The 57,671-nt window shown below is 45.2% G+C and carries 56 protein-coding genes (1 of these 56 running past the window's edge); 49 read left to right on the top strand and 7 right to left on the bottom strand.

What is annotated here, in order from left to right; translation table 11 throughout:
- Nucleotides 1-527 carry the 5' portion of a DsbA family protein gene (locus BMZ71_RS03130; protein ID WP_177187471.1) on the bottom strand. 172 nt of this gene lie to the left of the window's left edge, so 527 of the gene's 699 nt are visible here — the first part of the coding sequence; its start codon is at nt 525-527; its stop codon lies off the left edge, out of view.
- Nucleotides 528-893: 366 nt separating this feature from the next.
- The gene (locus BMZ71_RS03125; protein WP_177187470.1) at nt 894-1,487 is read right to left on the bottom strand and encodes a CYTH domain-containing protein; all 594 of its coding nucleotides are present in this window, start codon (nt 1,485-1,487) and stop codon (nt 894-896) included.
- Between the two features lie 292 nt (nt 1,488-1,779).
- Here BMZ71_RS03125 and yjbM point away from each other — a divergent pair, with 292 nt between their 5' ends.
- From yjbM to mgtE, 5 genes are all read left to right on the top strand, one after another.
- A complete protein-coding gene (gene yjbM, locus BMZ71_RS03120) occupies nt 1,780-2,421 on the top strand; it encodes a GTP diphosphokinase (protein WP_086988317.1) in 642 nt (213 codons plus the stop codon).
- 23 nt (nt 2,422-2,444) lie between these two features.
- Nucleotides 2,445-3,275, top strand: coding sequence for an NAD kinase (locus BMZ71_RS03115; RefSeq protein ID WP_086988318.1), 831 nt, complete (start codon nt 2,445-2,447; stop codon nt 3,273-3,275).
- A 2-nt stretch (nt 3,276-3,277) separates the two neighbouring features.
- Nucleotides 3,278-4,231, top strand: a complete 954-nt coding sequence (locus BMZ71_RS03110; RefSeq protein WP_086988319.1) for an NAD(P)-dependent oxidoreductase — start codon at nt 3,278-3,280, stop codon at nt 4,229-4,231.
- 298 nt (nt 4,232-4,529) lie between these two features.
- Nucleotides 4,530-5,417, top strand: coding sequence for an RluA family pseudouridine synthase (locus tag BMZ71_RS03100; RefSeq protein ID WP_370684626.1), 888 nt, complete (start codon nt 4,530-4,532; stop codon nt 5,415-5,417).
- Nucleotides 5,392-6,768, top strand: a complete 1,377-nt coding sequence (mgtE, locus tag BMZ71_RS03095; protein WP_086988322.1) for a magnesium transporter — start codon at nt 5,392-5,394, stop codon at nt 6,766-6,768. The genes BMZ71_RS03100 and mgtE overlap by 26 nt, the downstream gene beginning before the upstream one ends.
- Before the next feature lie 426 nt (nt 6,769-7,194).
- On the opposite strand, the gene BMZ71_RS03090 is transcribed toward mgtE, so the two are convergent.
- Complete coding sequence (locus BMZ71_RS03090; RefSeq protein WP_245734371.1) at nt 7,195-7,662, bottom strand: GNAT family N-acetyltransferase; 468 nt, start codon at nt 7,660-7,662, stop codon at nt 7,195-7,197.
- A gap of 153 nt (nt 7,663-7,815) precedes the next feature.
- Between BMZ71_RS03090 and BMZ71_RS03085 the strand changes: the two genes are divergently transcribed.
- The 5 genes from BMZ71_RS03085 to BMZ71_RS03065 all read left to right on the top strand — a co-directional run bounded on the left by BMZ71_RS03085 (nt 7,816) and on the right by BMZ71_RS03065 (nt 15,053).
- A complete protein-coding gene (locus BMZ71_RS03085; protein WP_086988323.1) occupies nt 7,816-8,856 on the top strand; it encodes a M42 family metallopeptidase in 1,041 nt (346 codons plus the stop codon).
- A gap of 22 nt (nt 8,857-8,878) precedes the next feature.
- Nucleotides 8,879-9,982 (top strand): AI-2E family transporter, encoded by a 1,104-nt coding sequence (locus tag BMZ71_RS03080; protein WP_086988324.1) that lies wholly within the window; start codon nt 8,879-8,881, stop codon nt 9,980-9,982.
- 180 nt (nt 9,983-10,162) lie between these two features.
- Complete coding sequence (locus BMZ71_RS03075) at nt 10,163-11,521, top strand: FAD-dependent oxidoreductase (protein ID WP_086988325.1); 1,359 nt, start codon at nt 10,163-10,165, stop codon at nt 11,519-11,521.
- Between the two features lie 175 nt (nt 11,522-11,696).
- Complete coding sequence (locus BMZ71_RS03070; RefSeq protein ID WP_086988326.1) at nt 11,697-13,082, top strand: hemolysin family protein; 1,386 nt, start codon at nt 11,697-11,699, stop codon at nt 13,080-13,082.
- A 393-nt stretch (nt 13,083-13,475) separates the two neighbouring features.
- On the top strand, nt 13,476-15,053 hold the full coding sequence (locus BMZ71_RS03065; protein ID WP_086988327.1) for a peptide chain release factor 3: 1,578 nt from the start codon (nt 13,476-13,478) through the stop codon (nt 15,051-15,053).
- 91 nt (nt 15,054-15,144) lie between these two features.
- On the opposite strand, the gene BMZ71_RS03060 is transcribed toward BMZ71_RS03065, so the two are convergent.
- Complete coding sequence (locus tag BMZ71_RS03060) at nt 15,145-15,420, bottom strand: DUF1827 family protein (protein WP_068623254.1); 276 nt, start codon at nt 15,418-15,420, stop codon at nt 15,145-15,147.
- A gap of 160 nt (nt 15,421-15,580) precedes the next feature.
- Nucleotides 15,581-17,785 carry an ATP-dependent Clp protease ATP-binding subunit gene (locus BMZ71_RS03055; protein ID WP_086988328.1) on the bottom strand — a complete coding sequence of 735 codons (2,205 nt, stop codon included), beginning with the start codon at nt 17,783-17,785 and terminating at the stop codon, nt 15,581-15,583.
- A 398-nt stretch (nt 17,786-18,183) separates the two neighbouring features.
- Here BMZ71_RS03055 and BMZ71_RS03050 point away from each other — a divergent pair, with 398 nt between their 5' ends.
- The 38 genes from BMZ71_RS03050 (at nt 18,184) to BMZ71_RS02860 (ending at nt 54,906) form a co-directional block, all read left to right on the top strand.
- Nucleotides 18,184-18,450 (top strand): phosphocarrier protein HPr, encoded by a 267-nt coding sequence (locus BMZ71_RS03050; protein ID WP_068559983.1) that lies wholly within the window; start codon nt 18,184-18,186, stop codon nt 18,448-18,450.
- A 1-nt stretch (nt 18,451) separates the two neighbouring features.
- A complete protein-coding gene (gene ptsP / locus BMZ71_RS03045) occupies nt 18,452-20,182 on the top strand; it encodes a phosphoenolpyruvate--protein phosphotransferase (RefSeq protein WP_068559985.1) in 1,731 nt (576 codons plus the stop codon).
- 226 nt (nt 20,183-20,408) lie between these two features.
- Complete coding sequence (locus BMZ71_RS03040; protein WP_086988329.1) at nt 20,409-21,614, top strand: glycosyltransferase; 1,206 nt, start codon at nt 20,409-20,411, stop codon at nt 21,612-21,614.
- Between the two features lie 119 nt (nt 21,615-21,733).
- On the top strand, nt 21,734-22,612 hold the full coding sequence (locus BMZ71_RS03035; RefSeq protein ID WP_086988330.1) for an NAD(P)-dependent oxidoreductase: 879 nt from the start codon (nt 21,734-21,736) through the stop codon (nt 22,610-22,612).
- A 183-nt stretch (nt 22,613-22,795) separates the two neighbouring features.
- The gene (locus BMZ71_RS03030; RefSeq protein WP_068559993.1) at nt 22,796-23,026 is read left to right on the top strand and encodes a YkuJ family protein; all 231 of its coding nucleotides are present in this window, start codon (nt 22,796-22,798) and stop codon (nt 23,024-23,026) included.
- A 186-nt stretch (nt 23,027-23,212) separates the two neighbouring features.
- The gene (locus BMZ71_RS03025) at nt 23,213-24,502 is read left to right on the top strand and encodes a homoserine dehydrogenase (RefSeq protein ID WP_086988331.1); all 1,290 of its coding nucleotides are present in this window, start codon (nt 23,213-23,215) and stop codon (nt 24,500-24,502) included.
- Between the two features lie 82 nt (nt 24,503-24,584).
- Nucleotides 24,585-25,454: a homoserine kinase gene (thrB, locus tag BMZ71_RS03020; protein WP_086988332.1), complete on the top strand. Its 870-nt coding sequence runs from the start codon at nt 24,585-24,587 to the stop codon at nt 25,452-25,454.
- An 849-nt stretch (nt 25,455-26,303) separates the two neighbouring features.
- Nucleotides 26,304-26,831, top strand: coding sequence for a YqeG family HAD IIIA-type phosphatase (locus BMZ71_RS03015; RefSeq protein WP_086988333.1), 528 nt, complete (start codon nt 26,304-26,306; stop codon nt 26,829-26,831).
- The gene (yqeH, locus tag BMZ71_RS03010) at nt 26,827-27,951 is read left to right on the top strand and encodes a ribosome biogenesis GTPase YqeH (protein WP_086988371.1); all 1,125 of its coding nucleotides are present in this window, start codon (nt 26,827-26,829) and stop codon (nt 27,949-27,951) included. The genes BMZ71_RS03015 and yqeH overlap by 5 nt, the downstream gene beginning before the upstream one ends.
- A 230-nt stretch (nt 27,952-28,181) precedes the next feature.
- A complete protein-coding gene (gene yhbY / locus BMZ71_RS03005; protein ID WP_068560003.1) occupies nt 28,182-28,493 on the top strand; it encodes a ribosome assembly RNA-binding protein YhbY in 312 nt (103 codons plus the stop codon).
- Between the two features lie 77 nt (nt 28,494-28,570).
- The gene (locus tag BMZ71_RS03000) at nt 28,571-29,197 is read left to right on the top strand and encodes a nicotinate-nucleotide adenylyltransferase (RefSeq protein WP_086988372.1); all 627 of its coding nucleotides are present in this window, start codon (nt 28,571-28,573) and stop codon (nt 29,195-29,197) included.
- Nucleotides 29,181-29,801 carry a bis(5'-nucleosyl)-tetraphosphatase (symmetrical) YqeK gene (gene yqeK / locus BMZ71_RS02995; RefSeq protein WP_177187469.1) on the top strand — a complete coding sequence of 207 codons (621 nt, stop codon included), beginning with the start codon at nt 29,181-29,183 and terminating at the stop codon, nt 29,799-29,801. Before BMZ71_RS03000 ends, yqeK begins: the two co-directional genes overlap by 17 nt.
- On the top strand, nt 29,798-30,163 hold the full coding sequence (gene rsfS, locus BMZ71_RS02990) for a ribosome silencing factor (protein WP_068560007.1): 366 nt from the start codon (nt 29,798-29,800) through the stop codon (nt 30,161-30,163). Before yqeK ends, rsfS begins: the two co-directional genes overlap by 4 nt.
- Nucleotides 30,160-30,903: a class I SAM-dependent DNA methyltransferase gene (locus BMZ71_RS02985; protein WP_086988335.1), complete on the top strand. Its 744-nt coding sequence runs from the start codon at nt 30,160-30,162 to the stop codon at nt 30,901-30,903. Before rsfS ends, BMZ71_RS02985 begins: the two co-directional genes overlap by 4 nt.
- Nucleotides 30,904-30,960: 57 nt before the next feature.
- On the top strand, nt 30,961-32,178 hold the full coding sequence (locus BMZ71_RS02980; protein WP_086988336.1) for a nucleotidyltransferase: 1,218 nt from the start codon (nt 30,961-30,963) through the stop codon (nt 32,176-32,178).
- A 142-nt stretch (nt 32,179-32,320) separates the two neighbouring features.
- The gene (locus BMZ71_RS02975; RefSeq protein ID WP_086988337.1) at nt 32,321-33,538 is read left to right on the top strand and encodes a carboxylate--amine ligase; all 1,218 of its coding nucleotides are present in this window, start codon (nt 32,321-32,323) and stop codon (nt 33,536-33,538) included.
- A 34-nt stretch (nt 33,539-33,572) separates the two neighbouring features.
- A complete protein-coding gene (locus BMZ71_RS02970) occupies nt 33,573-34,277 on the top strand; it encodes an aspartate/glutamate racemase family protein (protein WP_086988338.1) in 705 nt (234 codons plus the stop codon).
- Between the two features lie 94 nt (nt 34,278-34,371).
- Nucleotides 34,372-34,929: a YceD family protein gene (locus BMZ71_RS02965; RefSeq protein WP_177187468.1), complete on the top strand. Its 558-nt coding sequence runs from the start codon at nt 34,372-34,374 to the stop codon at nt 34,927-34,929.
- A 59-nt stretch (nt 34,930-34,988) separates the two neighbouring features.
- A complete protein-coding gene (rpmF, locus tag BMZ71_RS02960) occupies nt 34,989-35,168 on the top strand; it encodes a 50S ribosomal protein L32 (RefSeq protein WP_072763715.1) in 180 nt (59 codons plus the stop codon).
- 150 nt (nt 35,169-35,318) lie between these two features.
- On the top strand, nt 35,319-35,696 hold the full coding sequence (locus BMZ71_RS02955) for a DUF3397 family protein (RefSeq protein WP_086988340.1): 378 nt from the start codon (nt 35,319-35,321) through the stop codon (nt 35,694-35,696).
- Nucleotides 35,697-35,729: 33 nt separating this feature from the next.
- Entirely contained in the window at nt 35,730-36,773 is a 1,044-nt protein-coding gene (locus BMZ71_RS02950) for an LTA glycolipid anchor biosynthesis glycosyltransferase, IagA/BgsA family (RefSeq protein WP_086988341.1), read from the top strand.
- A 142-nt stretch (nt 36,774-36,915) separates the two neighbouring features.
- A complete protein-coding gene (mraZ, locus tag BMZ71_RS02945) occupies nt 36,916-37,347 on the top strand; it encodes a division/cell wall cluster transcriptional repressor MraZ (RefSeq protein ID WP_068560018.1) in 432 nt (143 codons plus the stop codon).
- A gap of 8 nt (nt 37,348-37,355) precedes the next feature.
- A complete protein-coding gene (gene rsmH, locus BMZ71_RS02940) occupies nt 37,356-38,306 on the top strand; it encodes a 16S rRNA (cytosine(1402)-N(4))-methyltransferase RsmH (protein ID WP_086988342.1) in 951 nt (316 codons plus the stop codon).
- A gap of 95 nt (nt 38,307-38,401) precedes the next feature.
- Nucleotides 38,402-38,782 (top strand): septum formation initiator family protein, encoded by a 381-nt coding sequence (locus tag BMZ71_RS02935; RefSeq protein ID WP_086988343.1) that lies wholly within the window; start codon nt 38,402-38,404, stop codon nt 38,780-38,782.
- Entirely contained in the window at nt 38,779-40,938 is a 2,160-nt protein-coding gene (locus tag BMZ71_RS02930; protein WP_086988344.1) for a penicillin-binding protein, read from the top strand. Before BMZ71_RS02935 ends, BMZ71_RS02930 begins: the two co-directional genes overlap by 4 nt.
- A 65-nt stretch (nt 40,939-41,003) precedes the next feature.
- Nucleotides 41,004-41,969 (top strand): phospho-N-acetylmuramoyl-pentapeptide-transferase, encoded by a 966-nt coding sequence (mraY, locus tag BMZ71_RS02925; RefSeq protein WP_086988345.1) that lies wholly within the window; start codon nt 41,004-41,006, stop codon nt 41,967-41,969.
- Nucleotides 41,970-41,987: 18 nt separating this feature from the next.
- Nucleotides 41,988-43,376: a UDP-N-acetylmuramoyl-L-alanine--D-glutamate ligase gene (murD, locus tag BMZ71_RS02920; RefSeq protein ID WP_086988346.1), complete on the top strand. Its 1,389-nt coding sequence runs from the start codon at nt 41,988-41,990 to the stop codon at nt 43,374-43,376.
- A 15-nt stretch (nt 43,377-43,391) separates the two neighbouring features.
- Complete coding sequence (gene murG / locus BMZ71_RS02915) at nt 43,392-44,492, top strand: undecaprenyldiphospho-muramoylpentapeptide beta-N-acetylglucosaminyltransferase (RefSeq protein ID WP_086988347.1); 1,101 nt, start codon at nt 43,392-43,394, stop codon at nt 44,490-44,492.
- Nucleotides 44,493-44,510: 18 nt separating this feature from the next.
- Nucleotides 44,511-45,455, top strand: coding sequence for a cell division protein FtsQ/DivIB (locus BMZ71_RS02910; RefSeq protein ID WP_086988348.1), 945 nt, complete (start codon nt 44,511-44,513; stop codon nt 45,453-45,455).
- Nucleotides 45,456-45,710: 255 nt separating this feature from the next.
- On the top strand, nt 45,711-47,027 hold the full coding sequence (gene ftsA, locus BMZ71_RS02905; protein ID WP_068560031.1) for a cell division protein FtsA: 1,317 nt from the start codon (nt 45,711-45,713) through the stop codon (nt 47,025-47,027).
- A 45-nt stretch (nt 47,028-47,072) separates the two neighbouring features.
- Nucleotides 47,073-48,362, top strand: coding sequence for a cell division protein FtsZ (gene ftsZ / locus BMZ71_RS02900; RefSeq protein WP_068560038.1), 1,290 nt, complete (start codon nt 47,073-47,075; stop codon nt 48,360-48,362).
- A gap of 2 nt (nt 48,363-48,364) precedes the next feature.
- Nucleotides 48,365-49,048, top strand: a complete 684-nt coding sequence (locus BMZ71_RS02895; protein WP_086988349.1) for a YggS family pyridoxal phosphate-dependent enzyme — start codon at nt 48,365-48,367, stop codon at nt 49,046-49,048.
- Nucleotides 49,049-49,071: 23 nt separating this feature from the next.
- Nucleotides 49,072-49,545 (top strand): cell division protein SepF, encoded by a 474-nt coding sequence (locus tag BMZ71_RS02890; protein WP_086988350.1) that lies wholly within the window; start codon nt 49,072-49,074, stop codon nt 49,543-49,545.
- Nucleotides 49,546-49,557: 12 nt separating this feature from the next.
- Nucleotides 49,558-49,845 (top strand): YggT family protein, encoded by a 288-nt coding sequence (locus BMZ71_RS02885; protein WP_068560049.1) that lies wholly within the window; start codon nt 49,558-49,560, stop codon nt 49,843-49,845.
- A 39-nt stretch (nt 49,846-49,884) separates the two neighbouring features.
- Entirely contained in the window at nt 49,885-50,664 is a 780-nt protein-coding gene (locus BMZ71_RS02880; RefSeq protein WP_068560052.1) for a YlmH family RNA-binding protein, read from the top strand.
- A gap of 29 nt (nt 50,665-50,693) precedes the next feature.
- Nucleotides 50,694-51,356, top strand: coding sequence for a DivIVA domain-containing protein (locus BMZ71_RS02875; protein WP_086988351.1), 663 nt, complete (start codon nt 50,694-50,696; stop codon nt 51,354-51,356).
- A 290-nt stretch (nt 51,357-51,646) separates the two neighbouring features.
- Nucleotides 51,647-54,427: an isoleucine--tRNA ligase gene (gene ileS, locus BMZ71_RS02870; RefSeq protein ID WP_086988352.1), complete on the top strand. Its 2,781-nt coding sequence runs from the start codon at nt 51,647-51,649 to the stop codon at nt 54,425-54,427.
- Nucleotides 54,428-54,705: 278 nt separating this feature from the next.
- Nucleotides 54,706-54,906, top strand: coding sequence for a cold-shock protein (locus tag BMZ71_RS02860; RefSeq protein WP_068560061.1), 201 nt, complete (start codon nt 54,706-54,708; stop codon nt 54,904-54,906).
- Between the two features lie 166 nt (nt 54,907-55,072).
- Here BMZ71_RS02860 and BMZ71_RS02855 read toward each other — a convergent pair whose 3' ends face one another.
- Complete coding sequence (locus tag BMZ71_RS02855; RefSeq protein WP_086988353.1) at nt 55,073-55,327, bottom strand: GlsB/YeaQ/YmgE family stress response membrane protein; 255 nt, start codon at nt 55,325-55,327, stop codon at nt 55,073-55,075.
- 175 nt (nt 55,328-55,502) lie between these two features.
- Nucleotides 55,503-55,874: a GlsB/YeaQ/YmgE family stress response membrane protein gene (locus BMZ71_RS02850; RefSeq protein WP_281242308.1), complete on the bottom strand. Its 372-nt coding sequence runs from the start codon at nt 55,872-55,874 to the stop codon at nt 55,503-55,505.
- A 73-nt stretch (nt 55,875-55,947) separates the two neighbouring features.
- On the opposite strand from BMZ71_RS02850, the gene BMZ71_RS02845 reads away from it, so the two are divergent.
- Nucleotides 55,948-57,309, top strand: coding sequence for an IS4 family transposase (locus BMZ71_RS02845; RefSeq protein WP_086988354.1), 1,362 nt, complete (start codon nt 55,948-55,950; stop codon nt 57,307-57,309).
- The last annotated feature ends 362 nt before the right edge of the window (nt 57,310-57,671 follow it).

Below are 57,671 nucleotides of genomic sequence, written 5' to 3'. Positions count from 1 at the left end.
ATGACAAGCGAAGGATTCGTGTTGATGTTCATCTCTTGGGCGATATGCTGATCTGCTTCATAGCTGCTTTTTACGAAAGGCGATTCTTTGTCCTCAAAAAACATGTCGACATCCAGATTAGCTTTGATAGCCACTACCGTTAATAGTTCTTTAGAGTAGGCGGTCTTACCGTCCGCAAGTGATTTCTGCAGGTGAAGCAAAAAGTTGCGGCCGCGTTTTTTGCCTTGCATCAAGGCAGCCTTATATGCCAAAGAGGCATCATAGATGGAACTGTATATTTGATTGCGTAAGGTTAAATCTTTTTCCGGCAAATTTAATCTCTTCATGTACTGCGTCACGGTATTGAAATTATGGAAAGTGATGAAGCGGAAGTGAACTTTCGGGCCTTCCAATGAACTCATGAATTTCAGAACTTCTTGTTCGGTAAGGTAGCACTTGTGGCCTATCGGGTTCACGAATAGATAAAGCTCAAAAATCTGTTGAGGAGAAGAGATAGAATCAGCTGTATTCTGTTTTGACCTATACATTTTAATCATCCCTCTTTCCTGTTTTGCTTACTTTTAGTTTACCAAAAAAAATCCCAAACAAGTAGCAATAAGGCTTCCCGAAGAGTTGCCTGTTGAAGACCGGCAATAGTTCTTCCTTATGACCTTCTTTTTTCTTGTTCAGTATCGGCTGTTTCATTGTCAAGGTGTATTTTACGAGACAATGAACTAATTTGCAACTAAATCGATTGATTTTTTTATCTTGTATAGCTTGAAATTCGATTCAGACAGAAGAATTTTGCGCTTTTGTCTGTTTTACGCGATGAAATAAGCAAAAAGATCCATTCTTCGTTCGATTCTGAGGAGAATGGATCTTTTTATATAGAATGGATCGGCGGAAATTAACTACTAATGATGTGTCGTCGAATTTGGATAGGCCAGCATACGTTCGATTTTTTGTTTCGCTTTTCGGACTTTGATGTCATGGAGCTTCAGAAAATTCTGGAATATGAGGGCTCCTTCGTCCAAAGACTCGGACTCGAATTCTAATTCGTAATCCATCTGATCCTGGTAGAAACTTTTATCCAAGAAGAAGGTACCTTTGTCACCCGGGAAATCATAGCGGATGGTCGAGAGTTGTCCGATTATGACAAGGTCCCCTGGCGCGATACCTAATCCCTTCAATTTGTCGGCTACATTCCCTGTTGCTTTCATCAGATGAGCTTCGACCAATGTTTTTGCTTCATCGAGAGTCAAATCATCATTCGTTTCCAATTTTTCATTTTCTTGGATAGGCGTCTTCAGTGTAATTTCACCTTTATCTTCATACATCCGGATGCGCAGTCCACTGTTCAGACCCTTCAGTTTAAAGTCAGGTGTATCGAAATAGATATTGGTTTGTTTGGTCGGTTCAGTTTCATCAAGGTCGAAGGCAACGATCAACGCTTCGTATTCTTCTTTATTTAATAGGTTTTTGAATTCTTTTTCAACATTTTGGCTCATTGTCGGTACTTCCTTTCTGTTAAGAGGGTCGTTTTGATCGCGGTAGCTGATCAAAATTCGAATGTGCGTCAAATCCATTCATCAGCACATAATCGAGTAGGTGATGCAAAATCTTAATCATATTGTATCATAAGTTTTGCATTGGTTATCATTTAGCGATACTGCTGTAAAGTGCGTATTGTTTATATTTGAATAAAAAATGAATTCGTCCCTTTTCGACAAGAATTGTATAGAATCATAAATAATTGTGATAAAATAAAGTAGCATATACTATATGATAGGGTGTCGTTCTATGGAAAATAATGAAGTTGAAAACTGGGATTCATTTTTAGCGCCGTACGAACAAGCGGTAGAGGAACTAAAAGTTAAGCTGAAGGGGATCCGCAAGCAATATCGCGATGAGAATACGCACGCCCCCATCGAATTCATTACGGGACGTGTCAAAACAAAGGAAAGCATATTGGAAAAGGCGGAAGTCCGGGATATCGACTTGACCAGACTGGAACAAGACGTACAGGATATTGCCGGATTGCGGATCATGTGCCAATTTGTAGAGGATATACACGAAGTTGTGCGCCTTTTGCGCGCAAGAAAAGACTTTAAGATCATCATAGAACGGGATTACATTACGCATAAAAAAGAGAGCGGCTATCGCTCGTACCATATGGTGATCGAATATCCGGTCCAACGCATTTATGAAGAGAAAAAAATACTCGTCGAAATTCAGATCAGGACATTAGCCATGAATTTTTGGGCAACGATTGAACATTCGTTGAACTACAAATATCGGGGCGAATATCCGGAAGAATTGCATGACCGTCTGATACGCGCGGCAGAAGCTGCCTTTCGTCTTGACGAAGAAATGTCGGAAATACGCGAAGAAATCAAGGATGCTCAACGTTATTTTTCCGATAAGAAAGAAGATGGACGATAAAATTATTCGAGAGGAGATCGGATATGAAAATTGCACTGGTCCATAACCAGACGCCAGAGACGTTATCCGTTGCGGCGAAGTTCAAAGAGATGTGCCTCTCTGAAAAAATTGAAATTATCACGGACCATCCGGATCTTGTGGTATCGATCGGGGGCGATGGCACATTGCTTTCGGCTTTCCATAAATACGAAGAACAATTGAACCATGTGCGATTTGTGGGAATCCATACTGGACATCTGGGCTTCTATACGGATTGGCGTACTTATGAACTGCCGGAACTTGTGGAAAGCCTGAAGCATGACAAAGGGGAAAGCGTCAGCTATCCACTGCTCGATGTGCGCGTCAAGTATGCTGATGAGGAGGAAGAAACCCGCTACATCGCTCTGAACGAAGCAAGTTTGAAGAAAATGGACGGAACGATGGTTTGCGATATCTACGTGAAGGATGAGCTGTTCGAGACATTCCGGGGTGATGGTCTTTGTGTTTCCACTCCTACAGGTTCGACCGGGTTCAGCAAATCGCTTGGTGGAGCCGTTATCCATCCTCGCACGGAAGCTATCCAGCTGACCGAGATGGCCTCGGTGAATAACCGCATCTATCGGACGCTGAGTTCACCCATGATCATAGCGAAAGACGAATGGATTGTTATTTATCCTCACAAGGAAGATCGCTTGATTTTGTCTGTGGATCATTTGACATTCAAGAAACGAAGCATCGAACGACTGGTTTACCGGATTGCTCAGGAGCGCGTGCATTTTGCGCGTTACCGTCACACGCATTTCTGGGATCGGGTGGAGGATGCGTTCATCGGCGTGAAGAAAAACGATAGGAACGAACGGACAAAGGAGCGGTGAATATGTCAACCAAAAAGTGGCTGCTGAAGGCGCGTTTGAAGGAACAGCACATCGAAGCGCTGAAGGGGCTCTACCCGGATTACGAGATGATTACCGATGACGCGGAAACAGAAGCGTTCGGTGTAGTCGAATGGACTGTCGGATGGAACGACGAATTGACCAACCTGTTGGAGGAAGGAAAGTTGCCTTCATTGAAATGGGTCCAAGCGATTTCGGCAGGCGTGAACAGTCTTCCCTTAGAAACCTTTGAAAGAAAGGGAATCTACTTGACGAACGCGAGCGGCATCCATGCTGAACCGATTGCTGAATACGTCATCGGCGTATTGCTTTCGCATATGCGCGGATTGAAGGCTGCGATCCTGAATCAGCCGCAACGCAAATGGGAACAGACCATGGAACTCCAGGAACTGAAAGGCAAGACGATGATGATCGTAGGTGCGGGTCACATCGGGAATCGGCTGGGAGAACTGGCCAAAGCATTCGGTATGAAAGTCATCGCTGTCAATCGCAGCGGTAAGGATTTACCTGGCATGGATGTGACGGTCAAAAAGGATGATATTGTTACAGTCATCGATTTTGCGGATGTTGTCGTGGATATCCTTCCCCAAACGGATGAAACCTATCGTGTGTTCAATGATGCTCTATTCTCGCGCATGAAAAAGGGTGTTCTATTCGTGAATGTAGGGCGTGGCGCCACGGTGGACAGCGATAGTCTCATCAAAGCGTTGGACAATGGGACGGTGGCCTACGCGGCTTTGGATGTGTTCGACGAGGAACCGTTGCCGGCAGAAAGTCCATTATGGAGGCATGAAAAGGTACTGATTACGCCGCACTTTTCGGGTGTGGTTGAACATTTCCGGGACAGTCTGATTGAAGTTGTCTTGGAGAACGCAAAGAGTTACAAAGAAGACGGCAAACCAAGCCGTAATCTGATTGATTTTGGGAAGAAATATTAACAGATAAAGAAGGGCTGCACCAGCGACTTGGCAGGTGCGGTCTTTTTTGCCAATTTTTTTCACATGATGGCGGGGCATGAGTTGTGGAATGTGCTCATTTTGGTTAGAATAGGAATGTATGTTACCGGGCTGAATCCTGAAGCTTTCAGGATCATTGTAATGCTTGGTGATCTGTTCAATATCCGGACCAGCAAAGAAACAATCAATCCGGCTGATCCGCATGTAGAGATTTGGTATAGAGTAGGGGTAGTGTGTAGTGATTTTTAGCTGGATATATGAAAAAGAAGAGACGATACAAATGAAGACTTTTTTACGTTCCAAGGGTATATCAAAAAGTCTGCTTGCTACGATCAAATTTGATGGTGGCAGTATCTGGCTGAACGGTAAAGAAAGAACGGTCTTGGCGACCTTGAAAAAGGGCGATAAAGTAATGATCCGGATTCCGGATGAAGGGGAGCATGAAACGACTGTCGGAGTGGATATGCCTTTGGACATATTGTTTGAGGACGACCACTTTTTAATTGTGAACAAACCATTTGGCGCTGCCTCCATACCATCAAAGGTGCACCCGCGTCTTTCAATGGCGAATCGCGTCAAAGGCTACTACCAACGTCGAGGCTACGTGGACCAAGTCATCCATATTGTCACGCGATTGGATCGCGATACGACCGGTGTGATGCTTTTTGCAAGGCATGGGTATGCGCATGCTCTGATGGACACGTTATTGCGCAACAAGGAAGTCGACAAAACGTACCGAGCGATCTTATCCGAACCGGTGCTGACGCAACCCCACGGATTCATCGATGCCCCCATCGGCAGGACAGAGGATTCGATCATGACGCGAATGGTCAGGGAAGACGGTAAACAAGCGCTGACGGAATATTGGTTGGATAAGACCTATCCTGATGGGCAGACTGTGAAAATCAAGTTACATACGGGAAGGACCCATCAGATTCGGGTGCATTTCACCTCCATCGGTGCGCCTCTGCTTGGAGATGACCTTTATGGAGGAAAGGCTGACCCAGAAATATTGCGACAAGCCCTGCATTGTGAGTCATTGGCATTTGTGCATCCGATCAGTGGGGAGCCCTTAAAGATAGAAGCGCCGTTGCCGGATGATTTTATCAAATGGGAAAGCAGACAGAGAGACAAGGAGGCTGATGTCCGTGTTGGAACCACAATATGAATTTGAACTGGACGAAGCGTTTGCGAAAATCCGCGAATCACTCCAAGGTGAGGATATGGAAAAATTCCGTTCCGATTTTTTGGACTATCACCTCTACGATCAGGCCCAGATCTATCTAGCCCTGGCGCCTGAGGAACGTATTGCGATGTACAATTATCTCTCCGTAAATGAAATGGCTGACATGTTCGAAATTATCGAAGAAGATGTCGAGTCGATCGAAGCGTATCTTTTGGAAATGAACAATCAATATGCGGCTGATATGTTGGCCAACATGTATGCCGATAATGCCGTTGATATGCTGAAACAGCTGAAGGATGAGCGGATTTGGTTGTATCTGCGCCTTATGCCTATAGAGGCGGCAAAAGAAATTCGCGCCCTGTTGAATTATGAAGATGAGACTGCCGGGGCCATCATGACGCCGGAATTCGTCTCGATCGTCGCCAACCAAACGGTTCGTTCAGCGATGGCCATCCTCAAGAGTAAAGCGCCTGATGCGGAAACCATCTACTATATTTACGTCGTCAATGTGGATAATGTACTGGTCGGCGTCATTTCCTTGAGGGATCTGATCGTGAACGATGAAGATATGATGATTGGCGATATCATGAGCGAGCGGATCGTTTCCGTGAACGTAAACGAAGGGCAAGAAGATGTAGCTCATAAAATCAGGGACTATGACTTTCTGGCTGTACCGGTAGTCGACGAAAACAATGTATTGCTGGGGATCATCACCGTCGATGACATCATCGACGTCATCGATGAGGAAGCCGTCAGCGACTTCTCCGGTTTGGCCGGGGTCGACGTTGAGGAGCAATCGGAAAATCCTTTTGTGGCGGCATCCAAGCGGTTGCCGTGGTTGATTACGCTATTATTCTTGGGTATGGGAACATCCACTTTGATCAGCCAATATGAAGGTTTGATTTCGGATGCATCGATCCTTTCCGTGTTTGTCACCTTGATCACCGGAACATCCGGTAATGCGGGGACACAATCGCTTGCCGTCGCAGTCCGCAAGATCGGCATGCAGGATGATGAGGAGAAAAATTTGTTCCGTACCATTTTATCCGAGTTGGCGACCGGGGTGATTTCCGGATTGGTTACTGGTGTCACGATTGCGCTCGTCATCGGTGTTTGGAAACAGAATTTCATTTTGGGTGGGATCATCGGCATTTCCATGTTGGTTGCCATCACGGTTGCGAATCTGGCCGGCAGCTTGATTCCGGTATTGATGGATCGTCTTGGCTTTGATCCTGCCGTCGCAAGCGGACCGTTCATCTCGACATTCAGCGATTTGACATCCGTTTTGATTTATTTCAATATCGCAAAACATTTTATCAACACGCTTATGTAGGTGCAAAAATAGGCAATGAACAAGCAAACGCTTTGTCCATTGCCTATTTTTTAACGAGGTTAGTGCTCATGCCCTAAAGTCGAATTGTCACGCTCTATCAAACGCGTTCTGATTCGCAGGGGATTCCGCCTAAGCTGCTATTACGTCACGGCCAAAAAGCGGCCGTTCTCGTAATAGCCTCTTAGTGCTCATCCCCTAAACGCGAATCATCACGCTCTATCAAACGCGTTCTGATTCGCAGGGGATTCCGCCTAAGCTGCTATTACGTCACGGCCAAAAAGCGGCCGTTCTCGTAATAGCCTCTTAGTGCTCATCCCCTAAATTCGAATTGTCACGCTTTATCAAACGCGTTCTGAATCCCAGAAATCTGTGCCTAAGCTGACTACCACACACGGACAAAAAAACGTCCGCTTAGTGTTAGTCCTCTTAGTGCTCGATTTCTACCCGGGATTCATCACGCTCTATCATTTTATCCATATCATGATGCAGGATTCCGGCTTCTTCGTATTCTTCGCCGCAGATGGTGTAGCCGACTTTTTCGTAAAAGCCGATGGCATGGTTCTGAGCCCCAAGGAACAGGCGCTTGCCTCCGAGGTCGCGTATGTATCTTTCGATTTCTTGCATGAGAATGCTGCCGTATTTCTTTTCCCTTACGATTTTGCGGATGGCAACGCGCTGCACCTTGTATTTGCCGTTTTCCATCGGATAAATGCGGGCAGTGGCAACCGGAATGGATTTTTCATAGCCAACGAGGTGCAGGGTTTTATCTTCCAAATCGTCAATCTCTATCGAGACCGGTACCTGCTGCTCCTCCACGAATACTTCTTTGCGGATGTCCAAGGCATCCTTGTAGGTTTTGGATTTTAGATTTTGTGTCCATTCAAAATGCAACAACGCGTATTCCTCGCTTTCAAAATTTACTAGGTTCGTTGGAACCTCTGTTCTTATTTTACCTGAATCAGCATTTTTTGTCTGAAATAATTGCTTTTGTCTTTTTTAAAGCCTTTCTTTTGCTATACTTATATAATCAGCTAGAGGAGGAATAGTATGCTTGACATAATTGAAACAATCCAACAATTGACAAACATTCCATCGCCAACAGGATATACGGCGGAAATCATCGGATTCTTGGATGAAAATCTGAAAAAAAAGGGATATCAGCCTGAACGGAATCATAAAGGAAGCTTGATGGTGACGGTTAAAGGGAACGAAGACCACAAAAGGCGTTTTGTGACTGCACATATCGATACGCTGGGGGCGATGGTGCGCGCAATCAAACCGGATGGTCGCTTAAAAATAGAGCTGATCGGCGGGTTCACTTACCATTCAATTGATGGTGAATACTGCACGATCCATAGTGCTGCTACCGGAAAAGAGTGGACGGGTACGATATTGTTGCACCAAACCAGTGTCCATGTATACAAAGATGCGCGAACGGCTGAACGCAGTCAAGACAATATGGAGATTCGTCTGGACGCGGAAGTGCACTCTGCAAAGGATGTCGCTTCGCTTGGCATAGGGGTAGGGGATTTCATCAGCTTTGCTCCCCGGACAGAGATTACGCCATCCGGTTACATCAAGTCAAGACATCTGGACGATAAAGCGAGTGCGGCTATCTTGCTGCAGTTCCTGCACCGTATCGCGGACGAAAACCTGATGTTACCGTATACGACTTGTTTCTTCTTTTCGAACAACGAGGAAATCGGCTACGGCGGCAACTCGAATATGCCACCGCACACGATGGAATATTTGGCTGTCGATATGGGTGCGATGGGCGATGATCAGCAGACTGACGAGTATACCGTGTCCATCTGCGTGAAGGACGGATCGGGCCCTTATCACTTCGGACTTCGTCAACAATTGGTCGGATTGTGCGAATCAAAGGCCATTCCTTACAAGTTGGATATCTATCCTTTTTACGGCAGTGATGCCTCTGCAGCCATGAAAGCGGGTTGGGATGTTCGCCATGCTTTGATCGGACCGGGAATCGATGCAAGCCATGCCTACGAGCGGACCCATCGGAAGTCTCTCGATGCGTGCGCGAGCTTGTTGGAAGCGTATCTGTCCGCTCCGATGATCGAAAACTAGATTCGCAAAAAGGGGATATTCAATGGAAAAGTTAAAGAAAACAAATCTGCTTTACTGGAGTATTTGGCTCTTAGTGATGGCGTGCTTAGTCTGGGTTTCCACCAAAATCGATTTTATTTTTTATCCGATCGGGGCCTTCATCTCTACGATCTTTACACCAGTTCTTGTGGGAGGATTTCTGTATTATATCTTCACGCCGTTCATCGAACTGCTTGAGCACAGGCTGAACATCAAACGTCCGATAGGCATCCTGATAGTCATGTTGCTTCTGATCGGCATCGTCATCTTCTCGTTTTTGGCGCTCATTCCGAATCTTGTAAACCAGATCGGAGAGTTGCTGACAAATTTGCCTGGTGTTATCCGTTCCCTGAATAATATCTATCAGCAAGTGATTGAACAGGAATGGGTTGCGCGGCTGGACATTCCGACCCAATTGTCCCAGTTGAGCGGAAATATTCAAAGCAGTATCACCGCCTTTCTCAATGGCCTGACTGGCAGCATCGGTTCTGTTCTGTCGGCCGTAGCCAATATTGCCTTGCTTGTCGTCATCATTCCGTTGATTTTTTTCTATATGCTGAAAGATGGACATAAGTTTCCGGAAGCGGTCGCTCAGTTATTGCCTCAGGAGTATTCAGCAGATGTTTTGGCGCTCCTGAAGGAAATCAACAAAACAATCGCCAAATATATCAGCGGACAGGCACTCGTTTGTTTGTTCGTAGGGACATTCACCTTTATCGGATATCTACTGATCGGATTGCCTTACGCCTTCCTGCTTGGAGTCACTGCAGCCGTCACAAACATTATTCCTTATCTTGGACCCTACATCGGCTTAATTCCGGCCGCAATAATTGGATTGACAGTCTCGCCGGCGAAAGCGCTCTTGGTCTGTGCGGTTGTCTTAGTAGTACAGCAAGTGGAATCGAACATCATTTCACCAAACGTCTTGGGCAAAACATTGGATATGCATCCGCTGACGATTCTCTTTTTGTTGTTGGCTGTCGGCAAGATTTCCGGTGTTCTGGGAATGATATTGGCGATTCCTACGTATGCAGTCGTAAAAACCATCGTTCAATATGTCCACAGATATGTTAAAAACAGGAAGAAAAAAGTGTTATATAAAGAATAATGAAAATTAATATGGATTCCAAGGGTTATTGATTGCTTTTTACCTTTGGAATCCTTTATCATATAAAAAGTATTAAGAGCATAACGAATCAATTTGTGCAGTTTTTATTATGAATTATGAGAATCGCTGCGGTTGATTTGTGCAAAATATATTAATGCGGAAAATTTAGGAGGAAGTACAATGAAAGTAATCGTAGTGGGATGTACACATGCCGGAACATCAGCAGTGAAGACAATTTTGAAGGAGAATCCAGGGACTGAAGTAACGGTATACGAAAGAAACGATAACATTTCGTTCTTGTCATGCGGGATTGCGCTTTACGTCGGCGGTGTCGTGAAAGATCCACAAGGATTATTCTATTCTAACCCTGAGGAACTTGCTTCGTTGGGCGCAAACGTAAACATGCAACATGATGTAACAAACATTGATACAGCGGCAAAAACTGTTTCTGTGAAAAATTTAGTTACTGGGGAAGAAATCCAAGACACTTATGATAAATTGGTTCTGACTACTGGTTCATGGCCAATCATCCCGCCAATCGAAGGCATCCAGAGCAAAAATGTTTTGCTTTGCAAAAACTACAACCAAGCAAAAGAAATCATCGCACGTAAAGACGATAAAAAGAAAATCGTTGTTGTCGGCGGCGGTTACATCGGTATCGAATTGGTGGAAGCATTTGCCAACGATGGAAAAGAAGTAACATTAGTTGATGGTTTAGATCGCATTCTGAATAAATATTTGGATACTGAATTCACGGATATCCTTGAAGATGACTTGCGCGCACATGGGGTAAAAGTTCAATTGAACGAAATGGTTAAAGGTTTCAAAGACAACGAAGCGGGTGACATCACTACTGTAGTTACTACTGGCGGAGAATATGACGCTGAGTTGGTCATTCTTTGTGTCGGATTCAGACCGAGCACTGAGCTTGTCAAAGGCCAAGTGGAAATGATGGGAAATGGCGCAATCATCGTGAATGATTACATGCAAACAAGCTTGCCTGATGTTTATGCAGCAGGGGACAGCTGTGCGGTAAACTATAATCCGAATGGTGGGCACGCTTATATTCCGTTAGCAACAAATGCAGTACGTATGGGAATGTTGGTAGGGAAAAACATCAACGGACCTAAAATGAAATACCGTGGAACCCAGTCCACTTCAGGCTTATACCTAAACGGATTCAACATTGGCTCAACAGGTGTGAATTCCGCAAGTGCCGAAGCATTCGGTCTTGAAACACGTTCCGTAATTCTGGAGGATTTCTACCGTCCTGAATTCATGCCATCAAACGAAAAAATATTGATGAAACTTGTCTATGAAGTAGGCACAACCCGAATCGTTGGCGCGCAACTGATGTCCAAATATGACATCACACAATCAGCCAACACATTATCATTGGCTATCCAAAACAAAATGACGATTGAAGATTTGGCACTTGTTGACTTCTTCTTCCAACCTCATTTTGACCGTCCTTGGAACTACTTGAACTTGTTGGCTCAAAAGGCTTTGGAACAAGAAGCTGAATTAGCTGCTAAATAATTCAATTCCATAATTTGGAACCCCTCCGTGATCGTTTGTTGATTATCGGAGGGGTTCTTTTGTTGGAGAAAGGGTATATCCGGATAAAATACTTGTTTTTTTTGCTGGGTCATTAGATAATGAAAGATAACAATCAACTTTCAAAGAGATCTAAAAAACGAAGGAGAAACATTCTATGACCACAGACCCCAGTAATCAGACATTGCTTTGGCAATTGTTGTTGATTGCGGTATTGACATTGGTGAACGCATTTTTTGCGGCATCTGAAATCGCATTTGTTTCATTGAATAAAAACAGGGTGGCGAACCAGGCAATCAAAGGCGATGAAAAAGCACGCAAAATTTTGGCGCTTTTGGATCATTCCGATGACTTTTTGGCGACCATCCAAGTTGCCATCACTTTCGCGGGCTTCCTTTCCAGTGCTTCGGCTGCCAATACATTCGCAGCCAAACTCGATCCCTACCTGAGTAATATACCAGGAGCAGAACAGGCAGCCATCCTGATCGTGACGTTAGCACTCTCCTACATTTCCTTGGTATTCGGTGAGTTGTATCCGAAACAACTGGGACTGCAACGGCCGGAAGAGGTGGCGCGGGCCGGTGCGGGTTTCATCACTGTCGTACAAAAACTGATGAAACCTTTCGTTTGGTTCTTGTCTTTTTCAACGAGTGTTCTTGAGAAAATGACACCGATCACTTTCACAAGCGGAAACGACATGTTTTCGCGTGAAGAAGTGCGTGAATTGTTGGAGAAGAGCAGTGATGAAGGGACCATCGAACGGATGGAATTCAATATGCTTAAAGGTGTGCTTTCCATGGACAATAAGATGGCTAGGGAAGTAATGGTACCCCGGACGGATACCTTCATGCTGGATGTGAACGATGATGTCGAAGAAAACATAGAAGCCGCGCTGGATTCTCCTTATACACGCATACCGATTTACGAGGACGACAAGGATAATATCATTGGTGTGTTGCATTTGAAAAATTTATTGAAGGAATCCAAAAATACGCCCATCGAACAGATTGATTTGCGGAAAATCATGAATGAGCCACTATTTGTTCCAGAAACCATACTCACGGATGAGTTGATGTCCTACCTGAAGAAAAGCCATAACCAGTTGGCGTTGCTTCATGACGAGTATGGCGGTATGGTCGGGATTGTGACCTTGGAGGACATTCTTGAGGAAATTGTTGGCGATATCGAGGATGAGTATGATGAAAGTTATGTTCTGATCGAACGGATTGGAGATAATGTATACGAAGCCGATGGGGCTACGCCTTTGCATCGCTTCAATGATTATTTTGGTACGCAACTTGAGTCAGCGGATGTCGATACGATCGCCGGTTATCTGTTGACGGAGTTGGGTGAGTTTCCGGAAGAAAATGAGCAAGCATCCATCGAGGAGAACGGGTTGATCATCAAAACATTGGCGTTCGATAACCGCCGGCTTTTAAAAGTTGGCGTGTCTTATATCAATGAGAATGATCGGCCTGCAAAAGAACGTTTCAAAGAGGACGAGGCAGCTGAAACTGCCGATGGAGCGGAAGAAACAGACTGAATGGTGAGCAGCTTAGCCCGGATCGATGAACATCGATCCGGGAGGGGCTGTTTTTTTGGCTCCGTATGCTCTCGCAAGGGAATTCTTGTGGAATGCTCGGATTTCTTGTATAATAACAAAGGTATTGTCGTGGATTAGCGTGTGCATATTGCTCATGCTATCTTTTTGTGTAAAGGAAAGCAGATGATATTTTGAAACCAAGCGTTCGCCGCTGCAGACGTGTGATGGTTTTTCAAAATGTTTCCTGCTCCCAATATAAATGGCTAGCTCCACGGGTTTGCCCTGCGGAAATGAAAACGATCAGATTGCAGTGTTTCCATGCTCAGGGCTAAGCGAACCCGCTCAGCTTTTCTTACATTCACGATAGAGATATTTGGAAAAAAGGGGAAAAATATGACTCATACATTAGCAGATAAAGTTAAAGCAAGAAGAACATTTGCCATCATTTCCCATCCGGATGCCGGTAAAACGACCATCACGGAGCAGTTGCTGTTGTTTGGGGGCGCAATCCGTCAAGCCGGGACGGTAAAGGGAAAAAAATCAGGAAAATTCGCCAAATCAGATTGGATGGATATTGAAAAACAAAGGGGTATTTCTGTAACCAGTTCGGTCATGCAAGTTGATTACGACGGAAAGCAGATCAATATTTTGGATACGCCCGGACATGAGGATTTCTCGGAAGATACATACCGTACTCTGATGGCTGTGGATAGTGCAGTGATGGTCATCGATAGCGGGAAAGGGATTGAGCCGCAGACAAAGAAATTATTTAAAGTCTGCAGTATGCGAGGGATTCCGATCTTCACTTTCATCAATAAATTGGACCGTGATGGCCGCGAGCCGATGGATCTGATTGCGGAATTGGAAGAAGTTTTGGAGATCGATGCGTATCCGATGAACTGGCCGATGGGCATGGGTAAAAATTTGTTGGGTCTGTATGACATTTACAATAACCGCGTAGAATTGACTCATCCTGAAGAGAATGAAGACAATGATTTTCTTCCGCTGAATGAAGACGGCGAAATCGAAGGCGATTATCAAGTGACGCAATCAACCATCTATACCCAAGCGGTTGAAGATGTCCAATTATTGAAAGAGGCTGGTAACGATTTTTCTGAAGAAGCGATTGCAGCCGGTAAACTGACGCCGGTCTTCTTCGGTTCCGCTTTAACGGGCTTTGGCGTTCAGACGTTCTTAGATGCCTTTGTGGATTTTGCTCCGAGTCCAAGTGAGCATCTGACGGTGGCGGATGAAATCGTTGAACCTACTGACGAAAACTTCACCGGCTTCATCTTCAAAATCCAAGCAAATATGAATCCCGCTCACCGAGATAGGATTGCTTTCGTGCGTGTCTGCTCCGGTGAATTCAAACCCGGGATGGATGTTTTTGTGACCCGTACCGGCAAAAAAATCAAGTTGGCGCATACAACGCAGTTCATGGCCGATTCCCGTGAGCAAGTCCAGACCGCTGTAGCAGGTGATATCATCGGACTTTACGATACTGGGAACTTCCAGATCGGCGATACGATCCATGAAGGCAAAAAAGCACTTGAGTTTGAAGCGTTGCCGCAATTTACACCTGAACTGTTCATGAAAGTCACTCCGAAAAACGTCATGAAACAGAAATCTTTCCATAAAGGGGTGCAGCAGTTGGTTCAAGAAGGGGCCATCCAGTTGTACAAAACGTACCATACAGAAGATTATATTTTGGGTGCAGTCGGTCAATTGCAGTTTGAAGTGTTCCAGTACCGTTTGTTGCACGAATACAATGCAGAAGTAGAAATGACACCGATGGGCTCAAAAATTGCGCGATGGATCGATCCGGAAGATTTGGATCCGAATATGTCATCCAGCCGTAACTTATTGTGTCGCGACCGTTTTGGGGATCCTGTGTTCCTTTTTGAAAATCAATTTGCTATGCGTTGGTTCGAGGATAAATATCCAGAAGTCAAATTGACATCTTTACTTTAATTTGATCAAAGAAACAAAAAACGCACATTGCTGAAAAGCAGTGTGCGTTTTTGTGTTAAGAAGAGTTTTTTTCGAGTGCCAAAAATGTCAATCATTTGAGATGAGATAGCTCCACGAAGTTATGACCAGGCATAACTTCCACGTCATCAACGGTAAGATGCAACAATTTCGTCAGCACAAAGTCGATTTCACTTTGCTTCACACGACGGTTTTTGTTGAGGATAATGACATCCTCATGCGTTGCGGCACCGGTAAAGATGACTGTAGTTTGTCCCAAAGAATAAACTTTGACAAATTGAGCATCGGTGTTGGCCAATTGCTCACGTACAAGATCAGCGTGGCTATTTGTAACATCGATCAATTTCATGGACGAACACCCCTAACTTAGGTTGGCTGTTTATAGAATAATTATATAACAACTGTTAATTTATTTAAAGAGTAAACAAACAAATGAATAATTTTCTTGGATTTTTAAAATGAGAAAGGCAAGAGCTGACTTTTGGGCTCTTGCCTTTCGGAACCGAATATTATTCAGAAGTCGTTGTTTCTGCTTGGTCGACTTTGCTGACGACCATCAGATTACCTTCTTCGTCTGCATCGACAAATAAATCTTTGATTTTCGGATTATCCAAGTAGAATTCAGCTACTTGATCCTCAATCTGATCTTGAATAACGCGGCGCAGCGGGCGAGCGCCCATGCTTGGGTCATATCCCAGATCGATTAGGCGATCTTTTGCTTTCTGAGAGACGGTGACGCTGATTTCCTTGTCCTTCAGCAATTCGTTGACGTCATCCAACATAAGGGTGACGATTCTGCTCAAATTTTCTTTGGAAAGCTGGTTGAACTCGACAATCGCATCGAAGCGGTTGATGAATTCAGGCTTGAAGTAATCACTCAAGCGATTCAGAATGGAATGCGTCTTGCCTTTCATGGCTGCTCCAAAACCTACACTGGCTTCCTGGACGCCCGTACCGGCATTGCTGGTCATGATGATGATGGTGTCTTTGAAGCTCACAGTCCTGCCTTGGGAGTCCGTCAGGCGACCGTCGTCAAGAATCTGCAGGAAGAGATGCATGACATCCGGATGGGCTTTTTCGACTTCATCCAACAGTAAAATGCTGTACGGGCTGCGGCGGACGCGTTCGGTCAATTGACCGGCTTCGTCATAGCCGATGTAACCCGGAGGCGATCCGATCAATTTGGAGACGGCATGCTTTTCCATGTATTCGCTCATGTCGAAGCGGATGATCGCGTCTTCGGTTCCGAACATTTCGATTGCCAACTGTTTGGCCAATTCGGTCTTACCGACACCGGTAGGCCCTACGAACAGGAAGGAACCGATAGGTCGGTTTTTACGGCTCAATCCGATTCGGTTTCTGCGGATGGCTTTCGATACTTTGTCGATGGCTTCATCTTGACCGATGACGTTTTTCTTCAGATCGGCATCAAGATTTTTCAATTGCGTCTGTTCTTTTTCAAGTAGCTCACCGACCGGGATATTTGTCTTGATCTCAATGATCTTTTGGATATCCTGCTCTGTTATGACAGGATCGCCATCGGCTGGGGCCGGATTCTGTTTCATTTTATTAAGATTCGTGATCTGATCGCGATAATAGGCAGCTTTTTCGTAATCTTCCGCATGCAGGGCGGCTTGTTTTTCCCTTTCGGCCGTTTCGATGCGTTCCTCTATCTGTTTCGGATCGATGGGCTTGATCGTCAAGTTCTTTTTGGATCCGGATTCATCAAGTAGGTCGATAGCTTTGTCGGGAAGGAAACGATCCTGGATGTAGCGATGCGACAATTTGACTGCCGCTTCCAGCGCCTTATCCGAATATTTGACATGGTGATAATCTTCATATTTCGGACGGATTCCTTGGAGGATGATCAACGTCTGTTCGGGTGTTGGTTCATTCACGCGGACGGGCTGGAATCGGCGTTCCAGTGCAGCGTCCTTCTCGATTCTGCGGTACTCGTTCAGTGTTGTTGCGCCGACCAATTGCAGTTCGCCTCTTGCAAGGGCAGGCTTCAGGATATTGCCGGCATCCATGCTTCCCTCAGCGCTTCCTGCGCCGACGATTTCATGGATTTCATCGATGAAGAGGATGATCTGTTTGTTCGCGCGGATTTCATCCATCAGCTTCTGCATCCGTTCTTCGAATTGGCCACGGATGCCGGTTCCCTGGACGAGCGAGACGACATCCAAGCGGATCACTTCTTTATCCAGCAATTTTTGAGGGACATCGCCGTCCACGATCTTTTGGGCGAGGCCTTCCACCACGGCTGTTTTGCCGACGCCGGCTTCCCCTGTGAGCACCGGGTTGTTTTTTGTGCGACGATTCAGGATTTCGATGACGCGGGCGATTTCGCTGTCCCTGCCGATGACAGGGTCGATGCCTCCGTCGCGCGCCAACTGCGTCAGGTTGATGCCGTATTCGTCCAGCAAGCCGCCTTTGCCGCCGCCTTTTCCTCCGCGGGCAGCTTCAGGGGCAGGAGGCTGTTGGTAATTCTGTTCTTGGTTTTGCTGCATTTGTTTGAAGAAGGACTCCAGATTACCGAAAGAAAAAGGATCTGTGGGGCCTTGGGATCTCGGATTCGGATTGTTTTGCTGCGATTGGGCAGCTTTGAATTCCTGATAGCAGCTCTGGCATAAGTCGATTTGGCGTCTTTGTCCATTCACGCTGGCATACAGATGAATGGAAGCTTGGTTTTTTCCGCAATGTTGACAAATCATGGCAATCTTCCTTTCTATATGGATCATAGATACATGTATATTATAGTAGTAACGGCTAAGGAATACTCGTGGGAAGGTGTCCTGACCAACCCTGACCTTATGAGCCCATTATACATTGACCTATTTTGACTTTCAAGTGGTTTGACTTGAAACGAAGCAAAAAATTTCATCGCGGGACGCCAGCCAGCCTAACGAAAAGGTTGTAATAAATTAGTGGCATTTAGGCAATTATGGCAAAAATTTGAATGAATCTGGTTAAAACAGTTGTAGTATAAAGCGAAAGATGGTAATCTTATTCAATGAAAGGGTTATTTTTAATCCGTTTTCCCATTTTTCTGTTATAATGGAAACGTATCAAAAGTACCTTAAATAAATACATCTCAAAAGGGGTTTATGACATGGAAAGAAAAGAATATCACGTAATCGCAGAAACAGGGATTCACGCACGTCCAGCAACTTTATTGGTGCAAACTGCAAGCAAATTCAATTCTGATATTAATTTAGAATACAAAGGTAAATCTGTTAACTTAAAATCCATCATGGGTGTAATGTCATTAGGCGTAGGCCAAGGCGCTGATGTTGTCATCACTGCAGAAGGTCCGGACGAAGCAGACGCTATGGCTGGAATCACTGAAACAATGGTAAAAGAAGGGCTAGCAGAGTAATATGAAAAACCACTTACAAGGAATAGCAGCTAGTGATGGTATTGCAATTGCGAAAGCATATTTGCTTACTGAACCGGATCTGTCCTTTGAAAAGCGTAAAGTGGAAGATTCAGAAGGCGAAGTTGCTCGTCTTTTGGAAAGCTTTGAAACCGCTAAATCAGAGGTAAGTGCAATCCGAGAAAAAGCGGCAGTATCACTTGGCGAAGAAGAAGCGCAAGTTTTTGATGCACATTTGATGGTATTGTCCGATCCGGAAATGATCGGATCGATGAACGCCAACATCCGAGACAACGGTGTCAATGCTGAATCGGCACTTTCTGATGTTGCCGGCATGTTCATCGGTATGTTCGAAGCGATGGAAGACAACCCATACATGCAAGAACGTGCTGCGGATATCCGCGACGTTACGGAACGTGTGTTGAGCCACTTGTTGGGTGTCAAAATCCCTAACCCATCGACAATCACTGAAGAAGTGATCGTCGTTGCCAAAGATTTGACTCCTAGTGACACAGCTCAATTGAACCGTGATTATGTTAAAGGATTCGTTACTGATATCGGTGGACGCACATCCCATAGCGCAATCATGGCCCGTTCTCTGGAAATTCCTGCAATCGTAGGGTCAAAAGAAATCACACAAATCGTCAAAGATGGCGATATCATCATTTTGGATGGTTTGGACGGCGACGTCTTCATCAATCCTGATGAAGAAACATTAGCTGCATACAAGAAGAAAGCTGAAGAGTTTTCTGCAATGCAAGCAGAATGGCACAAACTGAAAAATGCAAATACAGTTACTGCAGACGGTAAACATATCGAATTGGCAGCTAACATCGGAACGCCTAAAGATTTAGAAGGCGTTGTCGCTAATGGCGCTGAAGCGGTAGGATTGTACCGTACTGAATTCCTGTACATGGACTCTTCAGACTTCCCGACAGAAGATGAGCAATTTGATGCTTATAAAGCTGTTTTGGAAGGCATGGAAGGCAAACCTGTCGTTGTTCGTACAATGGACATCGGTGGGGATAAAGAATTGCCTTATTTGGAATTGCCGAAAGAAATGAATCCATTCTTGGGTTACCGTGCAATCCGGATTTGCTTGGCTGAACCGGAAATGTTCCGTACACAATTGCGTGCCTTGTTGCGTGCTTCCGTTTACGGTAAATTGCGCATCATGTTCCCGATGATTGCTACTCTGAACGAATTTAGAGCAGCTAAAGCGATGTTGGAGGAAGAAAAGGCGAATCTATTAGCCGATGGCGTAGAAGTCGCTGATGATATCCAAGTAGGTATCATGATCGAAATTCCAGCAGCTGCTGTATTAGCTCATCAATTCGCTAAAGAAGTAGATTTCTTCAGTATCGGAACAAATGACTTGATCCAATACACAATGGCGGCAGACCGCATGAACCAACAGGTTTCTTACTTGTATCAACCTTACAACCCAGCTATCCTTACGCTGATCAAGCATGTTATCGATGCTTCTCATGCTGAAGGCAAATGGACTGGTATGTGTGGCGAGATGGCGGGTGACCAAACAGCGGTTCCGTTGTTGGTGGGTCTTGGTTTGGATGAGTTCTCCATGAGCGCATCCAGCGTCCTGAAAACACGCAGCTTGATGAAACGTTTGGATTCAAAAGAAATGGAAAAATTAGCGGACAAAGCAATCAACGAATGTACGACTGTCGAAGAAGTCATCGCATTAGTTGAAGAAATGAAAGCTAAATTAGTTTAAGCCGATTCAGGCGTAAAAAGACCGGGCATGGTTGCATGCCTGGTCTTTTTGTGTGCCAGGGAATTCAAAGCGATTTCGGAAGCTGAATCCATCATTTCCGCAGGCTTGTTCGTGTGGATATATTTTGCAAGTAGGGTGTAGGGAGGAGTGACAAACATCAGAATGTTCTATATACTGAACATATTGAGTCATTATAAATTTGATGGGATTTTTTCGAGGTGAAGTCATGAGAATAGGCATGTTTACAGATTCGTATTTTCCTCAAGTGAGCGGCGTGTCAACATCAATCCGCACCTTGAAAGAGGAATTGGAGGCAGAGGGGCATGAGGTCATCATTTTTACCACCACAGATCCAAAAGCCGATGAAGATGAAAAAAATATAATCCGTTTGACCAGTATCCCGTTCTTGTCTTTCAAAGATCGCAGGATTGCTGTCAAAGGTATGAACAAAGCGCTTAGGGAAGCGAAGAAACAGAAGATAGATATTGTGCATACGCATACGGAGTTCAGTTTGGGTTTGACGGGCAAATTTGTCGGCTACATGCTGCAGATTCCTACCGTGCATACCTACCACACTATGTACGAAAAATATCTGCATTACATCGCTAATGGAAGAGTGGTGAAACCTAAGGCAGTTAAAATTGCTTCCCGTTACTTTTGCAATCGAACGATGGGCATTATTGCTCCAAGTCAGCAAATGAAAGAAAAATTAGCTTCCTACAACATCTATAAGGAAATTCGCGTCATCCCAACGGGTGTCCGGATACCGGATCGGATTGACGGCATCAAAGCCAAAAAACGCGAAGAACTGGGGATTTCGGATTCCGAATTGGTGTTGCTCTCTTTGAGTAGGCTGTCCTCGGAAAAAAAACTGGATAAACTTGTTCACGCCTTTCCTGAGGTCGTAGCAGCCTATCCTTCCGCGAAGCTTATTTTTGTTGGTGACGGACCGGTGCGTCACGAGTTGGAGACACAGGTGTCGGAAATGGGTTTGATCAGAAATGTCATTTTTGTCGGAGAAGTCAAAAATGAAGATGTGAGCGAGTATTATCAAATGGCAGATATTTATATAAATGCTTCGGATTCGGAAACCCAAGGCTTGACCTATCTGGAATCGATCGTAAACGGTTGTCCGGTCATCGCTAAGCGGAATGACTATTTATCAGGGTTGATTAAAGAAGACAGTCTGGGGATGTTGTTCGACGAGGATGACCAAATCGGCAAGACTATCAACGCCTATGCGGATTTTTATCACAACTCAGATGTTGCGACAAAGCAAGAAGTATGGGATGGACTGATGCAGGAGATTTCTTCAAAGGCATTTGCGGATGCCGTATTGAGCTATTATCAGGCGAGTATTGACATTTATGAGTCACAGCCGCGTGAAGAATTGAAATTAAAAGTGAATCTTTTGGAAAAAATCAAACGTTGAGTCGGAACACCGGGAAACAGATTGCTTGGATAATCTGCTTCCCTGTGTTTTTTTGTTTTTATCTGAGCTAAGCGTAAGGTATACTGTTGACATAGTGTTTAGAAGGGGCGGTTTTATAAATGGAAAAAATTGGTTTTATCGGAACAGGTGTCATGGGCTCATCCATGATCAAACATCTTTTGAATGCGGGTTATCCAGTCCAAGTCTATAATCGGACGAAAAGCAGGGCAGATGCTGTTGTCTCTGAAGGAGCAGTGTGGTGTGACACCCCTGCTGCTGTTACGGCGCAATCGGATATTGTCATCACGATGGTGGGTTATCCGAAAGATGTTGAAGAGACTTATTTTGGGGAGAGCGGTATCTTTTCGAAAGCGGACGACCACCATATTCTCATTGATATGACGACCAGTACGCCGACTTTGGCCAGGAAAATAGCTGCTTTCGGCAAAGAAAGCGGGGTCCGCACGTTGGATGCTCCAGTTTCTGGAGGAGATAAGGGTGCTCAAAATGGAACGCTCACAACGATGGTCGGTGGTGAGGAAGGAACGTTTGATGCCGTTAAAGGAGTTTTGTCTGTTTTTTCGAGCAAAGTGATGCTGCAAGGGCCGGCCGGCAGTGGTCAGCACACAAAAATGGCCAACCAGATAATGGTGGCGGGCACGATGACCGGCATGACCGAATTGCTTGTTTATTCGAAAGCGGCAGGATTGGATTTGGAACGCGTGATCGAACAAGTCGGTTCCGGAAGCGCCGCTAACTGGTCTTTGACAAACTATGCCCCTAGGATCCTGAAAGAAGATTACAGTGCAGGTTTCTTCGTCAAACATTTTGTCAAAGATCTGAAGATTGCACTGGATGAAGCAGATAAGCTGGGTATCGATTTACCTGCTACGAGACAGGCTGCACAATTGTATGAACAATTGGCGAGCAAAGGTTTCGCCGACGATGGGACGCAAGCGTTGGTGAAGCTTTGGTGGGGAGAGTACGCTGAAATCTAGACTTGGAGGTCGACGGATTTCTGAAACCCCTTATTAGGATATATCGTTGCGGCGGGTTTTGCACAAACCTAATGGTGCATTACTCAAATATTGTTTTTCTTGCATAAATTACAGTAAATTGATGCGAAGTCAGAAAAAAAATGCTAGAATAAATAAGAAGTTAGTCTTGAAAGGGGAAATATCATGAAACCTTCACAGCTCTCAGCGATCCTTCGTCGCCTAGAAGTAATGATGGAAGACAATGGTGATGTCGAAATCCGTCGTTTTGAAAAAGAAGGCGTAGAACGTTGCGTCGTTAAATACAACCGCGATACGGAAAGTTTTGAATTGGAAGAACACGATTCAAACCAAACTTATCAATTTGATGATCTTGATTTAGTTGCCATCGAAATTTACGAATTATTGCAAGATTAATTCATCCATCCATGCATGAACAAAGGCAGCGGTAAAATGAGTCGGCTCATTTTACCGCTGCCTTTTTTCTGTTTTATCTTTATTGGAATAACGTGGCAAACATTAAAAGTTTTTAATTTTTATGTAGAGTAATTCCTTAACTTTCAGTATACTGTGTAATAAGGAAATAATTGAAGAGGTGGAATAATGGCAAACAAGATTTATGTAGGTTTATTAGGACTAGGGACGATAGGGACTGGCGTTGCCCGCATCATAGGCGGCCACCAGAATAAAATCAATCAAGTGGTCGGACAGGAAGTAGTCATCAAAACGGTCCTAGACCGCGATCTTGACAAATGCAAAGCTTTCTTTGGTGATTCTGTTCATTGCACTGATAATTTTGATGAAATTTTGAATGACGATGATATTTCGATCATCGTAGAATTGATCGGATATGTTCCGGCAGCAAAAGATTATATTTCCCAAGCGTTGGCGGCCGGGAAGCATGTCGTTTCAGCAAACAAAGACCTTGTGGCTTTGCATGGGAAAGAATTGGTCACTCTGGCGAAAGCGAACAAATGCGACTTCTTGTATGAAGCGGCTGTTGCTGGCGGGGTTCCGATCCTGCGTGCCATCACAGAAAGTTTCGCTTCCGACAACATCCAGAAAGTCATGGGGATCGTGAACGGTACGACCAACTTCATGATGACGAAAATGGACAAAGAAGGCTATTCTTACGATGAAGCTTTGGCATTGGCACAGGAATTGGGCTTTGCCGAAAAAAATCCGACAAGCGATGTCGACGGATTGGATGCAGCGCGCAAAATGGTCATTTTGGCACGGCTCGCCTTCGGAACGAATGATGTGACTTTGGATGATGTAGCAGTGACGGGTATCCGCAATGTTTCCATCAACGACATCAAGTTGGCGAATCGTTTAGGGTACAAAATCAAGTTGATCGGCACTGCCGAAAAAATCGAAGACAGCGTCAATGTGGAAGTCGGACCGGTATTTGTTCCGGAATCGCATCCTTTGGCCAGCGTCAACAATGAAATGAATGCTGTCTTTGTGGCTGGGGAAGCTCTTGGGGAAACGATGTTCTACGGTGCCGGGGCTGGCGAGTTGCCTACCGCGACAGCCGTCGTCAGTGACGTGATGAATATCGCCAAAAATATCCTTTTGGGAACAACCGGGAACATCTTCAACGAGTATGAGGTAGAGACCCTGATCGCGAAACCTGAGCAGGTCATCAATCCTGTATTCATGCGCTTGGAAGTTACCGATCGTGCCGGACAATTTTTGGAATTGGCGAAAATCTTCGCCACTGCAGAAGTCAGCTTTGACAAAATCATCCAGGAGCCGCTGGCAAACGGTAAAGCCATTATTGTCATCGTTACGCATCCGATGTCGAAAGCGCAAGAAAATGAAATCATCCAAGCGATGGAAGATAATGATGATATGAAATTGAAGGTCCATTTCAAAGTATTGGAACACTGATCGGACTTCTTTCGTATTTCGAACAAATAACAGATTAAGAAATGATGGACCATCGTTCTTGTGGAAGGGATTGAATAGTAGGATGTTTGATATCCGTGTACCGGCAACTTCCGCCAATTTGGGGCCAGGGTTCGATTCCCTCGGATTGGCTGTATCATTATATTTGACGTTGACTGTAAAAGAAGAGGCCGACGAGTGGGAAATTCTCCATGATTTGGGAGCGGGGATCCCCACCGATAAATCGAACCTGATTATTGAAACCGCGTTGTCTTTGGCGCCGAACATGACACCAAGAAAAATCACAATGACGAGTGAAGTGCCGGCTGCCAGAGGATTGGGCAGCAGTTCGGCTGCCATCGTTGCAGGGATCGAGTTGGCTAATCAATGCGCAGATCTGCAATTGAGCATTGATGATAAAATTCAGATCGCAACACGCATCGAAGGTCATCCCGATAATGTGACGCCAGCCATCACCGGTGATTTCACGGTCGGGACCGTTCTGGATTCCAAAGTATATTGGACGAAGGCGAGTTTCCCAGAGGTTGCCTTGGTAGTGACGATTCCGGAAAAGGAATTGTTGACGAAGGAGAGCCGGGCTGTTTTGCCGGATTCGCTTCCGTTCAAGGAAGCAGTCAAAGGCAGCAGCATCTCCAATATGTTAGTAGCAGCTGTTTTTTCGGGTGATATCGAAAAAGCGGGAGCACTTATGGAACAGGATGTTTTCCATGAGCCTTATCGCGGCAAATTGGTTCCAGAGTTGAGTCAAGTCCGGGAATTGGGGCATGAGATGGGCGCCTACGGTACTTACCTGAGTGGGGCCGGTACGACGATCCTCACGATGATCCATCCTGAAAAGGCAGCAGCGTTCGTTGCTTCGGCAAAAGCCGCTGTAAAAAATAGTGAAGTCAAGTTGCTGCATGTTGAAAAAAATGGCGTGCAAGTAATCAAATAATTGTGGGCCCGAGGAGAAATCCTTGGGTTTTTTGTATTTTTTGAGGGGGCGCCCGCAAGATTAGGGGCGAAAGCGAGCAGAAAAGATGAATAACGGAAAGTTATCCATCTTTCCAGGCCCGAGCGCAAGCTGACAAGTGCAAATGGGCATAGCGCCATATCAAACGTGTTCTGAATCCCAGAAATTTGTGCCTAAGCTGACTATTACACACGGACAAAAAGCGTCCGTTTAGTGTTAGTCCTCTTAGTGCTCGATTTCTACCCGGGATTTGTCATGGCTCTTGCGATTTCAATCGCATAGAGACATGATACACTTGGGCGCTTGCGACCACAGTGCTACCCGACACTCTCCCGCATAGCATCGCGCCTTCTTAAACGCGCTCTGATTCGCAGACACCACTCCCGTTTCGCAAGTGGCTGTCGTCCACAAAAGAGGTGAACGTCAGCCGCTTGCTCCAACGTCCGGATGTCTAGGCGCGAATCATCGCGCTCATCTTAGACGCGCTCTGCTATGCAGGGGGTTCCGCCTAATCTGATTAGCCTACATGGGCAAAAAGCAGCCCATTGCGGCTAATCCGTTTAGTGCTCGCCCCCTACCGCATAGCATCGCGCTCTTGTATTTTTTGGTTTATGCTTTATAATGTTATTGGAATGGGGTTATAATATACAATTGGATAGTAGTGAGGCTGGGTCAAAACTTTTTTGCGGGGTACAGGGTGCTTGTTTCGGATTGTGTGCCGTGCAGTTATTCGGTTTTGGGGCGCGACTTGGGGGAGTTCTCTCAGGTTCTGCTTGAAAAGTGACGTTGTTGCTTTTTCCCATCCTCTTATTTTTTTAATGAGGAGACATTATGCTAAATAAATTCAGACCGACATGGATGGTTGAGTCCATCTATCACATTACTCCGGAACAAATTGAAAAGAATGGCATCAAAGGCGTTCTGACCGATTTGGACAATACCTTGATTGCCTGGAACAATCCGGAGGGGACGCAGGAATTGAAAGATTGGATCGCCTTGATGAAAAAAAATGCGATACCTGTCGTCATCATTTCCAACAACAGCGATAAGCGTATCAAGATAATCGCGGATAAGCTGCAATTGGCTTATGTGCCAAGGTCGATGAAGCCTTCCCGCCGTGGGTACATCAAGGCGGCTGAGCAGCTTCAGCTTCCGTTGGATCAATGCCTGATGGTTGGGGATCAATTGCTTACGGATGTTTTTGGCGCAAATCGAGCGGGAGTCAAGAGTGTGTGGGTAATGCCGATCATCAATTCGGACGGGTGGAATACGCGCATAAATCGATTTTTTGAAAGAAAATTGCTGAAACGTTTGTTGAAAAATGATCCAGGAATGATATGGAGGAAATCACTTGATTAAAGAAGAATTAACAGAAGAACTCTATTGCATCGGCTGCGGGGCTAAAATCCAGACCGATGATCCGACCGAACGAGGGTATACCCCGGCGGCCGCTCTGCAAAAGGGATTGGATTCCGGGCCAGTATACTGCCAACGCTGTTTCAGATTGCGCCATTACAATCAGATGGAAAAAGTTTCCGTCACGGATGATGAATTTTTGGCGATGCTGAACACCATTTCGATGGAAGATGCTTTGATCGTTAACGTTATCGATCTGTTCGATGTATACGGCAGCATGATCCCCGGCTTGCATCGCTTTGCGGGCAATAATAAAGTATTGGTTGTCGGAAACAAAGTGGATGTTTTGCCGAAGTCGGTCAAACTATCCCGTGTGAAGCAATGGCTGACGGAGCAGGTGCAGTCAGTAGGCTTGCGCCCGGTTGATGTCATGCTTGTGAGCGGCAAGAAAGCAACTTCCATCGATGATCTGTTGGAAACCATCGAAGAACACCGGGACGGCAAAGATGTTTATGTCGTGGGTGTTACGAACGTGGGTAAATCCACTGTCATGAACCAAATCATCCGTGCGGCTACAGGCAACAAGGAAGATGTCATCACGACTTCCCAGTTCCCTGGCACAACGTTGGATCAGATCCGTATTCCTTTGGATGATGGGCATTTCCTCATCGATACACCGGGGATTATCCATCACCATCAAATGGCGCATGTTCTGAGCCCGAAAGAATTGAAGCTCGTAGCTCCGCAACACGAAATCAAACCGATCACTTATCAATTGAACCCGGAGCAGACGCTTTTCTTGGGTGGCGCATCGCGTTTTGATTTCATCAGTGGGGAAAAATCATCCTTCACTTGCTATTTCGCAAACGACTTGAAAATTCACCGCACCAAATTGGAAAAAGCGGATGAATTCTATGCAAAACATCTGGGTACGCTGCTGCAACCGCCATCTGCGGAAGATGCGGAAAATTTCCCGCCGTTGGTCAGACGTGAATTCAATGTCAAAGTACCGTCCGATATCGTATTTTCCGGATTGGGATGGATCACTGTCCGCAAACCGGGTAAAGTCGCAGCATGGGTCCCGCAAGGCGTGGACACAGTAATGCGCAAACCAATCATTTAAGTAGAAAAGCGGTACAAGCCCGCTCTGCCTCGAAAGAAATTTAGGAAATCTGCCCCTGAATGAGCATCGTAGAGCGCAATGGGTCAGATTTATCTAATTTCCGAGAGGCAGGCTTGGATCGCTAGCCATCATATGAGGTGCAGAATTACTTTGGGAATAAATAAAACACCAACGGTGATGCACTTTTGAAAAAAATATATTTTCTTAGAATAATAAGACTGAGGTGTCGAATGGAATTAAGAGGCAAACAAAAACAATATTTGAAAAAAGAAGCACACCATATGAATCCGCTCTTCCAAGTGGGTAAGGGTGGGTTGAACGAAGAGATGCTTTACCAAATCGGGGAAGCGTTGGAGAAAAGGGAATTGTTGAAAATCGCTCTTCTGCAGAATACGGATGAGGAAACGGATGCTGTTGCTGCAGTCATCGAAGAAAAACTGCGAGCGACCGTCGTCCAACAGATCGGACGCACACTTGTATTGTTCAAACCATCATCTAAAGAAAAAAATCGTCGTTATTCGACTGTCGTTGAAAAAATCTAAAGGCAGGCCAATTCCTATTTTATTGAGGTGAGAAAAAATTGATCACAACTTTAAATTTGATCGGACAAACGGATTACATGATCATCGAAGATACCGAGGTTGAGACACAGATTGCTTTCCAGGACCGGAAACGCATCGGCATCATGGGTGGAACCTTCAGTCCACCCCATTTGGGCCATCTGATCGTTGCGCAGCAGGTTGGGGAACAGCTCGGTTTGGATAAAATCTATTTCATGCCCGATGCCGAACCGCCTCATATCGATGAAAAAGAATCGATTTCGGCGAAGCATCGTGAGCGGATGGTGCGATTGTCCATTTCAGGCAATCCTTTGTTCGATATCGAAACGATCGAGTTGGAGCGCGGCGGCAAAAGCTATACGATCGATACGATGAAATTATTGACGGCCATGCATCCGGACACCGATTATTATTTCATCATCGGCGGGGATATGGTTGAATACTTGCCGAAGTGGAAAGACATCGATGCATTGGTGCAACTTGTGCAGTTCGTTGGCGTTGCTCGGCCAGGATATGGAAGGGAAAGCGTTTATCCGATCATCTGGGTCGACGCACCGTTGATCGACATCAGTTCGACGGAAATCCGTAAGATGGTCAAAACGGGCCGTTCGATCCGGTATTTGGTTAAAGAGGATGTCAAAGATTACATTTTGGAAGAAGGACTCTATCTTGAGGACGAAGACTGAGCTTGTATACACAGGACGCTATACAGATTGGACGCGGGAAGCCATTTTGGCGGAAGTGGAAAAACAGATGAAGCCATCGCGCTTCCAGCATGTGCTGCGGGTTGAAGCCTGTTCCATCGCGTTGGCGAAAAAATATGGTGCATCTTTGGAAGCGTGCTCGTTGGCCGCTCTCCTGCACGACTTTGCAAAAGAGCATGACGCAAAAAGTATGAAGAAAATCGTCCTGTCCCAAGCGTTGGACAGCGAGATGACCGGTTACGGCAGCGAAATCATGCATGGGCCTGTCGGTGCTTATCATGCTGAAAAGGTATTCGGAATCATGGATAGGGCTATCCTTGACGCGATTCGTCAGCATACAATCGGCGGTGAGGTGATGACCCTGATCGGAAAAGTCCTATTCATTGCCGATTACATCGAACCGGGCCGTACGTTCACGGGCGTGGATGAAGCCAGAAGACTGGCGGAAATCAGTCTGGACGAGGCAGCTTATTTTAAAATAGAAAAAACAATCATTCATCTGGTGAAGAAGGAACTGCCGATTTATCCCGGCACGATCCATGTCTACAACAGTTGGATCCAAAGAAAAGTGGGGAATTCAGAATGAAAATGACAAGTGAAGAATTATTGGAAGTAGTGGTTAAAGCTGCAGATGACAAATTGGCTCAGGATATCATGGCATTGGATGTACGCGGTTTGACATCAATCGGTGATTATTTTGTCGTCATGAACGGCCGTAATGAGAAGCAAGTGGCTGCAATCGTTGAATCTATTGTGGAGAACGTGCACAAAAACAAAGGCGAAATCAAAAACGTCGAAGGCAAAGATTCTGGCAAGTGGACATTGATTGACTTGAATGACGTTATCGTGCATGTATTCAACCATGAGGAACGCGGTTATTACAACATCGAAAAATTATGGAGTGATGCGCCAATGGTCGACATCTCGGGGATGGTCTCTGAGCAATGAGCTATGACATCTTTGCCCATTACTATGATGAAATAATGGACCAGTCTGTCTACGACAGCTGGCTTCTTTATGTTGAAAAATACACAGCCGGGAAATCTGGCCTGGACATCATGGAACTGGCTTGCGGAACTGGTAAAATTGCAGTGGAGTTGGCGAAAAAAGGGCATCAGGTAACCGGGGTCGATCTATCCGATGAAATGCTCTCGCTTGCCTACAATCGCATGCAAGAAGAAGGCGTAACGCTTTCCTTGGCGGTAGGGGATATGCGTTCCCTGGAGCCGATGGGGGATTTTGACGTCGTGACGTGCTTCTCCGATTCACTTTGCTACATGTCTGATGAAGCTGAAGTGGCGGAAGTCTTTCAAAGCGTGAGCCGCAATCTCGGACCTGGCGGTGTTTTTTTGTTCGACGTCCACTCGATGCATCAAGTGAATGACGTTTTTCCGGGATATCAATACATCTATCAGGATGAAACGGGAGCCTTCCTCTGGGAAAGTTTTGCCGGCGATGCTGCGAACAGTGTCGAGCATGATTTGACTTTCTTCGTGGGATCCCAGAGTAATCCGGAATTGTTTGAACGTCATTCGGAATACCATCGCGAACGCACGTATCCGCTGGAAGTCTACAAGCGGCTCCTTGAAGAAGCCGGCTTCACCGATGTGACGGCCACAGCCGAATTTGGTGAAGCTGATGTGCGCGATGACAGTCCGCGCTGGTTTTTTGCCTGCAAAAAAGCTTAAGCAAGCCAAGGCAAAAAAACCGCGCGACCATACAATGAAACCAAAAGGGGCGCTTCGATGAAAGCTTGTGGTGTAATTGCAGAATACAATCCTTTCCATAACGGTCACCGCTACCAACTGTCGGAAGCCAGGCGGATGACGAAGAGCGATGTCATGGTTGTCGCAATGAGCGGCAATTTTGTCCAAAGGGGCGCGCCGGCTTTGTTGGATAAATGGACGCGTGCGGAAATCGCTTTGCGGAACGGTGCCGACATCGTCGTGGAAATGCCGATTTTGGGGAGTGTGCAGTCCGCGGATCTGTTCGCAAGAGCAGGTATCCGTTTATTGCAGGCGATGCAGTGCGATGCCTTTGCGTTCGGTGCTGAAGAAGGGACGGCGGAAGATTTCATTTCGCACAGCCGTTTCTTGCGCGAACACGAAGCGGAAATCAATCGGATTTTTCAGACGTACCGAAATGATGGCAGAACCTATGCTGCGCAACTGGAGACGGCCATTGCCGAGATCCTGAGCCCACAAGGTTCTGCTATTTCCTTTTCAACGCCCAATAATCAGCTCGGATTGGCGTATGTCAAAGAAAATGAACAATTCCCCGAACCGATGGAAACGGCCGTCGTGCTTAGGCGTGGTGCCGGACATAACGACAGTGAAGCTTTCGGCGAAGAATTTGCAAGTGGGACCGCCATTCGCGAATGGGCGCTCCACCACGGAAAGCAAAGCGAAGGGAATGACATGGGCAGGTTTGTGCCGGAAGAGACGTTAGAGGCGCTGGAGAGGCTTCCTCTGCTTGATTGGGCTCCATACTGGGGGATGCTGCAATATCAGCTCATGCTGCTTTCGCATGCGGAACTCCGGAACATCTATCAAGTTGAAGAAGGTATCGAATACAGGTTGAAAAAAGAGGCCGAGGATGCAGCCGATTTTATGGCTTTCATTCGGCGCACGAAGAACAAGCGCTGGACGTGGGCCCGGTTGCAGCGGGTCTGTACCTATATTTTGTTGGGGATAACCAAGGCAGAAGCGCATGCCTTCCAGGAAAAAGCGGACACCATCCGGTTGCTCGGATTTACGGAAGCCGGGAGACGCTATCTGAACAGCTTGAAAAAAAACACGGAAATCCCGATCGTCACGAAAGTGCGTGAGCCACATACAGCGGGCTTGCAACTGGAAATCAGGAGTGACCGCATCTACCGTTTGGGAGGCCTTCCGGTTTTGGATGAGCAGAATTTCACCCGGTCACCGATTTACATCCGAAATGAATTGCATAATCTGAAATAAGATTTTTCCGAAATTTATTGAAAACTTTAATGAAAAAAAGCAAGAAGCGTTTGACGGGCTACAACCAAAGAAATATAATAGATAGGTTAATAGATGCTAGAGCCTTTAACATTCGGCTTTAGGCACTAAGGAGGACAATCAAATGAGCGAAGAAGCCAACTCTGTCAGTTTCGTTCCCGTAATCGTAGGGGGGAACCGAGGAGCCTATAGTTTGGCGAGAGCTTTCTATGAAGCGTACCAAGTTAAAACGAATCTCATCAGCCCGATGATTATAGGGCCTATCGGCAATTCCCGCATCATCAAGCATTACATTCAACCGGGAATCGATGACCTGGATCTTTTTTTTGAAACCATCCATCAAATCGGTCGGGACTATCCGAATATGAAAAAAATCATCTTCGGGGCAGACGATCGCTATGCGGAACTGCTGATCCGGACGAAAGACCGATTCGGTGATGATTGGATCATTCCGTATGTGGATGAACCAGTTTTCCTACGGGCGACCAATAAGGAAAGTTTTTACGCCATTTGTGAAAAAGCAGGCGTTCCCTATCCGAAGACTGTAGTCATGGATGAATTTTCCCTTGATTTGCCGTTTGAATTTCCGATCATCATCAAGCCTTCGAATGCCATCATGTACCAGGGGTTGCATTTTGAGGGTAAAGAAAAAGTCTTCATCGGACGCGACGAGAAGGATCTTGAACGCATCTACCATTTAGTGCGTGACAATGGCTATACGGACAACCTGATCCTGCAGGAGTACGTTCCTGGCGATGACACCTATCTTGGCGTTGTGACGGTGTACACATCGCCACGTGACAAGGAAATTAAGCTGATTGCATTCGGCCATATCCTCTTGGAAGACCATACGCCATCCGCCATCGGAAACCATCTGACGATTTGGGCCAGGGAAGAGCAGAAGATTGTTGCTTCTGTCCAAAAGTTGATTGCTGAAACCGAGTTTTATGGTTTTTCCAATTTTGATGTGAAGTACGATAAGCGCAAAGATGACTATGTTTTCTTTGAACTGAACGGTCGGCTTGGCGTAAGCAACTACTACGTTACTGCCAGCGGAAACAATGTCGCGAAATACTATGTTGAAGACTTCATCGCCAAGAAAAAACTTGGGTTGACCATCAACACGAATGAAGCTTTGTTCACGATGACACCAAAAAAACTTTTGCTGAAATACATCGAGTCTGATGTTTTAAGAAAAAAAGTAAAAGAGTTATACAAGGACGGGAAAGTCGTGCACCCATTGGATGCGCCTTTTGAAGTCAGCCCAAAAAGAAAATTTTATGTGTTGGCTTCCAAATTTAATTATTACAAAAAATTCAAAGAGTATCCGCCAGAGGAATGAACTGAAACAAACGGGAAACGAGGGATGAGAAAGTATGAAAAAATTTTTTGGTATTCTTGGAGGAATGGGAACGCTGGCGACGACCAATTTTCTTGTTGAAATGAATAAGCGTCATTTCCCCGAAAACGACCAGGATTATTTCAATTACATTCTGATGAATCACGCTGATATTCCCGATCGTACGGAATTCATTTTGGATCCGACCAAACCGAATCCGGTGGAAGCAGTGATAGAAGATGTTCATATGTTGAATCTTCTGCAGCCAGAATTCATCATCATGCCCTGCAATACTATCCATTATTTCTTCGATGATATTCAAAAGGAAACGGATATTCCGATTTTGAATATGATCGATCTTACGGTCGACTATATTGCGGAACATTATGAGGGCGCAAAAAAAGTCGGATTATTTGCCACAGAGGGAACGCATCAGAGCCGCATCTACGAAAATCGGCTTATTGAAAAAGGCTATCAAGTAGTATTGCCGGACAGAGCTTTACAAGACAAAATCAATAAAATGATTTATTATTACATCAAAGAGAGATCGCATTTATTTTTCCCTTTGTACTACGAAATTTTGGAAGACTTCAAAAATTGCGGTGCGGACATTGTGTTATTGGGATGCACGGAAGTTTCGTTGATGAACAGCGAAGATAAAGAACGACGTTATCCGGTTGTCGATGCGGAAAAGGTACTTTTGGACAAAACGATTGCGTTGGCCAAAGAATTAAAAGCGTAAAAAAACGTTTTCCTTTTTGGATGTAAAGGAAAATACATTGACAAAGGTTTTTTTCACTAGTATAATTCAATTTGTTATTTTAGGGGTGATGGAAATGAAGTGGCCATTAAAAGAATTACAAGAACATCGTGGTGAACCGTACTATTTCTCTCGGACGATAGACCGGGAAAGTTCATTGATGCAAAGAAATAATGAAATCCAGGCAGTGTCGCCGATTAAGGCGGAAGGTTTCTTATTATACGAAAATCATTCTGTGCTTGCCAATTTCCGAATCGATTTAACGATTACCCTGCCTTCGTCAAGGTCGTTGGAATTAGTTGAGGTACCCTTGCAATTAGCAATCGAAGAAGTGTACACTGAAAGTGAATCACTCTATCTCGAGCAGGATAAACCTGCGGAAGTCGTGTTGCCGCTTGAAGGTGATGAAGTGAATCTGGTCCCCGCTATCGAGGACAACATTCTGCTGAATCTGCCTCTACAAGTCTTCACGCCGGAAGAGATGGTGTCCGATGAAATGCCTAGTGGCGCTGAATGGGAAGTTGTTTCCGAAGAATCTTTCGCAAGAAAGAAACAAGAGGAAAAAACCGATCAGATCGATCCGCGATTAGCTGGTCTGAAGGCCCTGTTAGAAGACGAAGAAAAAACAGAGTGAAATTTTTGACGCTGATTTTTTAAACAAATACAGCGATTAATACAGGGAGGTGTAAGGAAATGGCAGTACCTAAAAGAAGAACATCTAAAGCAAGAAAAGCAAAAAGACGTACGCACTTCAAGTTATCGATTCCAGGCTTGAACGCATGCCCTAACTGTGGCGAATTGAAAAAGAGCCACCACGTTTGCGCATCATGCGGACAATATGATGGAGAAGTAGTTATCGAAAAACAAAGCTAATCATGAAATACCATCCGCATTTCCAGTCAGCAGAATGAATTTTCTGTTGGCTTTTTTTGTTCCCATTTTTCAAGGAGGCATAATTTGCTTGGATGAGGTAAAATATATGCATGCGGTAAGAATTCCATATTTTAGCAAAGGAGCGTCGGGATGCAAAACTTCCACTATTTTGAAATCCTTTTGTATGTTTTTCCGGTTTTAGAAATCATTCTGATAAATCAATTTTTTCGACCGTATCTTAGGTACAAACAAATTATCCGATTGTCGATTGCGGACGTCGTGTTGCCGTTTTTGCTGGTGGGCATCCACCTGTTGAGTGTCTACAGCCTGACTTATTCGCTGCTGCCTCATTTTTTACTGGCTGCCTGCATCGTCGGTCTGGTGCAGACGCTGTATTTCGACAAACGTAAAAAAAACCATGAGCCGAAGCGGTTTTATCGTTATTTCATTAAAATACTATTTTTGATGGCACTGCTTTTTTATTACTCTTTAGTGCTGTTGCGCGTTTATTTCCTTATAAGAGGATAGTCCGAAAATTGAAGAACGAGGTGATACGAAAGCATGAAAGTATTATTGTACTCTGAAGGCATGAAATACATCGGGAAATCCGGTTTAGGCAGAGCGATCGAGCATCAGAAAAAAGCTCTCACACTGGAAGGGATCTCTTTTACGACAGATTACAGAGATGATTTTGATCTGATGCACATCAATACCTACTTCGGGCAATCTTATCGTCTGCTGCATAAAGTCAAAAAGCAGGGGAAACCGATCGTTTATCATGCCCACTCCACAAAGGAGGATTTCCAGAATTCCTTTATTTTCTCCAATGCTGCTGCACCGTTGTTCAGCAAGTGGATTCTGCACTGCTACAGTCATGGCGACGTGGTCTTGACGCCTACTCCATATTCCAAGCAATTGCTGCAGCAAGCAGGTTTAGAACAACCGATCATACCGATTTCGAACGGAATTGATTTGTCGTTTTACAAAGCGACTGCGGAGATGGGGGCGTCTTTTCGGCAGAAGTACGGGTACAAGGAAACGGACAAAGTCATCATGTCTGTCGGCCTTTACATCAAACGCAAAGGGATTCTTGATTTTGTCGCCTTGGCCAAAGCGATGCCTGCTTATCAGTTTATCTGGTTCGGATACTTAAACCTTCACCAAGTTCCGCATGAAATTCGGGAAGCTGTGGAAACAAAATTACCCAATCTGCAATTTGCCGGTTATGTGGCCCCTGATGAACTCAGAAATGCATACTGTGGTGCGGACTTGTTTTTCTTCCCAACTTACGAAGAAACGGAAGGAATCGTTCTTCTGGAGGCGCTCGCTATGGGACAGGAGATCCTGATCCGGGATATACCGATCTATGAGGGTGATTTGGTCGATGGCAAACATGTCTACAAAGGTAAGACGAATGACGATTTCCAAAGGCTGATCAACGGCATCCTGGAAGGGGATTTGCCTTCTCTGAAAGCCGCAGGACAGGAGCGTATCCGTCAGAAGGATCTCCGTTGCATTGGTTCTGAATTGAGGAGTGCCTACGAAACAGCCATCCAGCTGCATAAGTCGGATGGTGGGGGAATGTCGGTTCCAGGGACAAAATGATAGATGACAACTAAAAACAAATTGATTTCGAAAAATAATCGAAATCAATTTGTTTTTTTATGAATTGTTCGGGAAAATGTGGTAGAAAGTGGGGCGATGTGGTAGACTGAAAACATATTTGAAGGTGGGGGCGAGTGTCTTTATGTTGATGGGCGAATTCAAACACAATATAGACGCCAAAGGCAGATTGATCATGCCCGCAAAATTTCGTGAGGCATTAGGCGATACATTCATCGTCACCCGTGGATTGGACGGCTGTTTGTTCGGCTATCCGTTAAGCCAATGGGAGCTGCTCCAAGAGAAATTGAAACAACTGCCCCTTGCCAAAAAAGATGCGCGTGCTTTTACCCGTTTCTTCTATTCAGCCGCTATGGAAGCTGAATTGGATAAACAAGGGCGCATCAATATCCCTCAAACATTATTGGATTATGCGAAAATTGAAAAAGAATGTCGTATTGTCGGAGTAGCCGACCGTATTGAAATATGGAGCAACGAGAAGTGGGAAGCATTTGCTGATGAAGCTGCCGAAAACTTCGAGGATATTGCTGAAACGATGATCGACTTTGGATTGTAGGTGTAAAAATGGAAAAATTTGAACATTATAGCGTGTTGTTAAAAGAGTCCATCGATGGTTTGAACATCAAACCAGATGGCATTTATGTCGATTGCACTTTAGGTGGTGCCGGACACAGCAGTGTGATTTTATCAAAACTAAACGAAAATGGGCATCTGTATGCCTTTGACCAAGACCGGATCGCTATCGAAAATGCTGAAGCGATGTTGGCGACTTATATCGAAAAAGGCATGGTGACACTCATCAAGGCTAATTTTCGGAATATCAAAGAAGAACTGGAAACCCTTGGTGTTTATGGCGTAGACGGCATCCTGTACGATTTGGGAGTGTCTTCCCCGCAATTGGACCAAGCTGAAAGAGGGTTCAGTTACCGCTATGATGCCCCACTCGATATGCGCATGGACCAAGAACAGGAATTGACGGCCCGCGTCATTGTGAATGAGTGGCCTTTTGGTGAATTAGTGAAGATTTTTTATCGTTATGGCGAAGAAAAATTCTCAAAACAGATTGCCCGCAAAATAGAAAAAATCAGAGAAACCCAACCGATCGAGACGACCGGCGAATTGGTCGAAATCATCAAAGACTGCATCCCTGCGCCTGCCAGAAGAAAGGGTGGGCACCCGGCCAAACGCATTTTTCAAGCTTTGCGAATCGCCGTCAATGATGAATTGTCCGCTATTGAAGATTCGATAGAAGATGGCTTGAAAATGTTGAACGTCGGAGGACGCATGAGCGTCATTTCCTTCCAATCCTTGGAGGACCGGATCGTTAAAGTCCTTTTCAAAGAAGCCAGCTCGAAAGAGGATACATTACCTTTGCTGCCTATTCTTCCCGAGGAATATGAAGCGGACTACAAGCTGATCAGTCGAAAACCAATCCTGCCCAATGAAGCGGAATTGAGTGAAAATTCACGCTCCCAAAGTGCAAAATTGCGTATCATCGAAAGAATCAAGAAGTAACAGGAGCGCAGCAGCTCTGTAACGAAAGATCATCAGTCGGAACCAGTCAATTGTGCAGTAGCTGTATAATTGACTGCGGGGGAGGAGAGGATTAAGTGGCATTACCTGAATATAGGGCGGCGATTGCAGAACCGAAGCTGCCAAAAGAATTGACAGAACCTAGAAAAGGCCAGCCTGATCCGAAAGGCTATAGAGCCGTTAGAGATAAATATATAAAAATTGAAAAATTTGCCATCACCATCACTTTGTTAAGTGCTTTGATCGTATTATTGTTGTCTCTGGCTACACAAGTGACCCTCTCCAATCAGAATAGAGCGTTGCAGGACTTACAAAATGATAGCGTTGCGATCAGTCTGGAAAATCAAAATTTGGAGCAGGAAGTCCAAGAACTTTCAAGATATGACCGCATCATTGAGATAGCGAAAGAACTTGGTCTGGAAATGAATGAAGCAAACGTTAGGAATGTTACGCGATGAAAAAAACAGCTAATCCTCAAAAAAACCGAAAAAAAATGACTCATATCATGGTTGGGTTGACAGGTTTACTATTTCTTGTATTTATTTTTCGTTTTTCTATGATCATGATCACCAAGAAGGTAAATGGCGAGAATCTAAGCGAGCATGTTAATAACTTATATACCAGAAGTAGTATCCTTGCCGCAAAAAGAGGTACCATCTATGACATAGGTGGTAATCCTATTGCCTTGGATGCTACTTCTTATTCGTTGGTGGCGGTTTTGACCGATGAATGGAGTGAGGATACGGAAAATCCGAACCATATCGTCGACAAGGAAAAAACAGCTGAAGTTCTGGCACAATACATCAGCATGAGCGAAGGGGAGATTCTGACTATCCTGAACCAAGCCGATCTGAAGCAGGTCGAATTCGGAAGCGCTGGGACTAACCTGAACTATGCTACAAAATCCAGCATTGAAGCGGAAAACCTTCCGGGGATCACGTTCGAGGAAACACCTTCCAGGCTTTATCCGAATGGGATTTTTGCTTCCCATCTTGTCGGCTTTGCGCAAAGTTCAGCCAGCGAGGAAGAAGCAGATACAAACGAAGAAAAGAAACTGGTCGGGATGATGGGGATCGAATCCCTGTACGATGATGATTTGGACGGCAGTGATGGTGAAGTCACCTATCAAGAAGACTCCAATGGCTACCTGATTCCAGGCACTCAGATTCAGGAAAAGGAACCTGTTGAAGGCGATAATCTTTATCTGACGCTGGACAGTCGCTTGCAGATCTATCTGGAAAGCCTGATGTCGCAAGTGTATGCAGAAGCCAATCCAGAGTCGATGACAGCTATGTTGGTCGATCCGGAAACCGGCGCCATCCTTGCGGCTTCTCAACGACCCACCTTCAACGCTACCACCAAAGAAGGCATAGATGCGCAGTGGCAGAATCTGTTGGTCGAGGATACCTATGAACCGGGTTCCACTTTCAAAATTTTGACTTTGGCGGCAGCTGTGAACGAGGGCGTATTCAGTCCTTTTGCGACCTATACTTCCGGAAGCGTGGAAGTGGAAGGCGGCACCATCCGTGATTACAATAAGGTCGGTTGGGGCAATATCACCTATCTTGAAGGATTAGCCCACTCGAGTAACGTGGCTTTCGTAAAGCTGGTGCAAGCGATGGGTTACGACGTTTGGGAATCCTATATCAAAGCTTTCGGCATCGGCCAATCGACCGATTCGGGACTTGAAAATGAAGCAACGGGGAATTATAACTATACGTATCCTTTGGAAAAGGCGAATACGGCATTCGGACAAGGGGTAACCGTTACGCCTTTCCAATTGATGCAGGCTTTTACGTCAATCGCAAATGAAGGCACCATGATGAAACTGAACTACCTGGATCGCACAGAAGATCCGAATACGGGTGAGGTCACCGCTATCGAACCTGAAGAAGTGGGATCTCCGATCACAGCGGAAACCGCCCAGACGGTGCTGACCTATCTGAAAGAAGTCGTCTACAACGAGAATGGATCTGGTCAAGCGTACCAGATCGAGGGTACCGAGATCGCTGCCAAAACCGGTACGGCGGAAGTGGTGAATTCCACAACAGGCGGATATTACACTGGCTATTCCAATTATCTTTACTCGGTAGTCGGATTCGCGCCGGCGGATGATCCCAGCTACATCCTGTATTTGACAATGAAACGGCCTGCAAACTTGGACAGTCTGAATGGCTCAAAGTATCTGTCGGAAATATTCAACCCATTCATGACAAGGGCAATCGAATATGACAACCTGAATACAGAAATCACCGGGGACGTCAATCAAGCCTCGATGCCGGAAGTGACAAATTTGTCCAAAGATGAGGCTTTGGCGGCCCTGACTGCTGTCGGCTACAATGATACAGCAATCATCGGCAGCGGTAGCCGGATCGTCCAACAATACCCATACGCCGGGACACAGACAATCACGAACCAGAAGACGATCCTCATGACGGAAGGTGCGATGACGATGCCTGACGTCTACGGGTGGTCAAAAGATGATGTACTGAAAGTAGCAGAAATCGCAGGCATCAACTTCACTTTTGAAGGCGAAGGCTATGTCGTATTCCAGAGTCTGGAGACGGGTTCCATCCTGAACGCTGCTACTGAAGTCCAGATCATTCTGGAGTAAGCGTTCAGAAGCAACACTCACAAAATCAATCAAAAAAAGTTAAGCACCTATTAGGAGGAAATCATATGCATTGGACAGAAATGCTGTTGCCTTTATCGATCAGCTTTGCCATTACAATCAGCATGATGCCAATTTTCATCGGCTATTTTAAAGTGAAACAATTCGGACAGATCACAAGGGAAGAAGGCCCGAAATGGCATCAAGTCAAAAGCGGCACACCGACGATGGGAGGGGTCGTCTTCATAATCGCTGCGATCCTTACCGTTATCGGGACAGCAATCTGGAAGGATGTCCTCACCGTAAAACTGGCTATGTTGCTTTTTGTGCTGTTATTTTTTGCAGCTATTGGTTTTTTGGATGATTTCCTGAAAATATTCAAAAAACAAAACGAAGGACTGACCTCCAAGCAGAAGTTCCTTTCGCAATTGGTGGGATCCTTCGTCTTTGTTGCGCTGTTCTTCCTGTCGGGTTCGGATCCTTTGATCACAATCCCATTCTTTGGACAGATCCACAACTGGTTGGTGTTCGCTGTATTTACGATTATCTGGATCACCGGTTTTTCGAACGCTGTGAATCTGACCGATGGATTGGACGGCCTGGTTGCCGGTACAGCAGGCATCGCCTATACCGCGTATGGCATATTAGCATACCGCCAAGGACAATTGGAAGTATTGCTGTTTTGCATTGCAATCGTGGGTGGCCTGATCGGTTTCTTCTTTTTCAATAAAAAACCAGCTAAGATCTTTATGGGCGACGTCGGCTCGTTGGCATTGGGTGCAGGACTTGCCGTCGTTTCGCTGGCGTTGCATCTGGAGTGGTCTTTGTTGCTGATCGGCCTTGTTTTCGTGATCGAAACGGCCAGCGTCATGCTACAGGTAGGATCCTTCAAATTGCGCGGCAAACGCATCTTCAAGATGTCTCCGATCCATCATCATTTCGAAATGAGCGGATGGAGCGAATGGCGCGTCGTTCTGACTTTCTGGGCTGTTGGTCTGGTTTCGGCAATTTTAGCCTTGTGGCTGCTCGTCTAAGTGAAGGGAGATAAATACATGAGAACAAATAATCGATTCGAAAATAAAAAAGTGTTGGTGCTGGGCTTGGCGCTCAGCGGTATGAATGCTGCCAAGCTGCTCCTGGAACTTGGCGCAATGGTCACAGTCAATGACGCAAAGGAATTGAACGACAATCCGGATGCAAAGGAGTTGATTTCATCCGGCATCAAAGTGATTGCTGGATCACATCCGATCGAGTTGTTGGATGAATCTTTCTCGTTCATGGTCAAGAATCCGGGCATCCCTTACAACAATCCGATGGTTAAACGTGCTCTTGAATTGGGAATTCCTGTGCTGACGGAGGTCGAACTGGCAGCAGAAATTCTCGAAGGCCGACTGATCGGTGTGACCGGAACGAACGGAAAAACCACTACCACGACAATGATCACGGATCTTTTGAATGCAGGCAGAAAAATAGGGAAAGCCTACAAAGCCGGCAATATCGGCGTGCCTGCATCGGCAGTGGCGCGTGTGGCGACTGCAGACGATGATGTCGTGATGGAGCTGTCGAGCTTCCAATTGATGGGTATCGAAGCGATGCGGCCTGCCATCGCAGTCATCACGAATATCACGGAAGCCCATCTGGATTATCATGGGGACCGCAAGGAATACGTCAAAGCGAAGTGGCGCATAACCGAGAATCAAACCGCGGATGATTATCTTGTTTTGAATTGGGATCAAGAAGAACTGCGTGAGATGTCCCAACTCTCAAAAGCGCAAATCGTTCCTTTTTCCCGCACACAGGTTCTCGAAGATGGCGCCTATGCATCAGAAGGTTCTCTGTATTTCAAGGGCGAAAAAGTGATGGCTATTTCTGATTTGAGGGTTCCAGGTGAGCACAACATCGAAAACGCTTTGGCCGCAATCGCTGTAGCGAAACTATCAGGTGTAGCCAATGAGGCCATCATTTCAGCTTTCCATCTCTTTTACGGCGTCGAGCACCGGATCCAATTCGTAGCCGAACTGAACGGAAGAAAGTTCTACAATGATTCGAAAGCAACGAATATCCTTGCAACCAAAACAGCCCTAAGCAGCTTCCGGACTCCGGTTGTCCTGCTGGCAGGCGGATTGGACCGGGGGAATACCTTCGATGAACTCATTCCCTTTCTTGAAAACGTGAAGACTTTGATTGTCTTCGGGGAGACTGCCGAGAAATTGAAGGACGCAGGCGAAAAAGCAGGCATCGAAGAAATCGTGGTGACTGATAATGTTGCCACTGCCGTTCCGATCAGCTATCAGTACAGCGAAGAAGGGGACACGGTCCTGTTGTCTCCGGCCTGCGCGAGCTGGGATCAGTACAAAAATTTTGAAGTGCGCGGTAAAACATTCACGGATGCTGTCCATTCCTTGGTCAAAGCCACGAGTGAGGAGGAGGGTTCTTTCTAGAGAACCTGTACGCTTATGAAAATAGTATTATCCGGTGGGGGAACGGGTGGGCACATCTACCCGGCGTTAGCCCTGATGAACCGAATCAAAGAAAAATATCCGGACAGTGAATTCCTTTACGTAGGGACGGACCGCGGTTTGGAAAGCACAATCGTACCGAAAGCCGGTGTGGCCTTTAAATCCGTCAAGATCCAAGGGCTGCGCCGGAGTTTATCGCTTCAGAACCTGAAGACGGTCTACCTGATGATCAAGAGCATTTCGGACTCGAAGAAAATCATCAAGGCCTTCCAACCGGATGTCGTCATCGGGACGGGTGGTTATGTTTGCGCGCCTGTCCTCTATGCGGCCTCCAAACTGGGCATACCGACCATCATCCATGAGCAAAATTCAGTCGCAGGAGTCACAAATAAATTTTTGAGCCGGGTTGTGGACCGCATCTGCATTTGTTTTGAGGATGCCCGTAGTGACTTCTCCGCCTATCCGGATAAAATTGTGTTCACGGGGAATCCCCGAGCGCAGGAAGTAGCCTCCTTGAAGGAGTGTGCCGACCTGAAGGAATACGGATTGAAGAAAGGCGTTCCGACCGTTTTGATTTTTGGAGGTAGCCGGGGAGCCAAGAAACTGAATGAATCTTTCGTAGCGGCCTATCCGCTCTTCAAAGACAAACCATATCAAGTGCTGCTGGCTACCGGAGACGTCCACTTCAATGCAGTGGAGCAAGAAATCAGCGCACTGACGGATCGTTTGGACAATGTCCGGATTGTGCCGTACATCCATGATATGCCGAAATTATTCAAGCGTACCGACTTGATTGTATCGCGCAGCGGCGCAACCACGTTGACGGAAGTGATGGCTTTGGGTTTGCCGAGCATTCTGATTCCGAGCCCTTATGTCACAAACAACCATCAGCAAAAAAATGCCGAAAGCCTACTGAAAAACGGGGCTGCAGAAATGATCCTCGAGAAAGACCTTTCGGCACAATCATTGTTTGAAGCTATCGATAAGCTGATGATCGATGAAACGGTACGCAAAGAAATGGCTCTTCAAGCCAAACAGATGGGTATAACAGATGCATCAGACCGCATCATCGATGTCATCCTGGCTTTGAAGAATTGAGAAAGGGAGGGAGGCCAGATGGCTTTCAAAAAAATCCGGCAGAAGCTGAAGAGTAAGGGTTCGTCGGAAGGGACTCCCTGGCAGCGTGCAACTGCTGAGTTGGAAAAGCAAAACAAAGCTGAGAAAAAGCAAAAGACTTCAAAAAAATCCGGCATGAAGCATTTGTCGGGAGAAAAAAAAGCGAAATTAAAAAAAAGTAAACACCTTCCTGAAGCCACTGGAACAGACAAACGTCAAAGATACTTTGGATGGTACGGCATTTTCTCGGTTGGGTTGGTCCTCAGCGGTTTTCTGATTTCCCCCTACGGGAAAATCAAGGACATCTATGTGGAAGGCGCCCAAGCTGTTCCGGAACAAAGCATCATCGATGCCAGTCACATCAATGGGAATCTGACCGCCTTGGGAGTCGTATGGAATGATGATAAGGTCGATGCCTTTATCACTGATGTTTTGCCCCAAGTCAAAACAGCTGAGGTGACGCTGCGGGGTATGAATGACATCACAATCCATGTAACGGAACACGAAACCATTGCTTATGTTTCATCGGACGGCTATTACTACAATGTGTTGGATAACGGGACCGTAGCCAATACGGAACTGAAGGTTCCGATCGGCAACAACCCAATCATAACGAGCTTTGAAATGAACCAGAATCTGGATGACCTGCTCGAACAATATATGCAGTTGACGGACAGTGTCCAGAACAGCATCTCGGAAATTAAATATACCGGAACGGAAGAAAATCCATACACAATCACGGTATATATGAACGATGGGAATGAAGTGAAGGCGAGCTTGCCATCCTTCGCTGAGAAAATCTTGTACTATCCTGACATCGTAAGCCAATTGGGAGAGACGAAAGGGACCATCGATCTAGAAGTGGGCGTCTACTTTACACCCTTCACGCAAACAACAGAAGAGGATGCATCTGCTTCGGCAGATTCCGCCATTCCATCCGAATGAGTGGAAAAGAGATCAGGATTGACTTGCAGTCAATCCTTGAACAATGATTGCGATCATTGTTGAGGGATTGAATAACTTTTGCCAAACTTCTATCGGATAGAATTATTTGTAAAAATCTTCGTAAATGAAGAGTTATTATGATAAAATGAAAAGGTGTAGCTTTTTGTCATCGCGTATAAGTAACCGATAGTTTTTTTCGGAACAATGCGGATGTTTACACAAGCCATTATGTCAAACGGAGGTTTCAATAAAACCATGAAGAATTCAGGAATATACGTCAGTCTAGATATTGGAACCACTTCAATAAAAGTTGTAGTCGCAGAATATGTGAAAGATCAAATGAACATTATTGGAGTCGGGAATGAAATTTCCAAAGGTCTTAGCCGTGGCGTCATCGTTGATATCGATGAAACGGTCGAATCGATCCGCAGTGCAGTCAGTCAAGCTGAAAGAAAAGCGAACATTCAGATATCAAACGTCATCGTAGGCATACCAAGCAACCAAATCAGTATCGAACCTTGCCACGGAATGTATGCAGTCGCAAGCGAAAACAAGGAAATCACAGATAAGGATGTCCAGAACGTCTTCGCTGCTGCAAAAGTCCGTTCTGTTCCGCCCGAGAGAGAAATCATTTCCGTCATCCCTGAAGAGTTCATCGTAGATGGATTCGATGGTATCAGAGATCCGAGAGGCATGATTGGCGTACGTCTTGAATTGTACGCAAGCATGATCACAGGTCCAAAAACAATCATCCATAACATCAAACGTTGTGTAGAGAAAGCTGGTCTTCAAATCGAAGATATGGTCGTACAGCCATTGGCCATTTCAAGCGTAGCCATGAACAAAGGCGAGCGGGATTTCGGGACCATTCTTATCGATATGGGTGGCGGCCAAACAAGTGCCTCTGTCATGCACGACGATCAATTGAAATTTGCATTTGTTGATCCCGAGGGTGGCGACCTTGTGACCAAGGACATTTCCATCATTTTGAACACGACACTGGAAAATGCGGAGCGCGTAAAACGCGAATATGGGTATGCCATTTCCGAAGACACGTCCGATGAGGAATTTTTCCCTGTCGAAACAATCGGCAAAGAAGAACCAGTAAAAGTCGATGAAAGATATCTGTCCGAAATCATCGAAGCGCGTTTTGTACAGATTTTTGAAAACATCAAACGTGCCTTGGATAAAGTGGAAGCACGCGATCTTCCAGGTGGTATCATTCTGACCGGGGGCGCAGCGGCATTACCGGGCGTCGTCGATCTGGCGAAAGAAATCTTCGAAATCAACGTCAAGCTGTATATCCCAGAACAGATGGGGATGCGCAATCCGATCTATGCAACGAGCATCGGCCTGATCAAGTATGTAGCTGGGTTGGATGATATTTACCGTGTCGCCAAAGGAAAAGTACAGGCGACAGGCAAAGTGATCCCTTTGCAGTCCAAAACTGTGAAACAACCGGCAGTCATAGAAGAACCTGTCTATGAAACGGAGACTTATGCCGATGAGGAAAATTACGAAGAAAGTTTAGTCGGAAAATTAAAACGTTGGTTCAACAATTTATTTGAATAATCACGCTGTATATAAAATGAATGGTATGAAATAGGAGGAAATGAAATGGAATTGGAATTCGATTCAAGCATGAATGATGGAGCAAAAATTAAAGTTATCGGTGTCGGTGGGGCGGGTAGCAATGCCGTAAACCGTATGATCGAAGAAGGCGTACAAGGTGTGGAATTCATCGTCGCCAACACAGATACGCAAGCCTTAAATGCATCAAGAGCGGAAACAAGAATCCAACTCGGACCTAAATTGACGAAAGGGTTGGGTGCAGGCTCGATTCCTGAAGTAGGCCGCAAAGCTGCTGAAGAGAGCGAACAACAAATTTCTGAAGCCTTGGCTGGAGCAGATATGATCTTTGTCACATGCGGAATGGGTGGCGGTACCGGTACGGGTGCAGCTCCTATCGTAGCCAGAATCGCGAAGGACCTTGGCGCACTGACTGTCGGTGTTGTAACGCGTCCATTCACTTTTGAAGGTCCGAAAAGAGGCCGTTATGCAGCCGAAGGAATCGCTGAATTAAAAGCGAACGTTGATACATTGGTCATCATCTCCAACAATCGCCTATTGGAAATCGTGGACAAAAAGACTCCTATGCTGGAAGCCTTCCGTGAAGCAGATAATGTCTTGCGCCAAGGGGTTCAAGGGATCTCTGACCTGATCACAGCTCCAGGATACGTCAACTTGGACTTCGCTGATGTGAAAACAGTCATGAAAGATCAAGGTTCTGCCTTGATGGGTATCGGTATCGCCTCCGGCGAAAACCGTACGGCTGAAGCAACCAAAAAAGCCATTTCTTCACCATTGTTGGAAGTTTCCATCGATGGCGCTGAACAGATCCTGTTGAACATCACGGGTGGTTCAGACTTGACGTTGTTCGAAGCGCAAGACGCGAGTGATATCGTAGCACAAGCTTCAACATCTGAAGTCAATATCATCTTCGGTACATCCATCAACGAAAACTTAGGCGATGAAGTTATTGTTACCGTAATCGCTACAGGAATCGACGACAAAAAAAAAGATGAAAAAAAAACCGCTAATCGCGGAGGAAGTGCTTTTAAGGGACGTAAAGAAGTAGGGAACACACCTGTTTCATACCCAGAAAAACAACTCCCGACTGAAAGAGCAGAAGAAAAACCAGCCAAAGATCTATTCGGCGATTGGGATATCCGTAGAGACACAAGCGTGAGGGAACAGGCGCCAAAATCGGCCCAACCTGAGCCAGAAGAATACTCTGTGAAACAAACAGAAGATAATTATCCACGTTATCACGAAAATAAAGAAGACAGAAATGGTGGAGAGGATTCATTGGACACACCACCTTTCTTCCGCAAGAGACGCAGATAAGTATGACTATTGAACAAAATTGCCGGAAAGTTGAGTCAACTGTGGAAGCAGCCTGCCTTACAGCCGGACGCAAACGCGAGGAAGTAACGGTTGTCGCCGTCACGAAGACAAAACCTGTAGAGGAAGTGGAAGAACTATATCGCTTGGGCTACCGTCATTTTGCAGAAAATCGTCCTGAAGGTCTGATCGAAAAGCAGACAGCTCTTCCACAAGAAGACATCTACTGGCATTATATCGGTACTTTACAGACAAGGAAAGTGAAGCAGGTGATCAATCGTATCGCCTACTTCCACGCATTGGATCGCATGTCATTGGCAAAGGAAATCAATGAATGGGCGGAAAAGCCTGTTTCTTGCTTCGTGCAGGTCAATGTTACAGGGGAAAGCTCGAAACATGGGCTTTCCGCATCCGAGGCAATACCTTTCATCAAGAGTCTGGAGGGCTTCCCAAATATCACTGTTGTCGGCTTGATGACGATGGCACCCATTGATGCAACAGACGTGGAGTTGCGCCGATGTTTCAAGGATCTAAAAATAATACAAGAACAAGTAGCGGCGTTGAACTTGGCTCACGCCCCCTGTACGGAAACGAGCATGGGCATGAGCCAGGATTATCCGATAGCGATTGCCGAAGGTGCGACCTTCGTACGTGTCGGATCGGCATTCTTTGCTGAAACAGAAGCATAGACGAAGAAGAAGTGAGGGGTCTTATGGGTCTGAAAGATTTATTCCGAAAGTACTTTGTAATTGAAGACGAGGATGACGGATACGAGGAAGTAGATGAACCATCGACTGTCGTTCCAGTCCGTAGGTCCGAGCGCAATGAAGAAGGGGCCCCATCTCAAAGGAGCACCCAAAAGAGATCGACGAAAGCAAAGGTAATTCCTATGAATCAACAAACAATGACCGAAAAGGCAAGTATCCATGTTGTGGAGCCGAGAGTCTATTCCGAAGTGGAAAAGATTGCCGATAATCTGTTGAAGAATCAAGCAGTACTGCTTAATTTCAAAAGGATAGATGCGGAACAAACAAAGCGGATCGTGGACTTTCTCACCGGAACGGTATATGCGATCGGGGGAGAAATCCAACGCGTTGGTGATGAAATCTTTTTATGCACCCCTGCTTCAGTCGGAGTCGAAGGCGCACTGGCCGAAACACTTGAAGAAGAGCGTTCGTTTTACTAGAAAGGAAGCAAAATGACACAAATATTGATTTGGCTTTTACAGATTATTCGTTGGGGCATATCCGCGTATTCAACGGTATTGCTGGTATATGCATTGATGAGTTGGTTACCGGGAGCCAGAAGTTCCAAATTTGGGTACTTTATCTCCAGTATTGTGGAGCCTTACCTGGATATATTCAGAAGATTGATCCCATCTGTGGGTATGGTGAGCTTCAGTGTAGTGGCGGGGATCTTATTCCTGAATTTGGTGGAGTATGGAGCACAAGTCGTGATTCTGTTCCTGATCAGATTGCTGAATTGACGGACATTTTTTCATCAAACGAAAAAGTGAGGGATTCGTATGCAAGAAGTTTATCAACATTTCCGCAAGGAAGAGCAGCCATTTATAGACAGTGCCCAATCTTGGATTACGCAAGCAGAGGAAACCTATACACCGTATTTGACGGATTTCTTGGATCCAAGACAGCAGTATATTCTTGAAATGCTGGTTGGAAAAAAAGGTGAAGTCCATCTCCAATTTTATGGAGGCTATGAAGCAGCCGAACGTAAACGGGCAATCATTTGCCCCGAGTATTTCAGTCCGAATCAAAGCGACTTTGAAATCGAACTTACTGAGGTTGTGTATCCTTCAAAATTTGCCAGTCTTACCCATGGGAAAATACTGGGGACGCTGATTGGGACTGGCATGAAAAGGGAACTTTTCGGGGATATCCTGTCTGACGGGACGCGCTGGCAGTTTTTATTGGCGTCGAATATAGCAAGCTACGTGCATTCGCAAATCACCAAGATAGGCAAAGTCAGTGTCCGCCTAGAGAGTCGGACGTATACTGATCTGATCATGCCTATCGATGATTGGACGATTGTGCATGATACTGTCAGTTCTCTGCGCTTGGATACTGTGATTGCTGCCATCTACAACATATCCAGGCAACGCGCAAAAGAACTGGTGAGCAGTGGGAAAGTAAAGTTGAACTGGTCGGTATTTGAACGTCCCGATTTTGAATTGGGACTGTTGGATATCGTGTCCATCCGCGGTTATGGCCGGATCCAGATTAAGGCCATAGAAGGGAAATCCAAGAAAGACAAATGGCGCGTCGAATTTGGCGTATTGTACAAATAAGAATGACAAGAACGAAAGGTGTGTATAAGATGAGTTTGACTCCATTAGATATCCAACACAAGGAATTCCCTGTCAAAATAAAAGGGTACGATAAAGAACAAGTCAATGACTTTTTGGATAATGTCACAAAAGAATTTGAAAAAATCATCAGACAAAATAAAGATCTGCAAAAGCAACTGAAATTTGCCGAAGAAAAGCTTCAGTATTTCAGCAACCTGCAGGATGCTGTGAACAAGTCGATCGTTGTGGCGCAGGATGCTGCCGACAGACTGAAAGAAAATGCACGCAAAGAAGCTGAAATCATTCTGTTTGAAGCCGAAAAAAGTGCGGACCGTTTATTGCATGAAGCGGCGGGGAAAGCGACAAAAATCAATGAAGAGACCGACGGCGTCCGCAAGGAAAGCCGCAAATTCAAACAGAAGCTGCAGCTTTTGGTTGAGTCGCAATTGAACCTCATCATGAATGATGAATGGAATAATCTGTTGAACGCTTCACCGGAAGGCCAGGTTTCGACGCCTACCTTGAATGAAGTGTTGTCCAACCGCACACGCATCATCGATGAATTGGTCGCCAATTCCGATGACGCAGCCGAGTTCGAAGTCGGCGGAAGATTGGCCGAAGAAGCCAGAGCCGAAGAGAAACTTGCTGAAGTTGCTGTGGAAGCTATTGAAATTCCGCAAGAAAACAAGTAAAATCGATGTATTGAAGAATGGAACACCCGAAGAAAAGACACTTCCAGCGAATTGGTAAACGGTGAAAGGCCAATAAGTCCCTCTTTTTTTAGGATCCTCCATGAGAATCTTTTTGAACAAACATAAGTAGAAAAGGTCGCCTGAACAGCGTTAACGGTTTGAATGAGGAAGCATGACAGCCTGTTCCGGCCGTTGTCGCTTTGAATTTGGGTGGTACCACGAAGACTTCGTCCCTTTTGGAGACGAAGTCTTTTTTGTAGAAAAAAATAATCAAAAGGGAGCTTCCGACAATGAAAATGAAAGATACGCTGCACCTTGGGAAAACAGCTTTTCCTATGAAAGCCAACCTGCCTGTCCGTGAATTGGAATGGCAAAAGGAATGGGAAGAAAAAGAAATTTATGTAAAAAGACAAGAAAAAAACGCGGATAAACCGACTTTTGTGCTTCACGATGGCCCTCCGTACGCCAACGGTGCTGTCCATATGGGACATGCCTTGAACAAAATCAGCAAGGACATCATCGTCCGCTCGAAATCCATGTCTGGCTTCCGCGCGCCTTTTGTCCCTGGTTGGGATACGCATGGTTTACCGATCGAACAAGCCTTAACGAATACAGGTGTGAACCGCAAAGCGATGAGCTTGGCTGATTTCCGTAAACTGTGTGAAGATTATGCTTGGAAACAGATCGACGGACAAAGAACCGTCTTCAAACGCTTGGGCATCGCTGGTGACTGGGAAAACCCATATGTGACGCTGTTGCCGAAATATGAAGAAGCTGAAATCCGTGTATTCGGAAAAATGGCGGAAAAAGGCTACATCTACAAAGGCTTGAAGCCGATCTATTGGTCGCCATCGAGTGAATCCTCGCTTGCGGAGGCCGAAATCGAATATAAAGATGTGAAGTCTCCTTCAATCTACGTGGCTTTCCAAGTCAAAGACGGCAAAGGGCTTCTTGCTAACGATACTGCCTTCATCATCTGGACGACAACACCGTGGACTTTGCCGGCAAACTTAGGCATTTCCGCAAATGCTGCCTTCGATTATGTGGTTGTTTCCGCTGACGGAAGAAAATTTGTTGTCGCAAAAGAATTGTTGGACACAGTCAAGGAAGCCATCGGATGGGAATCTGTGGAAGTCCTGCAAGAACTGAAGGGATCAGATTTGGAGTACATGACCGTTCAGCATCCGTTTTATGATCGTGAGTCCTTGGTCATGGTGGGCGACCATGTCACACTTGAAGCGGGTACCGGGTTAGTCCATACCGCTCCAGGACATGGTGAAGATGACTACCTTGTCAGCAAAAAATATGGTCTAGACGTATTATCTCCGGTCGACAACAAAGGTTGCTATACGGCTGAAGCCCCTGGTTTCGAGGGCATGTTCTACGACAAAGCCAATAAACCGATCACCGACCTGTTGGCGGAAAAAGGCGCTTTGCTGAAACTGGATTTCTTCGTCCACAGCTATCCGCATGACTGGCGCACAAAGAAACCGGTCATCTATCGCGCAACGCCGCAATGGTTCGCATCCATCGATAAATTCCGTCAAGACATTCTGGACGAAATCGAAAATGTAGAGTGGCTGCACCCATCCGGCAAAGTCCGCTTGTTCAACATGATCCGCGACCGCGGCGATTGGGTCATTTCCCGTCAACGTGTCTGGGGCGTTCCGTTGCCGATCTTCTATGCGGAAAATGGAGAACCTGTCATCACGCCGGAAACGATCGACCACGCTGCGAAATTGATCGGCGAATTCGGATCGAACGTCTGGTTCGAAAGAGAAGCGAAAGACCTGCTGCCTGAAGGGTTCACGCATCCTGGCAGCCCGAACGGGGAATTTACCAAAGAAATGGACATCATGGATGTCTGGTTCGATTCCGGATCTTCGCATGAAGCTGTGCTTCGGGCAAGAGAAGATTTGACATTCCCTGCCGATATGTACTTGGAAGGCTCCGATCAATACCGTGGTTGGTTCAATTCAAGCATCACGACAAGCGTTGCGATCAATGGGGTTGCGCCATACAAGACAGTTCTTTCCCAAGGTTTCGTATTGGATGGAGAAGGGCGCAAAATGAGCAAATCATTAGGCAATACTGTCCTGCCTGAAAAAGTCGTCAAGAATATGGGCGCCGATATCATCCGTTTATGGGTGTCCAGTGTCGATTACGAATCCGATGTGAGAATCAGTGACGATATTCTGAAGCAAGTTTCTGAAACTTACCGCAAAATCCGCAACACCATGCGTTTCTTGATCGGGAATACGGAAGATTTCCAACCGAAGGAACATGCCGTAGCCTACGAAGAGCTGCGCAGTGTCGATCAATACCTGATGGCGCGCTTGGATCAAGTGGTTGAAACATGTGTGACAGCCTATAAGGAGTACGAGTTCTCGACCATCTATCAAACAATCATGAACTTCTGTACAGTTGATTTGTCGGCATTCTATCTTGATTTTGCGAAAGATGTTGTCTACATCGAAAAAGAGGATAATCTGGAAAGACGCGCCATGCAGACCGTATTTTACGAAGTATTGGTTAAGTTGGCTAAACTTTTGACACCGATCATCCCACACACAACAGAAGAAATCTGGAGTTTCCTGAAGGAAGAGGAACAATACGCCCAACTGGCTGAATTGCCGGAAAGCAGCATCCGTGAAGACCAGGCAGCGATTCTGGGTCAATGGGGAAAATTCATGGATATACGCGATGCAGCTTTGAAAGCATTGGAAGTTGCGCGTAATGAAAAAACAATCGGGAAATCCTTTGAGGCGCATCTATCCTTATTCGTTGATGAAGAAACAAAAGCCTTGTTCGCGTCCCTTGATGCGAATCTGGAACAGTTATTCATCGTTTCACAGCTTGACATCAATGAATTGACGGCTGCTCCAGCTGAAGCGATGCAGTTTGATAATCTTGCCATTCTTGTAGAGCATGCCCATGGGGAAACCTGCGAAAGATGCCGTGCCATTAAAGAAGAAGTCGGAACGATCGAAGATGCAGCTACACTTTGCGGACGTTGTGCAGATATTGTGAAATCTGAATACTCAGAAGCACTCGTGCCAGAAGAGGCATAACCTTATCGCTCGGAACAAAATTGGTAAGGGCATGTGAATGAAAAGTAAAGAGTACGCAGGAAGACGTCTTCTGACGGCATTCCTGCGTGCTCCTTTTGATTTTAAGCGTAAATCAAAGATGGTTCCATTACTGTTAAAGTTTTTAAAGAAGGCGCATAAATTCCTCTTGAATTTAGATGAGATATTCGTTATAATTATATTAGTAATTTGTACTAATATGATAGTATTTATTTGTATTAGCATTTTACCAATGAAAATTTTGGAGGTATTACACGATTATGGAACAAGGCAAAGTAAAATGGTTTAACGGCGAAAAAGGTTTTGGATTTATCGAAGTTGACGGAAAAGACGATGTATTCGTACATTTCTCAGCTATCCAAGGCGAAGGTTTCAAAACTTTAGAAGAAGGCCAAGATGTTGAATTCGAAATCGTTGACGGCAACCGTGGCCCTCAAGCAGCTAACGTTGTAAAATTATAATCCTATTCTTTTTAACCTTAGCGAATTCAAAGCGTATCGGGAGTTTCTCCTGATACGCTTTTTACATGCAAAAAAAGCGTTGTTTCTGCGATCCCTTTAAGGACCGCAGAAACAACGCTTTTATCAGAAAACAGGCAGCTGCCTGCGTATGCTCGATAGGGTATGGTTACTTCTTCATGCTTCTCATAACGAAGGATACGATGAAAATCAGGATGACTGCTCCGACCAATGCAGGAATAACATTAAATCCTCCGATTACTGGTCCAAATTCCAGATTTGGAAATAATGAAGACCCTATCCATGAGCCGACGAAACCAGCAACGATATTGCCGATGATGCCACCTGGGACATCCTTGCCCAAAAAAGCTCCAGCTATTGCACCGATGATTCCTCCGACAATTAAAGACCATATAAAGCTCATTTCTATTCCCCCTTCTTTTGATAGAAGCATAGCAACAGTATAATTACTTCTTGCTTATATTATTGTATAAAAGGGAATTTATTACAAATAATATGTATTCAAATTATTGATTTTGCTTGAAATTGATATCTGAAAACAGGGAATATTAAGTGAGTGAGGATGAAAACTACACCAATTACCTTGAAATCCATCTAATCAAGTTTCTTAAGGTTCTTAATGTTACAGATGATACTGTTATGATTTTCTTTCTATTGAATGTGACAAATATCAGTAAAATTGTACCAATCAGACTAGGAATGAAATAAAAACCCACGAATTCAGGGCCCCATGCACCGAATAAAATTGTTCCTATCCACGAACCAATAAACCCAGCAATTACAATTCCTATTCCTCCACCTGGAATGTTTGCATTTAACAAAGATCCAACTATTGCGCCGGTGAGGCCATACATTATTAACTCAACTTTCGCAGTTCGAATAATTGAGTAAACCTTTATGTGTATTGCTTTAATTGAGTATTCAATAGGCACCTTGACATTTGACTGCACAAGAAAAACACCTCGCTGTTTGGTATAGTTTAATTACCACAAAAAAACTACCAATAGCGAGGTGCTTATCACTATGATAACTAATAATGGCCTAAACAATCAACTACCAAATTCATTACAAGCAGTATTTGATGAACTAAAAATCCTTAAACATCTTCGAAATGCTGGAATCACGAAAAGTGCAGGGTTTTCCTGCGGATATTTATTCCAACTGATTTTCTGCCTTATCTTTGAAGGTAAAAATTGGTTCAGAATGCTTGAAAGCAAAAAATCCGTCGGATTACCCTGCAAGGATGCCATCTACCGTTTTTTGAACAACTCAACCTATAACTGGCGCCGTTTTCTGCTTTCCTTAAGTGCGTCTACAATCTCCAAAGTAAGCGCCTTGACCAATCATAAACGTCCGAAAGTGTTGATTATCGATGACTCTGCCTATGAAAGAAATCGCAGTAAGAAAGTAGAATTGCTTGCGCGCTGTTTTGATCATTCCTCGCAGAAAATGCGCTTTTACAAAGGATTTCGACTGCTTACGCTTGGCTGGTCCGATGGCGCGACCTTTATGCCACTTGATTTTTCCTTGCTGAGTTCAACGAAATCCAGCATTAACGGAATCGATGAAAGAATTGACAAGCGGACCTGCGGTTATAAAAGACGCAAAGAAGCGCTTGAAACGGCGCCATCTGCTATCCCTGATATGATTCAACGCGCCTTGGCATCCGGCGTTGACGCATCCTACGTTCTAATGGATACCTGGTTCACACAACAGCCCTTGATTAAAACCATTAAGGAACAAGGCATTGATGTGATTGGTATGGTCAAAGCTACCAACCAGCGCTATTCAGTGGACAATAAATGGGTTGATCTGAAGAACCTTTACAAACTCGCTGCACCTACAAACCATCATAAGGACATTTTGCGGTCCATCCATACTACAATGGCAAACGGTGTTCCCGTAAAGATTGTCTTCATACGAAATCGAAATAACCACAGCCGTTGGCTGGCTATATTAAGCACGGATTGTTCCTTGACAGAACAGGAAATTGTCCGTATTTACGGTATGCGTTGGGACATTGAGGTGTTCTTCAAAGCGACAAAGTCGCTTTTGAAACTGCAAAAAGAAGTGCAAGGTAGATCTTATGATTCTCTCGTTAGCCACACAACAATTGTATTCGCGCGGTATATTGTGTTGTCTTGGCAGAACCGCTGCAACACGGATGAGCGAACGTTGGGGGGCATGTTTTACGAACTCTGTGACGAATTGAAAGAGCTTGATTGGGCTGTAGCATTACAACAGCTGGTTGAGATTCTTGAAGAGGCTTTGGAAAAAACATCGAAAAAATTTAAACATTTCATCAAATGTCAACTACAGCATTGGTTTGCAAGTCTGCCCAATTATATCAAGGCGTACTTGCCTATTTTAAGCTGCGAAAGTTGAGTTATTAATAATAAAACGACTTCCATTATTAGTCCCCCTTATTGATGGTTATTATAGTAACAACATAATTGCTATGATACCATTATAAAGAAAAGAGTCCTAATTTCAAATTGAATCTGAGAATAACTAATACTACCGGTTTAAATGTGCCACTTTTTTTATATGAATAATACTTCCTAAATTATTTTTTCGTGAATTCAAGACAGCTAAGTATAAAATCATTATTTTTAGAATAATCATTTTGAGTTTTAAAGATATGTAAATAATATTACTATATAAATTGAGTTAAATTGCATTCGTTTTTCCTCCTGTAGGCGTATACTAAAGAAAACACTTGAGGAGTGGGGAACATGGAAACAGAA

The sequence above is a fragment of the Trichococcus flocculiformis genome, from assembly GCF_900113645.1.
In the GTDB taxonomy this organism is placed as follows: Bacteria; Bacillota; Bacilli; order Lactobacillales; family Aerococcaceae; genus Trichococcus; species Trichococcus flocculiformis.
Note: the sequence above shows the minus strand (reverse complement) of the source record. Positions and strands in the feature narration are given on the sequence as shown.

Bases quoted from the DNA above. Each gene is read 5' to 3' on its own strand.
- BMZ71_RS03125 (WP_177187470.1), bottom strand. From the start codon at position 1,487: ATGAGCCAAAATGTTGAAAAAGAATTCAAAAACCTATTAAATAAAGAA.
- yjbM (WP_086988317.1), top strand. From the start codon at position 1,780: ATGGAAAATAATGAAGTTGAAAACTGGGATTCATTTTTAGCGCCGTAC.
- BMZ71_RS03115 (WP_086988318.1), top strand. From the start codon at position 2,445: ATGAAAATTGCACTGGTCCATAACCAGACGCCAGAGACGTTATCCGTT.
- BMZ71_RS03110 (WP_086988319.1), top strand. From the start codon at position 3,278: ATGTCAACCAAAAAGTGGCTGCTGAAGGCGCGTTTGAAGGAACAGCAC.
- BMZ71_RS03100 (WP_370684626.1), top strand. From the start codon at position 4,530: ATGAAGACTTTTTTACGTTCCAAGGGTATATCAAAAAGTCTGCTTGCT.
- mgtE (WP_086988322.1), top strand. From the start codon at position 5,392: ATGTCCGTGTTGGAACCACAATATGAATTTGAACTGGACGAAGCGTTT.
- BMZ71_RS03085 (WP_086988323.1), top strand. From the start codon at position 7,816: ATGCTTGACATAATTGAAACAATCCAACAATTGACAAACATTCCATCG.
- BMZ71_RS03080 (WP_086988324.1), top strand. From the start codon at position 8,879: ATGGAAAAGTTAAAGAAAACAAATCTGCTTTACTGGAGTATTTGGCTC.
- BMZ71_RS03075 (WP_086988325.1), top strand. From the start codon at position 10,163: ATGAAAGTAATCGTAGTGGGATGTACACATGCCGGAACATCAGCAGTG.
- BMZ71_RS03070 (WP_086988326.1), top strand. From the start codon at position 11,697: ATGACCACAGACCCCAGTAATCAGACATTGCTTTGGCAATTGTTGTTG.
- BMZ71_RS03065 (WP_086988327.1), top strand. From the start codon at position 13,476: ATGACTCATACATTAGCAGATAAAGTTAAAGCAAGAAGAACATTTGCC.
- BMZ71_RS03060 (WP_068623254.1), bottom strand. From the start codon at position 15,420: ATGAAATTGATCGATGTTACAAATAGCCACGCTGATCTTGTACGTGAG.
- BMZ71_RS03055 (WP_086988328.1), bottom strand. From the start codon at position 17,785: ATGATTTGTCAACATTGCGGAAAAAACCAAGCTTCCATTCATCTGTAT.
- BMZ71_RS03050 (WP_068559983.1), top strand. From the start codon at position 18,184: ATGGAAAGAAAAGAATATCACGTAATCGCAGAAACAGGGATTCACGCA.
- ptsP (WP_068559985.1), top strand. From the start codon at position 18,452: ATGAAAAACCACTTACAAGGAATAGCAGCTAGTGATGGTATTGCAATT.
- BMZ71_RS03040 (WP_086988329.1), top strand. From the start codon at position 20,409: ATGAGAATAGGCATGTTTACAGATTCGTATTTTCCTCAAGTGAGCGGC.
- BMZ71_RS03035 (WP_086988330.1), top strand. From the start codon at position 21,734: ATGGAAAAAATTGGTTTTATCGGAACAGGTGTCATGGGCTCATCCATG.
- BMZ71_RS03030 (WP_068559993.1), top strand. From the start codon at position 22,796: ATGAAACCTTCACAGCTCTCAGCGATCCTTCGTCGCCTAGAAGTAATG.
- BMZ71_RS03025 (WP_086988331.1), top strand. From the start codon at position 23,213: ATGGCAAACAAGATTTATGTAGGTTTATTAGGACTAGGGACGATAGGG.
- thrB (WP_086988332.1), top strand. From the start codon at position 24,585: ATGTTTGATATCCGTGTACCGGCAACTTCCGCCAATTTGGGGCCAGGG.
- BMZ71_RS03015 (WP_086988333.1), top strand. From the start codon at position 26,304: ATGCTAAATAAATTCAGACCGACATGGATGGTTGAGTCCATCTATCAC.
- yhbY (WP_068560003.1), top strand. From the start codon at position 28,182: ATGGAATTAAGAGGCAAACAAAAACAATATTTGAAAAAAGAAGCACAC.
- BMZ71_RS03000 (WP_086988372.1), top strand. From the start codon at position 28,571: ATGATCATCGAAGATACCGAGGTTGAGACACAGATTGCTTTCCAGGAC.
- rsfS (WP_068560007.1), top strand. From the start codon at position 29,798: ATGAAAATGACAAGTGAAGAATTATTGGAAGTAGTGGTTAAAGCTGCA.
- BMZ71_RS02985 (WP_086988335.1), top strand. From the start codon at position 30,160: ATGAGCTATGACATCTTTGCCCATTACTATGATGAAATAATGGACCAG.
- BMZ71_RS02980 (WP_086988336.1), top strand. From the start codon at position 30,961: ATGAAAGCTTGTGGTGTAATTGCAGAATACAATCCTTTCCATAACGGT.
- BMZ71_RS02975 (WP_086988337.1), top strand. From the start codon at position 32,321: ATGAGCGAAGAAGCCAACTCTGTCAGTTTCGTTCCCGTAATCGTAGGG.
- BMZ71_RS02970 (WP_086988338.1), top strand. From the start codon at position 33,573: ATGAAAAAATTTTTTGGTATTCTTGGAGGAATGGGAACGCTGGCGACG.
- BMZ71_RS02965 (WP_177187468.1), top strand. From the start codon at position 34,372: ATGAAGTGGCCATTAAAAGAATTACAAGAACATCGTGGTGAACCGTAC.
- rpmF (WP_072763715.1), top strand. From the start codon at position 34,989: ATGGCAGTACCTAAAAGAAGAACATCTAAAGCAAGAAAAGCAAAAAGA.
- BMZ71_RS02955 (WP_086988340.1), top strand. From the start codon at position 35,319: ATGCAAAACTTCCACTATTTTGAAATCCTTTTGTATGTTTTTCCGGTT.
- BMZ71_RS02950 (WP_086988341.1), top strand. From the start codon at position 35,730: ATGAAAGTATTATTGTACTCTGAAGGCATGAAATACATCGGGAAATCC.
- mraZ (WP_068560018.1), top strand. From the start codon at position 36,916: ATGTTGATGGGCGAATTCAAACACAATATAGACGCCAAAGGCAGATTG.
- rsmH (WP_086988342.1), top strand. From the start codon at position 37,356: ATGGAAAAATTTGAACATTATAGCGTGTTGTTAAAAGAGTCCATCGAT.
- BMZ71_RS02930 (WP_086988344.1), top strand. From the start codon at position 38,779: ATGAAAAAAACAGCTAATCCTCAAAAAAACCGAAAAAAAATGACTCAT.
- mraY (WP_086988345.1), top strand. From the start codon at position 41,004: ATGCATTGGACAGAAATGCTGTTGCCTTTATCGATCAGCTTTGCCATT.
- murD (WP_086988346.1), top strand. From the start codon at position 41,988: ATGAGAACAAATAATCGATTCGAAAATAAAAAAGTGTTGGTGCTGGGC.
- murG (WP_086988347.1), top strand. From the start codon at position 43,392: ATGAAAATAGTATTATCCGGTGGGGGAACGGGTGGGCACATCTACCCG.
- BMZ71_RS02910 (WP_086988348.1), top strand. From the start codon at position 44,511: ATGGCTTTCAAAAAAATCCGGCAGAAGCTGAAGAGTAAGGGTTCGTCG.
- ftsA (WP_068560031.1), top strand. From the start codon at position 45,711: ATGAAGAATTCAGGAATATACGTCAGTCTAGATATTGGAACCACTTCA.
- ftsZ (WP_068560038.1), top strand. From the start codon at position 47,073: ATGGAATTGGAATTCGATTCAAGCATGAATGATGGAGCAAAAATTAAA.
- BMZ71_RS02895 (WP_086988349.1), top strand. From the start codon at position 48,365: ATGACTATTGAACAAAATTGCCGGAAAGTTGAGTCAACTGTGGAAGCA.
- BMZ71_RS02890 (WP_086988350.1), top strand. From the start codon at position 49,072: ATGGGTCTGAAAGATTTATTCCGAAAGTACTTTGTAATTGAAGACGAG.
- BMZ71_RS02885 (WP_068560049.1), top strand. From the start codon at position 49,558: ATGACACAAATATTGATTTGGCTTTTACAGATTATTCGTTGGGGCATA.
- BMZ71_RS02880 (WP_068560052.1), top strand. From the start codon at position 49,885: ATGCAAGAAGTTTATCAACATTTCCGCAAGGAAGAGCAGCCATTTATA.
- BMZ71_RS02875 (WP_086988351.1), top strand. From the start codon at position 50,694: ATGAGTTTGACTCCATTAGATATCCAACACAAGGAATTCCCTGTCAAA.
- ileS (WP_086988352.1), top strand. From the start codon at position 51,647: ATGAAAATGAAAGATACGCTGCACCTTGGGAAAACAGCTTTTCCTATG.
- BMZ71_RS02860 (WP_068560061.1), top strand. From the start codon at position 54,706: ATGGAACAAGGCAAAGTAAAATGGTTTAACGGCGAAAAAGGTTTTGGA.
- BMZ71_RS02855 (WP_086988353.1), bottom strand. From the start codon at position 55,327: ATGAGCTTTATATGGTCTTTAATTGTCGGAGGAATCATCGGTGCAATA.
- BMZ71_RS02845 (WP_086988354.1), top strand. From the start codon at position 55,948: ATGATAACTAATAATGGCCTAAACAATCAACTACCAAATTCATTACAA.